This is a genomic window from Emticicia fontis, from assembly GCF_054779675.1.
This window is the reverse complement of sequence record NZ_BAAGXU010000027.1, coordinates 1-57,004: the sequence shown is the minus strand read 5'-3', so window position 1 is coordinate 57,004 and position 57,004 is coordinate 1. Positions and strand designations below refer to the sequence as shown.

General features: G+C 37.8%; 56 protein-coding genes and 1 tRNA gene. 34 read left to right on the top strand and 23 right to left on the bottom strand.

Going from position 1 to position 57,004, the window contains the following annotated elements; translation table 11 throughout:
- Positions 1-65 precede the first annotated feature (65 nt).
- Entirely contained in the window at positions 66-227 is a 162-nt protein-coding gene (locus ACYVFA_RS14455; protein ID WP_460472547.1) for a transposase, read from the top strand.
- Positions 228-573: 346 nt separating this feature from the next.
- Here the strand turns inward: ACYVFA_RS14455 and ACYVFA_RS14450 are convergent.
- Positions 574-647, bottom strand: a tRNA-Asp gene (locus ACYVFA_RS14450).
- A gap of 100 nt (positions 648-747) precedes the next feature.
- Between ACYVFA_RS14450 and ACYVFA_RS14445 the strand changes: the two genes are divergently transcribed.
- From ACYVFA_RS14445 to ACYVFA_RS14420, 6 genes are all read left to right on the top strand, one after another.
- The gene (locus ACYVFA_RS14445) at positions 748-1,269 is read left to right on the top strand and encodes a DinB family protein (protein ID WP_460472544.1); all 522 of its coding nucleotides are present in this window, start codon (positions 748-750) and stop codon (positions 1,267-1,269) included.
- Positions 1,270-1,279: 10 nt separating this feature from the next.
- A complete protein-coding gene (locus ACYVFA_RS14440) occupies positions 1,280-2,566 on the top strand; it encodes a zinc-binding metallopeptidase family protein (RefSeq protein WP_460472543.1) in 1,287 nt (428 codons plus the stop codon).
- Positions 2,563-3,663, top strand: a complete 1,101-nt coding sequence (locus ACYVFA_RS14435) for a Nif3-like dinuclear metal center hexameric protein (protein WP_460472542.1) — start codon at positions 2,563-2,565, stop codon at positions 3,661-3,663. Before ACYVFA_RS14440 ends, ACYVFA_RS14435 begins: the two co-directional genes overlap by 4 nt.
- A 100-nt stretch (positions 3,664-3,763) precedes the next feature.
- Positions 3,764-4,504 (top strand): zinc ribbon domain-containing protein, encoded by a 741-nt coding sequence (locus ACYVFA_RS14430; RefSeq protein WP_460472541.1) that lies wholly within the window; start codon positions 3,764-3,766, stop codon positions 4,502-4,504.
- Between the two features lie 78 nt (positions 4,505-4,582).
- Positions 4,583-6,094, top strand: coding sequence for a tetratricopeptide repeat protein (locus ACYVFA_RS14425; protein ID WP_460472540.1), 1,512 nt, complete (start codon positions 4,583-4,585; stop codon positions 6,092-6,094).
- A 139-nt stretch (positions 6,095-6,233) separates the two neighbouring features.
- Entirely contained in the window at positions 6,234-6,731 is a 498-nt protein-coding gene (locus ACYVFA_RS14420; protein ID WP_460472539.1) for a hypothetical protein, read from the top strand.
- Between the two features lie 10 nt (positions 6,732-6,741).
- On the opposite strand, the gene ACYVFA_RS14415 is transcribed toward ACYVFA_RS14420, so the two are convergent.
- Positions 6,742-8,517 (bottom strand): DNA polymerase III subunit gamma/tau, encoded by a 1,776-nt coding sequence (locus ACYVFA_RS14415; RefSeq protein ID WP_460472538.1) that lies wholly within the window; start codon positions 8,515-8,517, stop codon positions 6,742-6,744.
- A 116-nt stretch (positions 8,518-8,633) separates the two neighbouring features.
- Here ACYVFA_RS14415 and ACYVFA_RS14410 point away from each other — a divergent pair, with 116 nt between their 5' ends.
- Complete coding sequence (locus tag ACYVFA_RS14410; RefSeq protein WP_460472537.1) at positions 8,634-9,008, top strand: VOC family protein; 375 nt, start codon at positions 8,634-8,636, stop codon at positions 9,006-9,008.
- An 11-nt stretch (positions 9,009-9,019) separates the two neighbouring features.
- Here the strand turns inward: ACYVFA_RS14410 and ACYVFA_RS14405 are convergent, their stop codons facing one another.
- Complete coding sequence (locus tag ACYVFA_RS14405; RefSeq protein ID WP_460472536.1) at positions 9,020-9,859, bottom strand: hypothetical protein; 840 nt, start codon at positions 9,857-9,859, stop codon at positions 9,020-9,022.
- Positions 9,860-10,138: 279 nt separating this feature from the next.
- Positions 10,139-11,617, bottom strand: a complete 1,479-nt coding sequence (locus ACYVFA_RS14400; RefSeq protein ID WP_460472535.1) for a DUF1501 domain-containing protein — start codon at positions 11,615-11,617, stop codon at positions 10,139-10,141.
- A gap of 131 nt (positions 11,618-11,748) precedes the next feature.
- On the opposite strand from ACYVFA_RS14400, the gene tgt reads away from it, so the two are divergent.
- Positions 11,749-12,879 (top strand): tRNA guanosine(34) transglycosylase Tgt, encoded by a 1,131-nt coding sequence (gene tgt / locus ACYVFA_RS14395; RefSeq protein WP_460472546.1) that lies wholly within the window; start codon positions 11,749-11,751, stop codon positions 12,877-12,879.
- Positions 12,880-12,924: 45 nt separating this feature from the next.
- Here tgt and ACYVFA_RS14390 read toward each other — a convergent pair whose 3' ends face one another.
- Positions 12,925-14,202 (bottom strand): erythromycin esterase family protein, encoded by a 1,278-nt coding sequence (locus ACYVFA_RS14390; RefSeq protein WP_460472534.1) that lies wholly within the window; start codon positions 14,200-14,202, stop codon positions 12,925-12,927.
- A 482-nt stretch (positions 14,203-14,684) separates the two neighbouring features.
- Here ACYVFA_RS14390 and ACYVFA_RS14385 point away from each other — a divergent pair, with 482 nt between their 5' ends.
- Both ACYVFA_RS14385 and ACYVFA_RS14380 read left to right on the top strand, forming a co-directional pair.
- Positions 14,685-14,981: a hypothetical protein gene (locus tag ACYVFA_RS14385; RefSeq protein WP_460472533.1), complete on the top strand. Its 297-nt coding sequence runs from the start codon at positions 14,685-14,687 to the stop codon at positions 14,979-14,981.
- Positions 14,978-16,867: a mucoidy inhibitor MuiA family protein gene (locus tag ACYVFA_RS14380; RefSeq protein WP_460472532.1), complete on the top strand. Its 1,890-nt coding sequence runs from the start codon at positions 14,978-14,980 to the stop codon at positions 16,865-16,867. The genes ACYVFA_RS14385 and ACYVFA_RS14380 overlap by 4 nt, the downstream gene beginning before the upstream one ends.
- Positions 16,868-16,943: 76 nt before the next feature.
- On the opposite strand, the gene ACYVFA_RS14375 is transcribed toward ACYVFA_RS14380, so the two are convergent.
- Entirely contained in the window at positions 16,944-17,525 is a 582-nt protein-coding gene (locus ACYVFA_RS14375; RefSeq protein ID WP_460472531.1) for a DNA-3-methyladenine glycosylase, read from the bottom strand.
- A gap of 31 nt (positions 17,526-17,556) precedes the next feature.
- On the opposite strand from ACYVFA_RS14375, the gene ACYVFA_RS14370 reads away from it, so the two are divergent.
- Entirely contained in the window at positions 17,557-18,450 is an 894-nt protein-coding gene (locus ACYVFA_RS14370) for a phosphodiester glycosidase family protein (RefSeq protein ID WP_460472530.1), read from the top strand.
- A gap of 48 nt (positions 18,451-18,498) precedes the next feature.
- Positions 18,499-19,716 carry an NADH-quinone oxidoreductase subunit D gene (locus ACYVFA_RS14365; RefSeq protein WP_460472545.1) on the top strand — a complete coding sequence of 406 codons (1,218 nt, stop codon included), beginning with the start codon at positions 18,499-18,501 and terminating at the stop codon, positions 19,714-19,716.
- On the opposite strand, the gene ACYVFA_RS14360 is transcribed toward ACYVFA_RS14365, so the two are convergent.
- From ACYVFA_RS14360 to ACYVFA_RS14350, 3 genes are all read right to left on the bottom strand, one after another.
- On the bottom strand, positions 19,682-20,878 hold the full coding sequence (locus ACYVFA_RS14360; protein ID WP_460472529.1) for a Rossmann-fold NAD(P)-binding domain-containing protein: 1,197 nt from the start codon (positions 20,876-20,878) through the stop codon (positions 19,682-19,684). The genes ACYVFA_RS14365 and ACYVFA_RS14360 overlap by 35 nt on opposite strands.
- A gap of 54 nt (positions 20,879-20,932) precedes the next feature.
- The gene (gene lipA, locus ACYVFA_RS14355) at positions 20,933-21,808 is read right to left on the bottom strand and encodes a lipoyl synthase (RefSeq protein ID WP_460472528.1); all 876 of its coding nucleotides are present in this window, start codon (positions 21,806-21,808) and stop codon (positions 20,933-20,935) included.
- Between the two features lie 88 nt (positions 21,809-21,896).
- Positions 21,897-22,715 carry a hypothetical protein gene (locus ACYVFA_RS14350; protein ID WP_460472527.1) on the bottom strand — a complete coding sequence of 273 codons (819 nt, stop codon included), beginning with the start codon at positions 22,713-22,715 and terminating at the stop codon, positions 21,897-21,899.
- A 191-nt stretch (positions 22,716-22,906) separates the two neighbouring features.
- Between ACYVFA_RS14350 and ACYVFA_RS14345 the strand changes: the two genes are divergently transcribed.
- Positions 22,907-23,335 carry an OsmC family protein gene (locus ACYVFA_RS14345; RefSeq protein WP_460472526.1) on the top strand — a complete coding sequence of 143 codons (429 nt, stop codon included), beginning with the start codon at positions 22,907-22,909 and terminating at the stop codon, positions 23,333-23,335.
- 40 nt (positions 23,336-23,375) lie between these two features.
- Here the strand turns inward: ACYVFA_RS14345 and ytxJ are convergent, their stop codons facing one another.
- Together ytxJ and ACYVFA_RS14335 are read right to left on the bottom strand one after the other, a co-directional pair.
- Entirely contained in the window at positions 23,376-23,714 is a 339-nt protein-coding gene (ytxJ, locus tag ACYVFA_RS14340; protein WP_460472525.1) for a thioredoxin family protein, read from the bottom strand.
- 73 nt (positions 23,715-23,787) lie between these two features.
- Positions 23,788-24,597, bottom strand: coding sequence for a hypothetical protein (locus ACYVFA_RS14335; RefSeq protein WP_460472524.1), 810 nt, complete (start codon positions 24,595-24,597; stop codon positions 23,788-23,790).
- 402 nt (positions 24,598-24,999) lie between these two features.
- On the opposite strand from ACYVFA_RS14335, the gene ACYVFA_RS14330 reads away from it, so the two are divergent.
- From ACYVFA_RS14330 to ACYVFA_RS14320, 3 genes are all read left to right on the top strand, one after another.
- Positions 25,000-26,274 carry an aminotransferase class I/II-fold pyridoxal phosphate-dependent enzyme gene (locus tag ACYVFA_RS14330; protein WP_460472523.1) on the top strand — a complete coding sequence of 425 codons (1,275 nt, stop codon included), beginning with the start codon at positions 25,000-25,002 and terminating at the stop codon, positions 26,272-26,274.
- Positions 26,275-26,642: 368 nt separating this feature from the next.
- The gene (locus ACYVFA_RS14325; protein WP_460472522.1) at positions 26,643-28,127 is read left to right on the top strand and encodes a helix-turn-helix domain-containing protein; all 1,485 of its coding nucleotides are present in this window, start codon (positions 26,643-26,645) and stop codon (positions 28,125-28,127) included.
- A gap of 228 nt (positions 28,128-28,355) precedes the next feature.
- Positions 28,356-29,009, top strand: coding sequence for a hypothetical protein (locus ACYVFA_RS14320; RefSeq protein WP_460472521.1), 654 nt, complete (start codon positions 28,356-28,358; stop codon positions 29,007-29,009).
- A gap of 165 nt (positions 29,010-29,174) precedes the next feature.
- On the opposite strand, the gene ACYVFA_RS14315 is transcribed toward ACYVFA_RS14320, so the two are convergent.
- Entirely contained in the window at positions 29,175-29,543 is a 369-nt protein-coding gene (locus ACYVFA_RS14315) for a VOC family protein (protein WP_460472520.1), read from the bottom strand.
- 452 nt (positions 29,544-29,995) lie between these two features.
- Between ACYVFA_RS14315 and ACYVFA_RS14310 the strand changes: the two genes are divergently transcribed.
- The 4 genes from ACYVFA_RS14310 to ACYVFA_RS14295 all read left to right on the top strand — a co-directional run bounded on the left by ACYVFA_RS14310 (position 29,996) and on the right by ACYVFA_RS14295 (position 33,124).
- Positions 29,996-30,673 carry a MotA/TolQ/ExbB proton channel family protein gene (locus ACYVFA_RS14310; RefSeq protein ID WP_460472519.1) on the top strand — a complete coding sequence of 226 codons (678 nt, stop codon included), beginning with the start codon at positions 29,996-29,998 and terminating at the stop codon, positions 30,671-30,673.
- 27 nt (positions 30,674-30,700) lie between these two features.
- On the top strand, positions 30,701-31,102 hold the full coding sequence (locus ACYVFA_RS14305) for an ExbD/TolR family protein (protein WP_460472518.1): 402 nt from the start codon (positions 30,701-30,703) through the stop codon (positions 31,100-31,102).
- Between the two features lie 335 nt (positions 31,103-31,437).
- Entirely contained in the window at positions 31,438-32,904 is a 1,467-nt protein-coding gene (locus ACYVFA_RS14300) for a CCA tRNA nucleotidyltransferase (protein WP_460472517.1), read from the top strand.
- 7 nt (positions 32,905-32,911) lie between these two features.
- Complete coding sequence (locus tag ACYVFA_RS14295; RefSeq protein WP_460472516.1) at positions 32,912-33,124, top strand: hypothetical protein; 213 nt, start codon at positions 32,912-32,914, stop codon at positions 33,122-33,124.
- Positions 33,125-33,181: 57 nt separating this feature from the next.
- Here ACYVFA_RS14295 and ACYVFA_RS14290 read toward each other — a convergent pair whose 3' ends face one another.
- Positions 33,182-34,462, bottom strand: coding sequence for a DUF2851 family protein (locus ACYVFA_RS14290; protein WP_460472515.1), 1,281 nt, complete (start codon positions 34,460-34,462; stop codon positions 33,182-33,184).
- Positions 34,463-34,489: 27 nt separating this feature from the next.
- On the bottom strand, positions 34,490-35,326 hold the full coding sequence (pyrF, locus tag ACYVFA_RS14285; protein WP_460472514.1) for a beta/alpha barrel domain-containing protein: 837 nt from the start codon (positions 35,324-35,326) through the stop codon (positions 34,490-34,492).
- Positions 35,327-35,517: 191 nt separating this feature from the next.
- On the opposite strand from pyrF, the gene rfbC reads away from it, so the two are divergent.
- Together rfbC and ACYVFA_RS14275 are read left to right on the top strand one after the other, a co-directional pair.
- Entirely contained in the window at positions 35,518-36,048 is a 531-nt protein-coding gene (gene rfbC / locus ACYVFA_RS14280; RefSeq protein ID WP_460472513.1) for a dTDP-4-dehydrorhamnose 3,5-epimerase family protein, read from the top strand.
- Positions 36,049-36,262: 214 nt separating this feature from the next.
- Positions 36,263-37,057, top strand: a complete 795-nt coding sequence (locus tag ACYVFA_RS14275; RefSeq protein ID WP_460472512.1) for a tyrosine-protein phosphatase — start codon at positions 36,263-36,265, stop codon at positions 37,055-37,057.
- A gap of 68 nt (positions 37,058-37,125) precedes the next feature.
- Here ACYVFA_RS14275 and ACYVFA_RS14270 read toward each other — a convergent pair whose 3' ends face one another.
- On the bottom strand, positions 37,126-37,899 hold the full coding sequence (locus ACYVFA_RS14270) for a UDP-2,3-diacylglucosamine diphosphatase (RefSeq protein WP_460472511.1): 774 nt from the start codon (positions 37,897-37,899) through the stop codon (positions 37,126-37,128).
- Between the two features lie 149 nt (positions 37,900-38,048).
- On the opposite strand from ACYVFA_RS14270, the gene ACYVFA_RS14265 reads away from it, so the two are divergent.
- From ACYVFA_RS14265 to ACYVFA_RS14255, 3 genes are read left to right on the top strand one after another with little or no spacing between them, the layout of a single operon-like run.
- Complete coding sequence (locus tag ACYVFA_RS14265; RefSeq protein ID WP_460472510.1) at positions 38,049-38,426, top strand: response regulator; 378 nt, start codon at positions 38,049-38,051, stop codon at positions 38,424-38,426.
- Positions 38,427-38,486: 60 nt separating this feature from the next.
- On the top strand, positions 38,487-39,269 hold the full coding sequence (locus tag ACYVFA_RS14260; RefSeq protein ID WP_460472509.1) for an MBL fold metallo-hydrolase: 783 nt from the start codon (positions 38,487-38,489) through the stop codon (positions 39,267-39,269).
- 20 nt (positions 39,270-39,289) lie between these two features.
- The gene (locus tag ACYVFA_RS14255; protein ID WP_460472508.1) at positions 39,290-41,044 is read left to right on the top strand and encodes a PDDEXK family nuclease; all 1,755 of its coding nucleotides are present in this window, start codon (positions 39,290-39,292) and stop codon (positions 41,042-41,044) included.
- 95 nt (positions 41,045-41,139) lie between these two features.
- Here the strand turns inward: ACYVFA_RS14255 and ACYVFA_RS14250 are convergent, their stop codons facing one another.
- From ACYVFA_RS14250 to ACYVFA_RS14240, 3 genes are all read right to left on the bottom strand, one after another.
- Positions 41,140-42,294 carry a hypothetical protein gene (locus ACYVFA_RS14250; protein ID WP_460472507.1) on the bottom strand — a complete coding sequence of 385 codons (1,155 nt, stop codon included), beginning with the start codon at positions 42,292-42,294 and terminating at the stop codon, positions 41,140-41,142.
- On the bottom strand, positions 42,291-43,262 hold the full coding sequence (locus tag ACYVFA_RS14245; RefSeq protein ID WP_460472506.1) for a DUF2157 domain-containing protein: 972 nt from the start codon (positions 43,260-43,262) through the stop codon (positions 42,291-42,293). The genes ACYVFA_RS14250 and ACYVFA_RS14245 overlap by 4 nt, the downstream gene beginning before the upstream one ends.
- A 172-nt stretch (positions 43,263-43,434) precedes the next feature.
- Entirely contained in the window at positions 43,435-45,414 is a 1,980-nt protein-coding gene (locus tag ACYVFA_RS14240; protein WP_460472505.1) for an alpha-1,4-glucan--maltose-1-phosphate maltosyltransferase, read from the bottom strand.
- A 161-nt stretch (positions 45,415-45,575) separates the two neighbouring features.
- On the opposite strand from ACYVFA_RS14240, the gene ACYVFA_RS14235 reads away from it, so the two are divergent.
- On the top strand, positions 45,576-45,995 hold the full coding sequence (locus tag ACYVFA_RS14235) for an SPOR domain-containing protein (protein WP_460472504.1): 420 nt from the start codon (positions 45,576-45,578) through the stop codon (positions 45,993-45,995).
- Positions 45,996-46,198: 203 nt separating this feature from the next.
- The gene (locus tag ACYVFA_RS14230; RefSeq protein WP_460472503.1) at positions 46,199-46,903 is read left to right on the top strand and encodes an SPOR domain-containing protein; all 705 of its coding nucleotides are present in this window, start codon (positions 46,199-46,201) and stop codon (positions 46,901-46,903) included.
- A gap of 127 nt (positions 46,904-47,030) precedes the next feature.
- On the opposite strand, the gene pheS is transcribed toward ACYVFA_RS14230, so the two are convergent.
- A complete protein-coding gene (pheS, locus tag ACYVFA_RS14225) occupies positions 47,031-48,068 on the bottom strand; it encodes a phenylalanine--tRNA ligase subunit alpha (RefSeq protein ID WP_460472502.1) in 1,038 nt (345 codons plus the stop codon).
- Between the two features lie 278 nt (positions 48,069-48,346).
- Between pheS and ACYVFA_RS14220 the strand changes: the two genes are divergently transcribed.
- From ACYVFA_RS14220 to ACYVFA_RS14210, 3 genes are all read left to right on the top strand, one after another.
- Complete coding sequence (locus ACYVFA_RS14220; RefSeq protein WP_460472501.1) at positions 48,347-48,751, top strand: LytR/AlgR family response regulator transcription factor; 405 nt, start codon at positions 48,347-48,349, stop codon at positions 48,749-48,751.
- A 378-nt stretch (positions 48,752-49,129) separates the two neighbouring features.
- Positions 49,130-49,285, top strand: coding sequence for a hypothetical protein (locus tag ACYVFA_RS14215; protein ID WP_460472500.1), 156 nt, complete (start codon positions 49,130-49,132; stop codon positions 49,283-49,285).
- 172 nt (positions 49,286-49,457) lie between these two features.
- On the top strand, positions 49,458-49,592 hold the full coding sequence (locus tag ACYVFA_RS14210) for a hypothetical protein (RefSeq protein ID WP_460472499.1): 135 nt from the start codon (positions 49,458-49,460) through the stop codon (positions 49,590-49,592).
- An 81-nt stretch (positions 49,593-49,673) separates the two neighbouring features.
- Here the strand turns inward: ACYVFA_RS14210 and ACYVFA_RS14205 are convergent, their stop codons facing one another.
- A complete protein-coding gene (locus ACYVFA_RS14205) occupies positions 49,674-51,566 on the bottom strand; it encodes an amidophosphoribosyltransferase (RefSeq protein WP_460472498.1) in 1,893 nt (630 codons plus the stop codon).
- Positions 51,567-52,002: 436 nt separating this feature from the next.
- Between ACYVFA_RS14205 and ACYVFA_RS14200 the strand changes: the two genes are divergently transcribed.
- Positions 52,003-52,584, top strand: a complete 582-nt coding sequence (locus tag ACYVFA_RS14200; protein ID WP_460472497.1) for a DUF3575 domain-containing protein — start codon at positions 52,003-52,005, stop codon at positions 52,582-52,584.
- 68 nt (positions 52,585-52,652) lie between these two features.
- Here the strand turns inward: ACYVFA_RS14200 and ACYVFA_RS14195 are convergent, their stop codons facing one another.
- The 3 genes from ACYVFA_RS14195 to ACYVFA_RS14185 all read right to left on the bottom strand — a co-directional run bounded on the left by ACYVFA_RS14195 (position 52,653) and on the right by ACYVFA_RS14185 (position 55,323).
- A complete protein-coding gene (locus tag ACYVFA_RS14195) occupies positions 52,653-53,393 on the bottom strand; it encodes a LytR/AlgR family response regulator transcription factor (protein WP_460472496.1) in 741 nt (246 codons plus the stop codon).
- A gap of 54 nt (positions 53,394-53,447) precedes the next feature.
- Entirely contained in the window at positions 53,448-54,545 is a 1,098-nt protein-coding gene (locus ACYVFA_RS14190; RefSeq protein WP_460472495.1) for a sensor histidine kinase, read from the bottom strand.
- Positions 54,546-54,687: 142 nt separating this feature from the next.
- The gene (locus tag ACYVFA_RS14185; RefSeq protein ID WP_460472494.1) at positions 54,688-55,323 is read right to left on the bottom strand and encodes a histidine phosphatase family protein; all 636 of its coding nucleotides are present in this window, start codon (positions 55,321-55,323) and stop codon (positions 54,688-54,690) included.
- Positions 55,324-55,490: 167 nt separating this feature from the next.
- Between ACYVFA_RS14185 and ACYVFA_RS14180 the strand changes: the two genes are divergently transcribed.
- Both ACYVFA_RS14180 and ACYVFA_RS14175 read left to right on the top strand, forming a co-directional pair.
- The gene (locus ACYVFA_RS14180; RefSeq protein ID WP_460472493.1) at positions 55,491-55,916 is read left to right on the top strand and encodes a hotdog family protein; all 426 of its coding nucleotides are present in this window, start codon (positions 55,491-55,493) and stop codon (positions 55,914-55,916) included.
- An 84-nt stretch (positions 55,917-56,000) separates the two neighbouring features.
- The gene (locus ACYVFA_RS14175; protein ID WP_460472492.1) at positions 56,001-56,858 is read left to right on the top strand and encodes a porin family protein; all 858 of its coding nucleotides are present in this window, start codon (positions 56,001-56,003) and stop codon (positions 56,856-56,858) included.
- The last annotated feature ends 146 nt before the right edge of the window (positions 56,859-57,004 follow it).

The following is a 57,004-nucleotide window of genomic DNA, read 5'->3' as shown; positions in this document are numbered from 1 at the left end:
ACAGACTTACTCAAATCTATGCTTAACGATACCTACCCCACAGCTTTTATACTTGATCCAGAACAATTCAGAATCATTATGAAAAAATCCTAAACTTTTTCGATAGAAGAAGTACTAATGCTTCAGCAGAGTCTTTTAATGCAAAAGTAAAAGCGTTAAGAAATCAGTTCAGAGGTGTAAGAAATATTACTTTCTTCCTCTTCAGGCTAGCTAAGATTTATGCTTAGTCCCCAACTTTTTCGCTTGAGCCTGGTTCTCCTCAATTAATAATAATAGACTCTCCCTGAAAGCATCCATTGAGCATTTAAGCAGCGATCAAAACAAGACGTTTAAGATTTTACAAAATAATTTGGAGAAGCTATCTGATCTGGAATTTGTTTTTAACAAGACCAATGCGCTGGAAAAACAAGAGCTGATAAACCTGGTGTTCGATCAAAATCTCTACTATGAAGAGGGCATGTATCGAACCCCAACTATGATTGATTTGTTAGCGCATAACTGCTTGATAATGAGAGAGAAAGGCTTGCTGGATTATCAAAAAAAACGGGGGAATTTTTCAATTCCCCCGCTCAGCGGTCCGGACGGGGCTCGAACCCGCGACCCCCTGCGTGACAGGCAGGTATTCTAACCAACTGAACTACCGAACCGGGTCTCCTAAACATTGCTGAAATTTTATTTCCCTCATCGTTTGGGACTGCAAAGGTAGGGACATTATCTTTGTTTGTCAATACCTAAATCAAAAAAAATATGAAAATTTTTAAACCTACCGACAACGAATACAATACTCAATCACCTCAAAAGAGTTATATTCAGACAGTTACGGTTGAAAATGCGCTTCAGGCAATGGCTGAAAATATTTCCATTGTGGATAACTTTTTCAAGTCTTTGCCCAAAGAAAAACATTTTTACCGCTACGCTGAGGAAAAATGGACGCCTATTGAAGTGCTAGGGCATATAATTGACTGCGAAAGAATTCTGGCTTATCGCGCCATGTGCATTGCCCGTAATGAAAAACAATCTTTACCCGGCTTTGATGAGGCCAATTATGTGGCTGCAACTGATTTCAATAAAAAAAGTCTCAGAATCATACTATCACAATACAAAGCGCAAAGAAAATCTACTATCTTGCTTTTCAAATCATTCAGTCAACAAGAATTGTCACGTTTAGGATTAGCCAATAACTGGCCGACCACAGCCCGTGCCATCGCATGGATTATTCCTGGACATGAGTTACACCACCTGAACATTTTAAAAGAACGCTATCTATAAACTCATCAACATGAAGAAAATTTACTTAGTCCTATTCTTGATTTCAGGTTTTAATACCTACGCGCAAAAAATCAGCACAACCGAACAGAAAATCATTGACCACGTAAAAGCCAATGCTTGGCAAACCGAAAAATTGTTGGAGCAGGTAGTAAACATCAACAGCGGGACGCTCAATCATGAAGGGGTAAAGCAAGTTGGACAGGTTTTCAAAAAAGAGCTTGAAGCCATGGGTTTCACGACTGAATGGGTATCCTTACCTGATTCATTGAATCGGGCCGGGCATCTGGTAGCTTACCGCAAAGGTAAGAAAGGTAAAAAGCTATTTCTCATTGGCCATTTGGATACGGTCTTTGAAAAATCGATGCCCTTTACTCCTTTTACCCGTTTGAATGATTCTACTGCCACGGGGCAAGGCGTAAATGACATGAAAGGAGGAGATGTAATGATTATTGCCGCTTTAAAGGCCCTTTATGGTGGGAACCTTTTAGACGATACCTCTATCACTGTCTACTTTACCGGCGATGAAGAAAGTTCGGGCAAGCCAACCAGCATTAGCCGAAAGGATTTTATTGACCGCGCCAGACAATCGGATATTGCTTTGGCTTATGAAACCGCTCAGAGCTTTGGGATTGCTGCTACGGCTCGCAGAGGTGCCAGTGGCTGGGAATTAACTACCACCGGAAAAACAGGGCATTCTTCTGGCTTATTCAGTCAGAATATGGGTTATGGGGCAATTTATGAAGCTGCGCGGATTCTGGATGAGTTCAGAGAAGCATTGAGTAGTGAGAAATATCTTACGTTCAATCCGGGGGTGATTTCGGGTGGCACAACGGTTAGTTACGACCGTGCCGCAGATAAGGGTGAAGCCGTTGGAAAAACGAATATTATTGCTCAGAAAGTACTCGTTACAGGTGATTTACGTTTTATTAGTGAAGTACAGAAAGAAAATGCCAGAGCCAAGATGCGTGAGATTGTGAGCAAACATCTGAATGGCACCAACGCCGATATAAAATTTATTGATGGAATCCCGGCGATGGAACCAACTCAGGCGAATGCTGATTTATTAAAAGTACTGAATCAGGTAAGTCTGGACTTGAATATGGGCGAGGTAAAAGCTGGTGACCCAGGTTCGCGCGGTGCAGGAGATATTTCTTATATTGCGCAATATGTGCCTTGCCTGGATGGCTTAGGTGCTTCTGGCAAAGGTGCACATGCACCGGGTGAAACCATTAATCTGAAAGAATTTCCGGCATTAACACAGCGCACAGCTTTATTAATTTATCGATTGACACAATGAGAATACGAGATTTAACAGCCTATCTTGAAAAACTAGCTCCCCTATCCTATCAAGAATCGTACGATAATGCGGGTTTGATTGTTGGCAATCCTAACGAAATCATCACCGGCGTTTTAGTAAGTCTTGATTCAACAGAAGACGTTGTGGACGAAGCCATTCAGCGTGGTTGTAACGTGATTGTAGCGCATCATCCTATCGTTTTTAAGGGGCTAAAGAAAATTACGGGCAAAAACTATGTTGAGCGCACCATTATCAAGGCCATCAAAAACGATATAGCGATTTATGCCACACATACCAATCTGGACAATGTAGTCAATGGGGTGAGTTTTAAAATTGCGCAGTTATTAGGCTTGCAACAAGTGAGAATTTTAGCGCCGAAAAGCGACTTGCTGATGAAGCTTGTCGTGTTTGTTCCGGTTGAAAGCACCGGACAGCTCTTAGATGCCCTCTACGCTGCCGGAGCGGGTGAAATCGGCAATTATAGTCAATGCAGTTTCAGAGTAGAAGGAAAAGGTACTTTTAAGCCTAATGCACAGGCCAATCCGGTTATCGGGCAGACAGGTGGGCCAATGGAAGAAGTAGAAGAAAACCGGGTGGAAGTTATTTTTCCGGCTTATCTGAAAAATCCGATTTTAGCTGCCATGCGCAAAGGGCATGTATATGAAGAAGTGGCGTATTATCTGACAGCTTTAGGTAACGAAAATCAGGAAGTGGGCTCTGGAGCAGTTGGGATTCTGCCACAAGAGATGGCTGAAACAGATTTTCTGGCTTATTTAAAACAAAAGATGCAGGTTTCAGTTATTCGACATACAAGCCTGTTGGAAAAACCCATCAGAAAAGTAGCCGTATGTGGTGGAGCGGGGAGTTTCCTGTTGGGTGATGCCATGCGTTCCGGGGCTGACATCTTTATCACGGCAGATTATAAGTATCACGAGTTTTTTGATGCCGAAAACCGCCTGATCATAGCCGATATAGGCCATTATGAAAGCGAGCAATTTACAAAAGAATTATTGAAAGATTATATTTGCAAAAAATTCACTAACTTTGCAGTCCATTTGTCGGAAACACCTACAAATCCGGTGAAATATTATTATTAATCAATGGCATATTGAGGGAAAATGGCTTGCAGTTCATGAACCTTTAATAGCTAAATAAAGCTTTAAAATCAAGACGCTCCGCCGTAGCGGTTCATATATTATGGAATTAACAGTTGCACAAAAATTAGAAGCTCTTCTTAATCTTCAATCGATTGATTCTGAATTAGACGAAATTAAAAAGCTACGTGGTGATTTGCCAGACGAAGTACGTGACTTGGAAGATGAGGTAGTTGGCTTTGAAACGCGTATTGCAAAGTTTAAAAGAGAAGTAGATACTTTAGATGCTGAGATCAACGGCTATCGTTTGAATAAAAAAGATGCTGAAAAATTGATTCAGAAGTATAAAGACCAACAAATGAACGTTCGTAACAATCGTGAGTACGACGCGATTTCAAAAGAATTAGAATTACAGGAGTTGGAGATTCAATTGGCCGACAAACGTATCAAAGAAGCTGATTTCAAAATCAGAAACAAAAATACTGAGATTGCTGATGTTGAATCAGCAATGAATGGCCGTAAAAAAGACCTGGAAGCTAAACGTAAAGAATTAGATGTGTTGGTTGCTGAAAGCCAGGAAGAAGAAAAAGCATTAGTTGGTAACCGCGATAAAGCTGCTACTAATGTAGAAGAGCGTTTGATTAATGCTTATAACCGTATCCGTGGTAATGCTGGCAATGGTTTAGCCGTAGTAATGGTAAGACGTGGTGCTTGTGGTGGTTGTTTCAATATCGTTCCTCCGCAACGTCAGGCTGATATTAAAGACAAAAAGAAAATCATCGTTTGTGAACATTGCGGCCGTATTCTTGCCGATGTTGATGCGATTGAAATCAGCAGAAAATAATTTTTTTTTTCCAATAAGAAGCCAAATTTTCAGTCAAAAGAAGATTTGGCTTTTTTATTTCATTAAAATTAAATCTTAGTGCCAACCAGTCGCCATATTGCCTGTTCCTCCTTCTTCTTTGCTTTCAGAGTTGTTGCATTGCTTATCCTCTCTTGTCCGGTTTTTGCGTTTGATACCGACTTTACGCCTAATTTACAAAAGGCTTATGCCGAAATATTCAAATTGAGAGTACAAACAGGCCGGGAATTATTAGCAAAGGAAAACTCAAAGAATCCATTCAGGGTTTATGCGGAAAACTATGCGGATATGGTCGAATTACTCAATTCGGAAGATGAAGTGGCTTATGAACGAATAGTAGAGAAAGAAAGTGAGCGATTGGACCTGATTGAAAAGACAGATAAAAAATCGCCTTATAATCGATTTCTGAGGGCAGAATTAAAAATACATTGGGCATTGCTTAAGATTAGGTTCGGACATGAAGTAAAGGCGGCCTGGAATATTATTCAGGCTTATCGGTTATTGGAAGAAAATCAGAAGCTCTTTCCCAAGTTCGTTCCTAATCTCAAATCTATTGGCTGCTTACATATTCTGGTTGGTTCTATCCCCGAAAATCAGAAATGGGTTACAAACTTTTTAGGATTGAAAGGAAATATTCAACAGGGTTTGAAAGAGCTTGAACTGGCTTCTCATGATAAAATCTGGGGATTGGAGACAAGTTTCTGTCGGTTCTTTATTCAGGCTTATATCTTGCCTTATACTGATACAGTGAATGAAGAGCTTCTGCAAGCAGTTGAAGCGCATGAAGACAATCTGAATCTGAATTTTCTGGCAACAGCTATTTCATTAAAAGGCGGGCGTACGGAACAGGCAGCTTCCCTAATACGCGAAAGCCCTTATAATGCCTCGTATCTATACTTCCCGGTATTTGAATTATATAAAGGCGAAATCAATCTTTTTAAGGGCAATTATCAACAGGCAAGTAATGCCTACTCAGCATATACCCGAAATTTTAAAGGCAAAGCATTTTTAAAGGATACCTACTATAAACTGTTTCTTTGCAGTTGGTTGGCTGGGGATGAAAAGAAAGGATTGGCATACATTCAAAAGATTCCGACAGTTGGAAGTACCATTGCTGAGTCGGATAAGGCCGCACAAAAGTTTTATGAGAATTATGTCAGGACTAATACACTTCCCAATAAAACGCTTATACGAATCAGGCTTGCGTTTGATGCAGGTTATTACGAAAAAGCATTAGAAGAGGCTGAAAATCTATCTGAAAATACATTTGCTTTGCCTAAAGATAAAGCTGATTTTAATTATAGAATAGCAAGAGTCTATCATAAGACCGAGCAGGTTGATAAGGCCATTACTTATTACGAAAGAGCCATTTTATTGACAGATAAATATAAGGATGCACAATGGCATTTTGGTGCTAGTGCTGCACTGCAATTAGGCTATATTTATCAGGAGAAAAACCAGAAATTAAAAGCTAAAAGTGAATTTGAGAAGGCTATTTCTTATAAACGCCACGAATATAAAACTTCGATAGACAATAAAGCCAGAGCGGCTTTGACTGCTATGGGTTTCTAGAAAGCCTTTCAGGTAAAATAAGTTTTCTGCCATTCTTTTTTCTTGAGTTTTCATCTTTTATATCCCATAATATAAAGAAAGTTTATTATATTTATGCACTGGCACATATATTCAAACAATCACCTAATTATAGTGAACAATGGGTACTGAGAACGAGAAAATCAGCACAGATGTAATTCATAAAGAACTGGATCTAATTCAGGATGTTATAAAAAGAATGGCTAGTAATTCTTTTCAGGTAAAAGGATGGCTAATCGGTATTTTAAGTGCCATTATTGTCTTTGAAAAGGATACTCTGTTTTTTTCTGGAGATGGTGATAGATTAATTGCCATAGCACTTAATGCTATATTGTTTTTGCCAATATTATGTTTTTGGCGGTTAGATGCTTTTTTTCTGCAAACAGAAAGAAATTATAGAGGAATATATAGTTGGGTTGTCAGATATAGAAAAAATACTGATGCTTATCTATACGACTTAAATACATTTGAGAGAGAGTATGATGGCAGAACAGAAAATTTAATTAATCCTGAAGATACCATTATCAACATCATGTTTTCCAAAACGCTGCGCTATTTTTATCTGATACCTCTCGGTTTTGTACTTGCCTTGATAGCTTTTAATCTTTTAAAGTGTTGAGCTTTATACATTAAAACACCAGATCCATTCCTAATTTCTCTTTTAAATCCCAAAGGGCGGGGTTTTTGTTGGCGAGATATTCAAATTTTTCCTGAGCCGTATAAGGGCGGCGTTCTGTTTGGTTTTCAACAATTTCGGATGCAATCTGAATAGTATTGTTTTGTAGTTGCTGGCGGAGATATACGGCCAAATCCTGCTTCATCTGCGTTAACAAATCCATTTGTACCTGATTATCTAATCTCAGTTTTACAACATAGCCATCTATCAGATTAAATTCACGTTTCAGCATTACCTCTAATGTAGCATTATTGCGCGAATCGGCAAAAGTGTGCAATTCTGTTTTGAGTTGCTCTAAAGTGAAAGATTTATTTGCAATGATATTAGTGGGAGCAGGCTCATTTACCTGATTAGTCGGCCCACCCGTTGATGGCAATGCGATATCAACATTGGTTGATTTAAACTTCGACGGCGTAAAATTAGGCCTTGGCGTAGAAACGACAATTGGGTCACTTTTAACCTGTGTACTCACTACTGGTGTAGAGGGAGGAACGTTAGTAACTGTTGGTGTAACGCTCACTGGCTGGCTTACAGTATTATGCACCAGAGGTTGCGATGGCACAGATACCGGAACTACATTACTCTTTTTTTTTTCGTCAGGAGTGCTTCCTGATAATTCGCTCAGATTTAATACCTGCTGAATCTGTGAAAGTTTCATCAAGCCAATTTCTACATGTAAACGCTGGTTTTTAGCCGATTTATAATTAATATCCAGATGGCTTCCTACGCTTAAAGAAGACAAGATATAACCTAAAGGTAGTTTGCCAGATTGATCTAAATAGCGTTTCTGAGTCGACTCTGCTACCTGCAAAAGTTTCACAGTTTGCTGGTCTTTGCTCACCATCAGATTTCTGAAATGCTCATTTAAGCCTACAACAAATTGATGTCCGTCAAAACCTTTTTCCAATACATCGTTATACAATAATAAAGCACCTGCAATATCTCCACTGTATAAGAAATCTGTCATTCGGAAATAATAATCATAATCCAGAATATGGAGATTATCTAAAACCGATTTATAGGTCAATTCGTTGCCTGCTGCAAAAGTTACATTCAGGTCAAACATCGATAGGGCATCACGTAAACCCCCATCTGCTTTTTGTGCAATGAGTTCTAAGGCCTGATAATCTGCCTTGATACTTTCTTTATTCGCGACATTAGCCAGATGGTCGGCCATGTCTTTTATCTGGATACGATTGAAATCAAAAATCTGGCAACGGCTTAGGATGGTTGGCAGGATTTTGTGTTTCTCGGTAGTCGCCAGAATAAAAATAGCATAACTTGGGGGTTCCTCCAATGTTTTCAGGAAGGCATTAAAAGCCGCCTGTGAAAGCATGTGAACCTCATCAATGATATATACTTTGTACTTACCGTATTGAGGAGGAAACCTTACCTGATCGGTCAGGTTTCTGATGTCTTCTACCGAGTTATTAGATGCGGCATCTAATTCGTGGATATTAAAAGAGGCATTGTTGTTGAAACTCTTGCACGATTCGCATTCATTACAGGGCGAAATATCTTCACCCAGATTCTGGCAGTTTATGGTTTTAGCTAATATTCTGGCACAAGTGGTTTTCCCTACCCCACGTGGCCCGCAAAACAAGAATGCCTGAGCCAAGTGATTGGTTCGGATGGCATTTTGCAAGGTAGTGGTGATATGAGACTGCCCTACGACGGCATCGAAGGTAATAGGACGATACTTACGCGCTGAAACTACAAACTTTTCCATGCTGCAAGTTACAAAAAAACCAAGGGGCGACCAAAAATGATGGCCCTATTCGGAACATTTATTTAGCTTTACAGTGTTATTTTTTTGTTGGTAATTGTAGAATTTTCTTCTGTTTTATGAATAATAAGCTATCTATCAAGGCGTTCAATCATGTGGCATTGCAGGTAAGTGATATTGAAAGGAGCGCGGAGTTTTATGCAACAGCACTTGATTTGCCAGAAATATCTATTCCTGCATTCGACTATGCTGTCAGGTGGTTTAGTCTGGGGGCTAACCGTGAATTACATCTGATTGGCCGGGAAGAAAACGGGGCATCCACTGGCATCAGAGGGAATCATTTTTGTATGGAAGTATCTGATATTTTACAGGCTGAGAAGCATCTGCAAGATTTAGGGATAGCCTATATGCCTATTAAACTCCGCCCTGATGGAGTCAAACAACTATTTCTGACTGACCCAGATGGACATTATATTGAATTGTGTGAGATGTGATTGGGAAAAGTTTAATTTTTACCTTTTTTCTCCTGGTCTTTATATATTTTGTCCCAGACTTTTTTTGATAAAATGGTCAGTCTTTCTGTTTTACAATCCCAGATACTCACATATTTGTCTGAAAGGACATAATGTTGTTTCCATTTAGCAAATTTTCCGTATAGCATCAGTGTACAAATATCACTGGCAGTTATATACTCATCCATTTCTTTTAAATGAGTATGCATACCTATTGCTTCCGGATCTCCATTAAAGGGAATAGAGATTAAGGTTTTATGTAAACGCTTTTTATTAGCTATCTTGTTTTGATTATCAAATGTTAGTAAATAATCATTACCAATCAATACTACCCCATTATTTTCCGGCGCTGTCAGGACATATACTTTCTTTTCACCATTCTCAACTAATGGGATGATATTAAAATTGGTGTGCTTGTAAAGTCTGAATAATGTATCGGTTGAAAGGGCTTGGGCAGTTGCCTGTCTGATAAGATACAAGTCTTTTTCTTTACCTGAAAAATCCCGTTCTACTGAATCGACGATTGCTGTATTCAGATTATAGGTACTATCAAAGGCAATTGTTAAAATAACTCTGGGGTTTTCTGCTTTTGAAAAAAACAGACATTTCGCCACTGCATTGTCGACATAAGAGAAATAGCCTCCGGTGTTTTCTTTTTTACTCAAATACTTTTCCCGAAAGATGTCGGTTCCATACCAAGACGCCATTTCGGATTGGTAGAGTTTTTTACCTTCTGCCATAATAGCTAAACTTACCTTTTGTAGGTTTGGTTGGCAGTATGCGGTAATTGTAGAAATTATGAAAATAATAAATAGTTGTAGTGTGGTTTTCATTGGGGTATTTTAGAGTTTTTTGTCACGCAAATACGTAAAAAAACGTTTTGGCTAAAGCCTATTTAGATGTTACAATTTAGTAACTCCAGCTAAAGCTGGAGGCAATTGATTCATTATACTAGGCATATCTAACTAGGTGCTCCCATCTCATTCTATTGATTAAAAGTCAAATAGATTTATAAAAGGAAAATTTATTTCTTGAATCTGTACGGATTCTATTAAATCGTTAGTTCTTATTAAATTATTCGCTAATTCGCCATTAGCTAATTCACTATTTTTCTAGCTCAATATCGGTTTTATCACTTTCCCGGCCACATCTGTCAAACGGAATGGACGGCCCTGGAATACATACGTGAGTTTTTCGTGATCGAAGCCCAATAAATGTAGGATTGTCGCTTGTAAATCGTGCACGTGTGTGCGGTCTTTTACTCCATAATAACCTAGTGGGTCGGTTTCGCCAAAACTCATGCCTTTTTTCAAGCCTCCGCCTGCCATAAAGACCGTGAATGCATCTAAATGGTGGTCTCGACCTTTGAAAGGTAGCGTTTGTCCGTCGCGGTTTTCCTGCATTGGTGTTCTGCCAAATTCTCCGCCCCATACTATCAAAGTTTCGTCGAGTAAGCCTCGCATTTTCAGGTCTTTTATTAAACCCGTTACGGCGCGGTCTGTTATCTGGCATAATTCTTTGAATCCACCGTCCAGAGATAAGCGTTGGTCAGTACCGTGAGAATCCCAACCCCAGTGGTAGAGTTGAACAAATCTTACTCCATCCTCTACTAATCGTCTGGCCAGGAGGCAGTTATTGGCAAATGAGGCATCTCCTACCTGCGCACCATACATATTGCGTACCCATTCAGGTTCTTTGCTGATGTCCATTACTTCGGGTACTGACATCTGCATTCTGAATGCCATTTCGTATTGTGAAATACGCGTCAATATTTCCGGGTCTTGTACTTCTTCGTATTGTTGTCTGTTAATTTCGTTGATGGCTTCAATGGTTTGTTTCCGAATATCACGGCTCATGCCATGTGGGTCTGATACGTATAGAACAGGGTCTGCACCTGTTCTACATTGTACTCCCTGATAGATTGATGGTAAGAAACCATTTCCCCATACACTTTTGCCTGCATCCGGGCTTTTGCCACCTGATGCGAGCACAATAAAGCCCGGAAGATTCTGATTTTCGGTACCTAAACCATACATGGCCCAAGAGCCCAGACTTGGACGCCCCAAACGAGGGCTGCCCGTCTGCATCAATAACTGTGCAGGCGCGTGGTTAAACTGGTCGGTATACATGGCTTTCAGAAAGGTCAGCTCATCTGCCACTTCTGGTAAGTATGGCATAAAATCAGATATATAAGCTCCTGATTGTCCGTGTTGACTGAATTGCGCCAAAGGCCCCAGCATTTTAGGTACCCCTCTGATGAAAGCAAACTTTTTACCCTCTAAAAATTCCTGCGGACAATCCTGCCCATCATATTTCTGTAATTCCGGTTTATAATCAAACAGCTCTAACTGCGATGGAGCGCCAGCCATGTGGATATATATCACCCGCTTTACCTTTGGTGCAAAATGCGGCGATTTCGGCAAAGTGGGGTCTATCATAGCCTGATTCTCTCCTGATTTCTTTGGAAAACAGCCACCCATCAGAGAACTTAGTGCAGCTACTCCTAAACCAGTGGTACAGGTATTTAAGAAATGCCGACGTGTCTGATACATGTTTTCGGCATGAAGAAACTCCTTAAGTAATTTTTGCATGAGGGCTTGAATAGAATCCAGACAAAGATAATAAGCAATCTTCAATTGTATTTCATAAACGTATGAAATTATACCTTATTACAGAGGCACTTCACAGCGTAATTAATCTGAATCTTTCGTATTTTTGCAGAATGAAATATGAATTACAAAAAACTGATAGCGGTTCGAAGGCAAGAGCCGGAAAACTTACGACCGACCACGGCGAAATACTCACGCCTATTTTTATGCCTGTGGGTACAGCCGGAACGGTAAAGGCTGTTCATCAGAGAGAATTAGAAAATGATATTCATGCCCAGATTATTCTGGGTAATACTTACCATTTATACTTGCGCCCGGGTCTGGATATTCTGGGACGTGCCGGTGGTTTGCATAAATTTAATGGCTGGAATCGCCCAATCCTGACCGATTCGGGTGGATATCAGGTATTTTCGTTGAAAGATATCCGAAAGATTTCGGAAGAGGGCGTGAAATTTCAATCGCATATTGATGGGTCAAGACATTTGTTTACGCCTGAGAGTGTGATGGATATTCAGCGCGTGATTGGTGCTGATATTATTATGGCATTTGATGAATGTGCCCCCTACCCTTGTGATTATAGCTATGCCAGGAAATCAATGGAAATGACACATCGCTGGTTGAAACGTTGTTGTGACCGCTTCGATTCTACCGAGGGGCTTTATGGCTATTCTCAAACCCTTTTTCCGATTGTGCAAGGGAGTGTTTATAAAGATTTACGTATTCAATCGGCGGAGTTTATTGCTGAGCAAAACCGTGAGGGTAATGCCATTGGCGGTTTAGCTGTGGGTGAACCTGCGGAGAAGATGTATGAGACTATTGATTATGTAAATGATATTCTGCCTCAGGACAAGCCTCGCTACCTGATGGGTGTGGGCACACCTGAGAATATTCTGGAAAGCATTGCCTTAGGCATAGATATGTTTGATTGTGTGATGCCAACCCGCAATGCCCGCAATGGAATGTTGTTTACGACTCAGGGGATTATCAATATCAGAAATGAGAAATGGAAAGATGATTATAGCCCGATTGATGAAAACCTGGGTGGCCATGTGAGTACATTTTATAGCAAGGCCTATCTGCGCCACCTGGTAAAATGTGATGAAATTCTGGCTGCACAGATTGCGAGTGTGCATAATCTTACTTTTTATTTATGGCTGGTGGGACAAGCCCGTGAGCATATTCTGGCAGGAGATTTTACTGAATGGAAAAAAGTGATGGTGAAGAAAGTAATGGAGCGCTTGTAAAGATAAATTGAAGCCCCAACAATTAAATCGTATAATTGCCTTGTGTTATTTGTTGGTTTCTAAACGGTATGGTGTAGCGTTTTTAATATAAATTATCGCATCAAAGGCCTCTCCTATTAATGCTTTGCCATTTATCAGGAGAGGCGACCTATAATTGACAGTTCCATAAGTTATTGTCAAATGAGGCTGGTTCAACAATGGTTTTGTCAGACTATCACAAAACAATACGCCATACTCTGCTTTTGTATTTGAGCCCATTATTGTTCCTATCTTATTCTTGTGTCCAGTAATTTTTGAAGGAACTGAAGCTCCCGTATAAAACCTACCGTTCTGCACTTCTGTGCCAATACTCAGATATTCTTCCTGATATTTATTACTTAAATACTCTCCAAAACTTGGAAACTTCCCGAATACCTCAGTATAAATTGTCTTTTTATTAACATGGAAATTGTGCGCTTTTATAATTACGAGTTTATTTTTTTGACAAGAATCAACCAGCCAATTGATGTTTTCAAAAATGAATTTGTCACGCATTTTATATTTTAAATCGGTATCAGCAGAAAAGGCGATTAATTGTGGTAATGACTTCAATAGATGAATCATTATGTCTATTTTCAGATTAGTAGAATCAGCCGTGTTTCTATTCTTTTCAAGTACATCAATCAATTGATTGGTATTTTTAGCAATTGTATTAATGCCTGTTTTATTTGATTGGTTTACTTTCCTTAAATTAGTATTCAATTCTTCTATTACGATATTCGCGCTGCTAATTTTATGTTCCTTACAATGTTCTGACACAAAATTTATGATTTCTTTGGGTTCATCAATATCAGTACCTATCACCCATACTCTATTGCTAAAAGGAATACTTTTATTCAAATCTCTTATCCGGCAATAAAACTCTATCATGTCCATTTGTCGGTAAGCTACCTCTCTTAGTTTTGCTTTGCCATTAATTTTTAAAGCCTCTACACTTCCTCTTTGATTCACAACAAAATCATTGATTTTATAGGAATCTAACAGTGAGATTTCGCCTAAAACAATGCAGTTAAATTTATATGCTTCAACCAGATGAGCCGCAATCAGTTTCTGAAATTCCTGAACTTCTTTCGTCCCATGTGTTACTTCACCAATAGCAACAATCTTTTTGTTTTTGGCTTGTTCATAAATAAACGATAGTTCATTGCCTTTATCTCCGTTAACCAGAATACTATCAGATAAGGTTATGAAAGAGTTTTCGAACACTTTATGAATACTATTCTGTTGAGCATTGCTATGAATAGCTAAAAACAGAATAAAATAACACCATATATTATTTCTCATATTGATGCTTTGAGTATCTAAAGGAACTTGTTTAATAATATTTCAAGGAAACAGCGACTGAAACGGTCCGCCGCGCGGTCGCCGGCTAAGATAACAAAGGAAATGTCATCTTTCAAGTGCAGACTAAAGTCTGCACGAGCATAAAAATTATTCTGTTTAGGCCGTTGTTGATATTTTTTGATAGGCTTACAAGCTATTTCATTAGTGAAAGAAATATTTATCAACTTTGAGAAAAAAGAACAAAATAAACGATTTAACTACAAGAGTATAATCCAACAGTTTGATTTTAGAAGAAATCTCCTCAAACACTTTGAAAACATAATCCAAAATCGGAAATTTAAGGAAAGTCCAGTTAGGGGTGCCCAACTAGGGAGGTTCCTTTGGGGAAACTTTGTCCTGGGCAATAATTCACGACTAGCCGTCCGCGACTAGCTGTTCGCAACTTGCCGTCCGCAACTTGCCGTCCGCATAACAAAATTATCATGACTGAAGAGAAGAGGAAGTCCATTCAAAAAAAGAGCTATAAGCAGAATACTCTAAAAATATTTGTCACTCAAATAGCATCAGAAAAGGTAGTCGCTACGGTGACTACCTTTTTGTCTGAAGGACTCTACGGTCTAAAGATGATTCAGCGTAATGACCACTCAAACGGAACCGGAAAAGTTGCCTTTGTGGTGGGAGCCTTTTTAAAGGTGGTCTGTGCGAGAGAAATAATTTTCGGGAAATTTTATGGAATAATCTCTCTCACTGCATCAAACAGAAAAAAGCAAAGACTATGAAAAAAATCTTCTTACTCTGTTTGATTACACAATCGCTGTGGGCGCAATTAACGCCGGTTCAATCAAAAGTTGAAAACGTAACTGTTTTCCTGAATGGTGCACATGTTACTCGTTCAGCAAATATTTCATTACCAATTGGTAAAACTGAATTGGTTTTTAAGGGTATTTCCCCTCAAATCAATAAGCAAAGTATTCAGATTAAAAGTGAGAACAAGTTTTCTATTTTATCTGTGAATCATCAGTTAGGAAGTCTATTAGATAAAACTTTGCAGGAAGAAATCAATAAAATTGAAGCTCAGCAACGTCAGATAGACGACAAACTGAATTTAGAAAAGAATTATCTGTTGCTTTTCAAGCGCGAAGAAGAGATGTTATTGAAAAATCAGGTAGTTGGCGGAAAACAGACAGGTATGAAAGTAGCAGATTTAAAAGAAAGTGTAGAATACCAACGTCAACGCATGCAGGAGGTATTACTAAAGAAACTGGAGTATGAAAAAAATATTCAGAAATTAGAGCAAGATGTTAAAAAACTGAATCAGCAATTAACCGCATTAAATGCTAAAAGTGATACGCAGATGTCGGAACTTGTTGTTACAGTGCTCGCCAAAGAGCCTATTAATGATGCACATATATCGATTTCTTATTTTGTGCGCGATGCAGGCTGGACGCCTACTTACGATTTCAAAATCGAAAAACTCAGCCAACCCATGAGACTGGTTTATAAGGCAAATGTGTATCAGTATTCCGGTGAGGACTGGAAAGAAGTAAAACTGGCGTTATCAACCGGAAATCCTTTTAAAAGTGGCATTGCACCAGTGCTCAGGACATGGGTGCTTGGGCAGAAGAATGATTACAGTGAGTATTATAATACTATTAATCAGGAAGATAATTTTGATGTGGTCAACGAAAATACCTCACAAGTACGTGGTTTGGTAACTGCAAGAGGTGATAGAACAGGAATACCCGGAGTCTCAGTTATGATAAAAGGCACTACCTTAAGAACTGCTACTGATCCTAATGGGAATTATAGACTTACTATTCCGCCTACTCTATTCGGCAAGAGAGTAACATTAATTTTCTCGATGATTGGATTCAAATCTTTAGAAAAAAATGTTTCCTCTAATTTGGTTGATGTAATTTTAGAAGAAGATGCCAGAAGCCTTAGCGAGGTAGTTGTAGTAGGTAATGGTTTACAAGGGCGAGTAGCAGGTTTAGAAGTAAGTGGCGATAAGGAAACTGCTAAGAGAACAATCCCTTTAGATATTTCGGAGAAAGAAGCTCCTACCAGCCAGTCATTTGATATTCTGATACCTTATACTGTTCCTTCCGATGGGAAAGTATATACCGTGGAAATCAAAGAAGAAAGTATTCCTGCTGTTTTTGAACACTTTTGTATTCCAAAAATTGATACCGATGTATTTTTACAAGCACGCATTGCCAATTGGGAACAATACAAGCTTATGCCGGGTGAAGCCAGTTTATTTATTGACAATACTTTTCTTGGGAAATCTAAATTAAATCTATCCAATAAAGATATGCTGAACTTATCGTTCGGGCGTGATAAAAACGTGATTGTCAGCCGGATACTATTGAAAAGTTTTCAGAAGAGACAGTTTATCGGCAATAATGTAAGTGACCAGTTTACTTATGAGATTAAAGCAAGAAATATTAAAAGTGAGCCGATTAATCTGATAATTGAAGACCAGTTTCCGGTCGCAAATAGCAAAGATGTGAGTGTGGATGATAAAGAAGCACAAGGCGCAGAAATCAATAATACCAGTGGCGAAATCAAGTGGCGTATTAATCTTGCTCCGGCCCAAGAACAGGAGTTAAGGATGAAGTATACTGTTAAATCTCCAAAATCGGGTTGGATTACAGCGGAATGACCTATTATAAAATGCATAAAGCCGAGACAGGGCAATGCCCTGTCTCTACCATATAGATAAATAATTGAGTTCTGGTTCAACCCAATTTACTCACAAATTTATTGCCTTTCATATAGAATCGGTATAATAGGTCGGCTCCTTGCGTGATGCCAATGCGGGTAGTGGTTACTGTTTCAAAGTTTTCATCTTTGGGTGGAATGCAATAAAATTCATCCTCATAAACGGGCAAAAAGTTAAATTCCGGGGTGATACCCATCGCTTTTACCAGTTTGGCCGGGCCACTGCAAAGGTTTTTGAGTTGGGCTGTGCCTCTTCGTTTTTGCATCAGTTCTATGCCTTCTACTGGTTCTAAAGCGCGGATTAGTACGGCTTCGCCTATATCTTTATCGCCACTAACAATATTAAAACAATGATACATACCGTAAATGAGATAGACATAAGAAACACCTGCCCCTTCAAACATGGCAGCATTTCGTGCATTTTTCCTTTTATAAGCATGGCAGGCGGGGTCGTTACTAAGATAAGCTTCTGTTTCTACAATGATGCCTGAGGTACGTCCCTCAGGACTTTCGTGTACCATTGTGCAGCCCAGCAGTTTTTTTGATAAGGTAATGGTATCATATTTTTCGTAAAATTCTTTGGGAAGAAAATTCGTCATCTGTACTTTTGAGAAAATATTAAAAACCTACATGTATAACAAAATCTTATGTCTTTTGTTGCTCACACAAATTTGTTTTGCCCAGCAGATAAAATCAAAAGACTCCCTTACTGTCGCTACCACCACATGGAAAACGCAGGATATTGGCTACCGTATTCTCTGGAAAAGCCACCACTTCAATCAGAAGGAACTATTTGAGGGTAATCAGATGATTAATATTCTGGAAACACCACTGAAAAATAAAAAGATAAGATTTGGCTTAGTAGCAGCCGATGAAAAGAAAGCTGATACTACTGCCAAAAGGCTACGAATACCAACCAGTAAGTTAGCAATCAAAAGTCAAGCGATAGCTGCGGTCAATGCGGGATTTTTTGATACTAAAAATGGTGGTGCTGTAGATTTTCTGAAAATTGATGGAAAAGTGATGGATAGCACGCGAGTAGCAAATGTACCGCGATTACCTACTCATTCGATTTCGGCAGTTACGATTCATAAAAACAGAGTAAAGATTATTAAAGGCGAGCCTACACGTGGCTGGGAAAAAGAACTAAAAGAAGAGAACGTGCTATTAACTGGCCCTTTACTGCTATTAGATAATCAAAAACAGGTGCTGGAGAAAACTGCATTTAATGATAATCGCCATCCGCGTACCTGTGCTTGTGTTACGAATGATAAGAAACTATTATTGATAACTGTGGATGGCCGGAGCAATGAATCTTATGGCATGAGCCTGCATGAATTAACGAGTCTTGCCAAGGCTCTGAACTGCAAAGATGCTATTAATTTTGATGGTGGTGGCTCAACTACGATGTATATACAGAACCAACCTGAAAACGGCGTTGTTAATTATCCATCCGACAATAAAATATTTGACCATGCCGGAGAGCGTTCAGTATGCAATATTTTCGTACTTTTGAAAAAGTAACTGCCTGAACTGTGCGAGTTTTTTCTTATTGAATAACATTCTTATTGTATTTTGAAATCTGTCCAATATAAATACCGCCCCGAGAATCTAACTATTTCAGAACCCAATAAGTATAAGGCTGAGAATCTGCAATCAGAAGAAATGATTCTGAATTTAGGACCTCAACACCCTTCAACTCATGGCGTTTTGAGGTTGGAAATAGTTACCGATGGAGAGATTGTAGTAGATGTAATACCTCACTTAGGCTATCTGCATCGATGCTTTGAAAAACATGCCCAAAGCCTGCCATTCAATCAGATTATCCCTTATGTAGATCGTATGGATTATCTGGCAGCAATGAACTCAGAGCACGCTTATGTGATGGGAGTTGAAAAAATGCTGGGCATTGACAAAGACATTCCGAAGAGAGTGGAATATATCCGTGTATTGGTGGCGGAGCTTAACCGCATTGCCTCGCATTTTATAGCCATTGGTACTTATGCACTTGATATTGGCGCCTATACCCCATTTCTCTGGCTTTTCAGAGACCGTGAGCATATTATGCGTATGCTTGAATGGACAACCGGAGCAAGGATGCTATACAATTATATCTGGGTTGGCGGGCTTTTTTATGACTTACCTGTGGGCTTTGAAGACCGTTGCAAATCTTTTATTGATTATCTGAAACCTAAATTAGTTGAATTACAGCAACTGGTTATTGAAAACCATATTTTCATTAATCGTACGGCCAATGTGGCAGTTTTACCTTTGCCAGTTGCCATTAACTATGGCTGTACTGGGCCAGTTCTAAGAGGTTCAGGCTTGCGTTGGGATTTACGTAAGGTGGATGGCTACTCAGTATATCCGGAAATTGATTTTGATGTACCTATCGGCAAAGGAGAAGCGGGTAAAGTAGGCGATTGTTGGGATAGAAATAATGTGCGGGTGCTGGAATGTTATGAGTCTATCAGAATCATTGAGCAATGCCTTGAAAAGCTGACAAAAGAACATAAACGTACCAAAGAGTTTGATCCGCAGGCGATGGTGCCGAAGAAAATTCGTCCACAGAAAATGGATTTTTATGCCCGTGCTGAAAGTACAAAAGGCGAACTAGGCTTCTTTTTCCGCACAGATGGGCGTTCGGATGTACCAGTGCGAGTAAAAGCCCGTGCCTGTTCGTTTAACAATCTATCCGTATTGCCGGAGATTTCCCGTGGTGGAATGGTTGCTGATTTAATAGCCGCTATCGGCTCTATTGATATTGTGATGGGCGAGGTTGACCGCTAAATATGGCTTTAATTTTTCTTGCTATTACCGAGCCTACTGCTGCCAGAAATTTGGTTTTAGGAACGGTATTCATCAGTTTGATTTCTTCCCATAGATTGGTATCTCCATCTAAAAAGCCAAAAACTCTTGCAGGTGGATTCTTCCGATATAGGCTGGCAAAAATATCTGCGGCTGGATAGCGCTTTTGCTCCAAAACATTTAGTAGTACACTGGCATAGAATTGAAAACGTTTGTTAAACCAGTTTTCCTTTATTGGAGGTAAACCTGTTTTTTCTAAGGTCTCTACCAGTTTTTTCAATTTCCGTTGGGTATTCTGAAAAGTATAACCTGTTGCGGCATTCGTATATCCGCCTGCTGTGCCGATTCTTATTACGTGCTTACTTGGAAATTCCTGAGTAGCCACATCACTCATGGGTATTATGCCAAACTCTTCTTCCAGTTTTTTATAGTCTGATAATCCTAATTGTTCTTTTATAGACTTCTTTAATTCAATCTCATATTCTTCTTTCGGCAATAGTATTTCACTGAAAAGCGTATATTCAACTAAAGCAGTGCGTTCATCAAACGGCAGAATATATATAAACCGACACTCTCCTTTTTGTTCAATATTGAAATTCATCATAACCGGAAGAACTGGATTAAAACAAGGTTTTTCGGTCTGGATTACATATCCCTTAAAATGTTGTAGCAGATTATGGTTATGCTTGAGTGTAAGGTTAAGCTGATATGTGCTATCGAAAATAAGTGACGCTTGTAATAGTTGTCCATTTTGCGTTTCTACAATCGCGCAATCAGCCTCTTCTTTTATACTTTTTACTGAATCCTTTAGCCATTCTATGTCTTCGTATTTTTTCAGTTCTTCAGTCACAAAATTATAAAAGTCAATTCCTCGTAGCAGTTTGTATTGATAGCCTCCCATATCAAGCATTTGGGAATTGCCATTGGCATCGGTTATCTGCACAGTATTCCATGTTCGATGCAGGATACTTTCAAAGGTATTGGGCGTTTTTTCCCAGAAAGCCCAGGTGCGATCATTGGTATTTTTTTCTTTGGGTTCGATAATTCCTATAGACTTATCTTTCAGCTTACTTTTTTTTAAGTAATAAGCTAGTGAAAGTCCGGCCATGCCGCCACCACAAATAATATAATCGTATTGCTTCATTAAAGAAAAACCCCACAATTGCTTGTGAGGTTTATATTATTACTTAATTAATCTCTAAACGTGTACGTGTCTTTCGGCATGGTAGCTTGAACGAACCAGCGGCCCTGACTCTACATATTTCAATCCTCTTCTCAAACCTTCTTCTTTATACATCGCAAAAGTATCTGGGTGTATAAACTCGATTACTTCGTGGTGCATTTTGGTTGGCTGTAGGTATTGGCCTAAAGTCAGAATATCCAGACCATTTTCTACTAAATCATCCATTGCTTTAAAAACCTCGTCTTTAGTTTCGCCTAAACCCAGCATAATACCAGATTTGGTACGTTTACCAAATTCTTTGGTTCTACGGGTTTGCTCTAAGCTACGTGCATATTTGGCTTGCGGGCGAACGTTGCGATACAAACGCTCAACGGTTTCCATATTATGCGAAACAACCTCCTGACCTCCTGAAATCATCCGATAAAGTGCTTCCCAGTTACTTTTTGTATCAGGTATCAACGTTTCAATTGTCGTTGTTGGAGACTTTGTCTTTACAGCTCTTACGGTCTGATACCAGATTTCAGCACCTTTATCTTTCAATTCATCGCGGTTTACCGAAGTAATTACGGCGTGCTTAACCTGCATTAACTGAATGGCTTCTGCTACGCGGCATGGCTCGTCGGAATCATATTCAGTCGGGCGACCAGTGGCCACTGCGCAGAATGTACAGCTACGTGTACAAACATTTCCTAAAATCATAAAAGTAGCCGTTCCCTCTCCCCAGCATTCACCCATATTCGGGCAATTTCCTGACTGGCAGATGGTATGCAGCTTATGCTCGTCAACTAAACTACGTACTTTTTTGAAATTTTCGCCAATAGGTAGCTTTACCCTCAACCAATCCGGGCGGCGAGTTCGTTGTTCGGTACTTACAACGGGTGTATCTATCATGTTTTTAAAAACTAAAGTGTGAGGCAATAGCCCTAAGATTTACAAAAGTATGAGTTTTTCAACCTTTGTAAAAACAATTTCTTGCAGATTACGATTTGGTCTTCTTTTGTTTTTTATTACCAAAGTAGATTGTAAAATAGCCTGCACTATAGAAACGTGAATTGGTAGTCAATTGGTTCGACATAATCTCAGGAGTTTTGCTGAAAAGTTCTGTGGTTATACCAATTTCAAAACCAGTCAGATTGTTCCCAAAAGTGTTGACGTCTATATTGGCGGCTAATTTTAAATGTATACCCGGTATGATTTTCATACCTACGAAGAAGTCTTGCCAGATACCTGCAGAGCCTTGTATACGACTTTGCTCTTTATGGATGTTGGGGTCAAACTGTACAATATCTACTGCTCCGCGCCCTGTTCTATCGTATTTGATGTAATAAGGCTTCTGGATACCCAATGAAGGCCCAGCGGCAGCAATTACGCTGATACCAATCCCATCATCACCGTTTTTCTTGAAAAACAGTATCTCTCTACCATATTCAGGGCGCAGTGAGAAGAAATAATTTCTTTTTCCCCAAACATACCGATTGGCCAAACTTGTAGGGATTGAGCTCTCTTTTGGGTTTTTGACATTTACTGCTTCAAACGCGATATATTGATGAACAGGATTCCATTTATAAGTTCCGATAGACTTCGAATGACGCACAACCAGACCACCCAACAAACCCGAATTTGTATTGGTAGTTAATCCATAAGCAAACATTTTATAATCTTCCTTTTTCTTCTCTGTCTTTTTAGAATCCGGCTGATTAGTCGTCGGAGCAGGGGCTGCAGTTCTGGAAGATTTTCTTTGTGCAAAACTGCTCGTTACCGCAAGCAAAAGCACCATGCAAAGTATACCTATTTTCACGGGCAAAAAATTTATAGTCCTCCTATTACCGATATGAATAGCTAAAGATAGATTTATTTTTATAAATAGCAACATTAAAAGTAATTAAATTGTTAGGGAAATGCTGTTTTTTTTGTGAATACTTATTTTAAACGTATTTTTGACGGGTATTATTCAACAAAATAAGATAATTTCTTTTAATTTTAATAAAGATGCCGACTTCAAAAATCACTTACCTTGGCGAGCTACGTACGCAAGCTACTCATTTACAATCAGGTATAGAAATTATTACAGATGCCCCTACAGATAATCATGGAAAAGGTGAGGCTTTTTCTCCTACCGACCTTGCGGCAACCTCATTGGGTAGTTGTGCCATGACTGTAATGGGAATTGCAGCTCGCCGTGATGAAATTGACTTTGCAGGTTCTGAGGTAGAAGTAACCAAGGTAATGTCGGCGGAATTGCCACGCAGAATTGTCAAGATAGAAGTAAACTTTACGATGCATACTCCTGAAGAATTAAGCGAAGAAGTAAAGCAAAAGTATATACGTATTGCACATACCTGCCCTGTTGCACTAAGTTTGCACCCTGATGTTGAACAGGTTTTCAATTTTAAATGGCACGTAGCCGAACCGGCTTAACATAAGAAGAGGGAAGTGTGAAAACTTCCCTCTTCATTTATCAGGCTATCTGACTTACAATTTCATCAAATCTGATTTCAAAATGTGAGGCATCGTAGGTGCATTCTCCATTCTGAATCAATAATACTTGTGGAGACTGATGCTCTATCTCAAAATCTTTGGCAATTTTATTAGATATACCTCTGTATCTTAATAAATCTAAATAAAACGGCTCAATATTCTTGGCCTTATCTGTGTCCCAAGCTCTTTCTATTCGGTTCAAAGATGTAGCACTGATTGAGCAGGTTGTGCTATGTTTAAACACTAAAACCGGATGTTCAAAAGATTTTTGTCTGATTTCTTCTAGTTGTAATTCGTCGTTAATTGTATTCCAATTCATTATTATCCCAAATTTATTCTATTCTTTTAACCAAAAGAAAAAAGTAAAAGTTTCGGCAAATATTCTGAAACAATTAAGATAAATAATTACGATAGATAATACTTAGCTGGTAGCGGATATTAAGTATCTTAAGTGAGACCATTTTTACGATATGGGTATTCCTCAGGAATTTCAGAAATTTGGAAACTATTCCTACGTAGTTTGGAATAGTAGATTTATCATTCTGATTGATAGCGATACTCCAGGTAATGCAGTAATAAGCTAAAGCATTTGTGATGTCCATTAATGAATGAACAAACGGATTTTGATTAATAAAATGAAATTCGCTATAGAAAACATCTTTTATCAGAATTAGAGTTACACCAGTAAAGCCAATCCAATAGCTTTTCTTGGTAACCGGACGGAAATAACCCAATACTACCAATACGAATAATTCGAAAGCGTATAGTACTGTGATCAGAAAAACCGTATCAGGGATAACTTTTAGTAAAACAAAGCCAAAAAAGAAGAATACAAACCCGGCAGGGATAGCGAGTTTTAAAAGATTTTTACGCTCTAAATTATATACATGCGTGCCCTCTTTTTGAAAAATGATAATATATACCAGATGCACTACACACGCCAGCGTAATCTGTGTAAGCTCTCCATTATTTTTATAATTCAGGTAAATGGAGATATCAGAAAATCCACCAAGAATACAGGCAAAGTACATAAGTTTATCTACTCCAGCAGTTTCCCATTTACGTGCATACCCGTAATAGACTCCAAGCATAGGCATCAACATAGTAGCACCTACAAGCAGAGCTATGCTATAATCGTTCAGAAAAGCATAGATATTGAATATTACTAATATTCCTAATAATATAGTAATAACTCTTTGCATGAGTTAGAATAACAATTATATAAGGTTTGGACGAAAAAAAACACCACTACTAAATTAGTCCTGATTCTCCTGACAATGATAAGATTTAAAACTTGAATATCAAATTTTTTGAGAGGTTTTAGTCTGACTGTCTTTAATAGAGTGCTTCATGGCATACATTCTATCAAAAGACGTGCTAAATATATAATATTAACTTTATTTTTATCAAAAATAATCAAAAAACTTTTCAAGCGGCTGTTCAAAAGTCTTTTTTTTCATCCACTTATCCATAATATCACTCCATTTATCGGTTGCGAAAGGTTTTCCTAAATATTGGTACATTTTTTGACAATCTTTATATCCGAAAATAAGTCCCCATTTTTCAGAAAAATTAGCCATTACGATAACCTAAAAATCAATTTTATGAAAGATTTGCCAAAACAAATGTTGTATGTGAATGATGTTTTCAGTACAGCCCGTGACCTTGGACTCATTCAGGTAAAAGCACAACAAGATGAGGAGTCAAGTCGTAAGATTTCAATAGACGGTAAGTCTTACATCAGCTTCATGTCAAATAATTATCTTGCTTTTGAAAATGACGAAAGAGTAAAAGAAGCAGCAATTGAAGGCATCAGGAAATACGGTATGCAGACTTCTATTTCAAGAATGTATATGTCGTTTGACCATTACCTTGAATTAGAGGATAAGTTGGAAAAGATTTTTGGCTTACCCACATTTCTTGCATCAAGCACCACACTCGGGCATTTTGCCTATCTTCCTGTTATTATTGGCCGAAATGACGCAATTATCATGGACCAATTTGTACATGAGAGCGTTCAGCTGGCGGTAAGCACTTTAAAAGCCGATGGCTACCATGTTGAAATGGTGAAACACAGCCAGATGGATATGTTGGAGAGGAGAATTAAGATGTTGAGCGAAAAGTATGACAATGTCTGGTATATGGCAGATAGTGTATACTCTATGCACGGAGACGTTGCTCCGATGAAAGACATTGAAACATTATTGAATACTTACGATAAGTTTAAAGCTTATATAGATGATGCTCATGGCATGAGCTGGATTGGCGAGCATGGTAAAGGTTATGCCTTACACCATATTCCCCACCATGAAAAAATGTATCTTATCACTTCTTTAAACAAAGGTTTTGGTGCATTTAGTTCTGCTTTGGTTTTCCCGAATAAACTGACTAAACAAACAGTTTATAACTGTGGTGGTGCTTTGAGATTCTCGGCTCCTACTTTGCACGCAGGTATTACGGCAGCTTCTTGTATTGCTGATATCCATCTGTCAGAGGAAATCTATGAAAGACAAATGCGTTTGAATGAGTTGATTACTGTGTTTAAACAAAAAGCAAAAGAATTAGATCTACCAATTATTAATTATGCCCATACACCACAATTCTTCTTAGGTTTGGGTAGCGTTGAGTTATTGATTCGTTTTTCACAATTCCTGATGGGTAAAGATTTCTTATTAAGTCCATCAACTGTACCTGCTGTTCCGGTAAAACACTCTGGCTTCCGTATTTCTTTAAGCCTTTATCAAACTGTAAATGATGTAAAAAACTTATGCGATTTATTAGCAGAATATATAGAAGTGCTTGAGAAAGAGGGCTCATTTAACAAAGAACAAGTGCTGAAAGGATTTAAAATGAGTGACAAAAAACGTAGTTTGGTATAATAAAGCTTCAATTAATCTAAAATAAACACACACCTCTGTTGCTGATGCGATGGAGGTTTTTTGTTTATTGAGCGATTTAGTAGTTAATTCTGAATTAGCAAATAGTAAATTAGCGAACAGCTAATTGCTGAACTTTTATCTTAACTATTCGCTAATTTACCATTCGCCATTCAAGATTAAAACAGTCTTAAAGCGCTCAATCACTCATTCGCTCAATTATCCTTCTTAGTAAATTAATAAATTTGTCTTTCTTTTATCCAATTCTTTAGGCAGGTCATCAATTTTTATCTATCTTTAACTCACAAACGACTCCTTCAACAAACGACTAAGTATTTTTACTTAACCTACTAAGTACCAAAGATTATTAAATGAGCCTTAATACCGACAATATCCGACTAGTATTTGGATTAAAATTAAAACAACTGCGAATTGACAAAGGTATGTCACTGACCGATCTGGCACAAAAATCAGGTCTGTCGATGTCGTATATTAATGAAATTGAAAAAGGTAAAAAGTATCCGAAATCTGATAAAATTGTGGCGCTGGCCGATGCGATGGGTGTTGATTATGATAGCCTGGTGTCGCTGAAACTCAATAAGAAGCTTGAACCGATTTCTGAACTGTTGGCTTCAAACTTCCTGACTGAACTTCCTTTTGAAATTTTTGGTATCTCCCCTGCCGACCTCCTCGAATTACTTTCAGGTGCGCCTACCAAACTCAGTGCTTTTATCAGTACTATTATTGAGATAGGCCGTAATTATAATATGACGGTTGAGCAGTTTTATTTTGCCGTGTTGCGCTCGTATCAGGAAATGCACGACAATTATTTTCCTGAAATTGAGGATACTGTTGATCGCTTTCTAGCAGAACATAAAATTGGTCCCGACCAACAGGTGGATGAGTTTTTCCTGTCCAATCTCCTTACTGATAAATATGGATTTACAATTAAGTATTTCGACGAAGAAGATTATCCGCATATTGCCAATATCCGTTCGGTTTTCTTGCCTAAGACCAATACTTTGTTAATTAATAAACGCATTACTTCTGACCAACGAGCGTTTACACTAGGGCGTGAATTAGGATTCTTATTTATGAAAATGAAAGACCGCCCTTATACGTCGTCGTGGGTAGAAGTAAAATCGTTTGAAGAGATATTGAATAATTTCAATGCTTCGTACTTTGCTGGAGCAATTCTGATTCGGAGAGAAAAGTTGATTGAGAAATTAGAACAATTATTTAACCAGACTATCTGGAGTGATAAAGCATTAGTTGATTTGGCTGAGCATTTTCAGGCAACACCGGAAACGCTTTACCACCGAATCAGTAATGTATTACCTAAGTATTTTGGGATTGATGGTATTTTCTTCCTTCGTTTTGAAGCACCCAATGGTAAGAAAGATTATCATCTAACGAAGGAAATGCATTTGGCCAGACGCCATACACCTCACGAAACCCAGCAAGAGCATTATTGCCGCCGTTGGATTTCGTTGAACATCTTGGATGATGTGTCGGATTTACAACAAAAAGGTGAAGTGAGAGAGCCATTAGTTGGTGTACAAATATCTAACTATGTTGATTCAAAAAGTCAGTATTTTGTGATGTCGATGGCACGCCCGTTAAATATCATTTCGCATCTGAATATCAGCGTGACGATGGGCTTTGAGATGAATGATGATTTGCGAACCAAACTCAAGTTCTTAGACGACCCCAAAATCACTACCCGTGATGTGAACCAAACCTGCGAACGTTGTAGCCTATTCGACTGTAAAGAACGCGTAGCGGCGCCAGTTATTTTGCAGAAAAAACGTCAGATTAAGCAGATGAAAGAAGCATTGAGGGCGATGGAGAATTAGGGATTTTAAGATAAAGATTAATAAACAGCCCCAATGAATTTTGTTTATTGGGGCTGTTTTGTATTCAAATCTACCTTCATATCCATATTTAAAATAATCTTATACCTATTATCAGATGTTCAGCGCAAGCTAGTAAAACGCTTGAAGAAATTTATCAGGAATCAATAAATGAAGAAGCCTCTGACTATCAGATTGAAATTGCGAAATCTATGCTAGCTTTTTTTTTCAATGATAAATAATACTTTTCTTAAAACCACTCTTTATGGCTTAACATCTTTCAATACACTTAATATTCTGAAAACCGACGATTGGAAAAGTGAATGGTTTATATCTGTTCATGGTGTTGGAAATGATAAGTTTGAGTTTGAATACTTCATACCCGAAACGCAAAGGCATTGGAAGAATTCAACAATAAAAGCATACGCCGATAGCATTGAAGAAGCGAAAGAGCTTTTGCTTATTGCCATGCACCAAAGTGAAAGTTGGGATGATATTAAAGAAGTAAGAAAATTATACAATAAGTTAAAAGGCAGAAAAACTAAAAGCCCTAAATTTAAATTGTGGTTAGAATTTGAAGCAGGTGACCCAGGCAACTGGGATATTGAAAATAAATTTTGCAATATACATGTAGATTTAGAAGATGGCAGGCATTATGGCTTAAATGTCTGGACATACAAATTTTTAGAAAGAGCCATAAACTATTCTAAAGAATCAGGTGAAAATTTAGCAGATTTATATGAGATTCCACCCGACTTGTTTGTAAAGGAACTTACAAGAAAATGTATAGAAAAAGTAATTAAGAATTTACTCAAAATCGACGATCTTGAAAGAGTCTTAAACCCTAGTGTTTATTTCCCTAACCACATAAGATCCGAAATCTAATTTGACTACGATAAGAATGTATATTTTAGGCACTAGCACGAATATATTTTAATACTCTGTGAATATTCCCAAAAATCGTAAATAAATATATCAATTAATTCACAAAATCTATTTGGCTAAATATTCATTTATCCATCACATCAAGCGTTCCTAGAACACAAAATCTTACCTCCCCCACTCCTGCACAACAATCCCTAACTGCTTATCCATCAAAGCAAACTCCTTTGCACCCCACGGACGAAGAGTAATTTTACTCAGATTTGGATGTAATAAATGTGGGTGTGAGGCTGAGACTTTGGCATACACTTCTTCAATATTATCAGTTACCAGCCTGAATTCGGGGTTATGTTCTTTTGCCAATGCCGGATTCTGAAATAAGTTTATTCTTATATCATTTTTGGCCAAGACACAAAATGGGTTTGCTGAATTCAATTCATTATGCGCAATGGTAAATTCCAGACAATCAACAAATAATGCCATCGCATCATTTATATTCGTATAAAAAATGTTGGGTACGAGTATTGAGAAATTCATATATGTAAAAGTGTAGGTTTTTAAAAAGATTAACTGCACTAATGTAAAAAGAAAATTAAAATCATTTTTTGTTCTCGTTCGAAATTGATTTGAATCAAGAAACAAGGGCTTATAAGTAGCTTAAATTGTAAAAATTAAGATTTGATATTACAGACAACTGACTTTAGCTAAGAATAAATCTCACATTTCTTATAAGTAATAATTGACTGTAAGTGCCTTATTTTCAATCTTAAATATGAGAAATTGGAATGTATATATTGTCAGATAATAAAAATCTAATTTTCTTCAAAGTGTTGATTTAAATTTAGTTTTTTACACTTAAATCTTGCGTTAAATCAATTCAATTCTTAACAATCGCATTAATCTTCTGCTATACGTTAAAAAAAAAGCTAACTTGCATACTAAATTCAGCTTTCTTAAAGTTTATAACGAAAACCTATATTCTTTGCCTCATGCTACAACCAATTTTGCTTCAAGTTCCAGACTCAACTTCAACTGCAGCAAATGCCGAATCAATTAATTATTTAAGTCTCTTATTGAAAGGTGGTATTGTTGTTTATCCTTTATTATTCTTATTGTTTCTGACGATATTTTTCATTGTAGAGCGCTACCTTTTCATTAAAGGCGCTTCGAATATCGACTTTGGATTCCTGAGAACATTAAAAGACAATATCCTGAGAGGCGACTTACGTACTGCTATCACCCTTTGTAAAAGCACGAATCTGCCAATCTCACGTATATTAGAAAAAGGTATTACGCGTATTGGCCGACCTGTAAAAGACATTGAAAGTGCGATGGAAATCCAGTCGAACCTGGAGGTTTCTAAAATGGAGAAAAATATGGGTTACCTTGGGTTAATTGCCGGGGTTGCACCTATTCTGGGTTTCATCGGTACTATTTCAGGTATTATCCGTATTTTCTATGATATTGCCACAACCGGAAACTTTACCATCGAAATCATCGCCAATGGTTTGTATGAAAAAATGATTTCGTCTTTCACAGGCCTTATTGTGGGGGTTATTGCCTATGCCGGTTATCATGGTATTAATATGCTGATTGATAAATTTGGTATTCATTTGCAAGCAACCGTGATGGATTTCCTGGATACGCTGAACGAGCCTGCCAGATAATTTTTCACTCATCTGATTTTTACAGAAATGAAATTAAAAAGACAAAGAAGATTCGAAGCGGAAATATCAACAGCCTCACTGAATGACATTATGTTTTTCTTGCTGTTGTTCTTCCTGATTATATCTACTTTGGGGAATCCGAACGTAATTAAGTTGCTTTTGCCAAAATCATCTAAATCAACGCATGATGTAAGTAAGCAACCAATTTCGTTGACTATCACCAAAGACAAAGTTTATTATATAAATAGTACACCCGTGCCGTTTCCGCAACTGGAAGAAAGGCTGATAGCTGCTACTTCTAAAATGGAAGAGCCTACGGTAGTACTCAGAGCAGAAAGTTCGCTTACAGTGCAGGATTTGGTAGATGCGATGTCGCTAGGAGCTAAATTAAAAATACGGATGGTATTAGCCACCGAGCTTAACAAATAATAAGCATTAAATCGATAATATATTGAATAGCCGATAAATTTATCGGCTATTTTTTTGTCTATACGCCTTAAAATCTTGAATCCTTATTAAATTGCAACTTTTCTAAGTTATTATTATGTTAATGACAAACTTGCTGTTTTAATCTTTCTTGAGCTTTCATTGAGTGATTGAGCAAATGAGTGATTTAGTGATTAAAAAACTATTTTGTATTGAGTGTTTAATAATTTGTTAGAAATCTATAAAATCAGGTTTTTGGAAATTATTAAATCAGAGTGCTGTTCAATTTTAATAGAAAACCCTCGCGGCACGGTTCAAGATAAAACCACAACGAATATATGAATTTTAAAGAACACATATCTAACGAACCAATTTTTGAGGTAATCGCCCGTTCGGCTACTGAACTGGGCGTAGAGGCGTATGTCATTGGTGGATATGTACGCGACCTCATACTGAACAGACCTAACAAAGACATAGATGTGGTTTGTCTGGGTAGTGGAATTGGTCTGGCAGAAAAAGTAGCGAGCAAATTAGGTGATCATGTGCACGTGAGTTTCTTTAAGAACTTTGGTACGGCACAAATCAAGTCAGATGATTTGGAGGTAGAGTTTGTCGGGGCCAGAAAGGAATCTTACCGCCATGAGTCGCGCAAGCCATTGGTAGAAGATGGGACTTTAGAAGACGATCAGAACAGACGTGATTTCACGATTAATGCGCTTGGTATCTCATTAAATATCAAAGATTTCGGACATTTAGTTGACCCTTTTGATGGAGTAGCTGATATTCAGAAGAAAATTATTCGTACGCCATTGAGTCCGGAAATTACGTTTTCTGATGACCCTCTGCGTATGATGCGTGCCATTCGATTTGCCTCTCAACTAGGTTTTGATATTGAGGCTACTACTTTCGATGCTATTTCAGCAATGAAAGACCGCATAGGTATTGTGTCACAAGAGCGGATTACGGAAGAACTGAATAAGATTGTCTTGTCCAAAACACCTTCCTATGGTTTCAAACTATTGTTCTATACAGGATTGTTGCAAATCATTTTCCCTGAATTCTGTGAGTTGCAGGGGGTTGAGACACAGGATGGGAAAGGGCATAAGGATAATTTTTATCATACTTTGCAGGTTTTAGATAATGTAGCAATCAAATCAAACGATTTGTGGTTGCGTTGGGCGGCTATTCTGCATGATATTGCCAAGCCAGCTACCAAACGTTTTCACCCGAAAGTCGGCTGGACTTTTCATGGACACGAAGAATTAGGGTCGAAAATGACACCAACTATTTTCAGGAAATTGAAACTGCCATTGGATGCCAAAATGAAAATGGTAAAAAATCTGGTAAGATTGCATTTACGTCCGATTGCTTTGGCAAAAGAAGGAGTAACCGATTCAGCACTTCGGAGATTATTATTTGAAGCCGGAGATGATATAGAATACTTGATGATTTTGTGTAGGGCTGATATTACTTCTAAGGATATGAGCAAAGTAAAGCGCTATCTGGGCAACTTTGATAAGGTAGAAGAAATGCTGATAGAATTAGAAGCTAAAGACAAGCTTCGGAATTTCCAGCCTGTTATTACAGGAGAAATCATTATGGAGGTGTTTGATTTGAAGCCATCCCGTGAAGTAGGCGATATAAAGGTTGCTATTCGGGAAGCTATTTTGGATGGTACGATTCCAAATGATTTTGATACTGCTTATGATTTTATGATTGCCGAAGGAGAAAAATTGAATTTTAAACCAGTAAAAACAAAAGAAGAAATAAAGGAATTTGCACATTCACTTGAACCTAAATCTTGATTTTTTTATGAATAATGACGAAAACGCTAAGTTTAAAAGAACTTTGGGTGGAATATTAACAGGGATAGGCTTGCTATTACTATTGTTTGCCTGTGCCGCTTTTATGTCCAGCAATAATAGATTGATGGGATTTGATGTAGAAGGTGCCAGAAAAATTGCTCCGGCTATTTTAGGTTTTATCTTGATGGTATCAGGAATTAGCCTGATTAATAGAGCCTAAGTTTATTAATGCTTAAAGAAGAAAATGCCTTGTAGCTTACAAGGCATTTTATTTGTATTATAGAAATTGTTTCTTCAAAATCTCTACGCCAATATTGCATTGCAGGCATTTCTTCTGGGTACAGAAATTGTTGTAGAGTTCAATACTTGCCTGTGCATCAAAAGCTGTTCTAATCTCCAATCCAAGATTCTTCCACATATCAATGATATGATTACTCTCTGGTGGAAACGATTCTAAAAACGCAATGGCTCTATCCATATATGACTGATTATCCATTTTTTGTGAATAACATGCCAATAGTGGGATAACTGTATTGATTATCAGATTATCTATTGAATCTTTACCTAATCCATTACTTTTCTTCGCCAATCTTTTACCAAAATGGTAATGCTCCTGCCAGTATTCAGATTGTTTGATTTGCAAGGATTTTCGCAAATCTTCAATCGATTCTGTCTGTGTAAATAGGGAGAAAAAGCTTTTTTGTAAAGTAATCAACTTTGCTAACTGAGCAATTCTAATAGTTGGAAAATTGGTTGGTCTGGTACGAAGAAGTTTCCACTCATGCACATTCAGCATTTGAGGCTTTAAAGAAAACTTAGCGGCAAAGAAATCATATTCTTGTATTAGTTTCTTTGAATACTCATCTGCCTCTATCAATAATCCTGATTGCCCGAAGAGTATGGCTTCGATTTGGGTGAGATTATCCCGATGCTTTTGTAATACTTTTAGCGGTAGATTCTTGGCTAATCTCAGAAAAGTTTCTGAATTGATTTTAAAACCAAAGTTTTTAGCCAATAACTGATAGGCTGTTTCTTCCCAATTTCCCTGATTTTCTTCTAATAATTCGGCTACAATCTTTGATTTTTGAATCAGGCGTTTGGTTAAAGCTTTATCCAGAGTAGCAATTCTGGATAAAACTGAAACTTCTTTAAATTGTGGAGCGCAAGGAATAACACTTTTATTATCAAGTAATGTCTGATAGTTATGTAATAAAGTAATATCTGTAATAGATTTCAGCGCTAGCGTTGGTATTTCGCTTCCATCATTTCTAAGAATTGGGTTATCATGCTCCCACACTACATGCAATATGACATTATTGTAGGCACCATCAAATTGATGATTATGATTATTCCAATCTGACGATTTAATATGAATCTCTATATTCCCGGCCCATTCAATCTCACCAATCTGGACTCTTGCCTGCGAAAAATCAGGGCCTGCATCAGTATTCAGAATACCGGTTTTCAGAACCTTAATAGGCTCCTGATTTGTTGTTCGCAGCAAAGATTTATTAAATTGTTGAAATTGCCACAGATAGTGAATAAAAGCCTCTGTCATAGTGAGATAAGCCTATTAATCAAAATATTATAAAATTTCTGAAAGATATCCCTTCATTTCTTGTTGCACTTTTTGTGCTTCTTCTTTAGCTCTTTTTGCAAAATCCTCTCCGTTAGAAGCATAAATAATGGCTCTTGACGAGTTGACCAGAAGTCCACATTGTTTGTTCATTCCGTAGCGGGATACTTCTTCAAGGCTTCCTCCCTGTGCACCTACACCTGGAACAAGTAAAAAATGGTCTGGTACAATTTTACGAATTTCGGCCAGTTTATCGGCTTGAGTAGCGCCTACTACATACATCATTGATTCGCTATTTCCCCATTCCTGCGATTTCGTTAATACCTGCTCATACAAAGATTTCTGTTCTCCATCAACTTCTACTTTCAGGTGCTGGAAATCATTACTTCCTATATTTGAAGTCAGCGCCAATAATATCACCCATTTTTCGTCGAAAGCTAAGAAGGGTTGAACTGAATCACGACCCATATAAGGTGCTACAGTTACAGAATCAAAATCAAAACCTGAAGAATCTTTGTCAAAAAATGTACGGGCATATAATTCTGATGTATTCCCGATATCACCTCTCTTTGCATCAGCTATCGTAAAACATTCCTTCGGAATATATTCCATTGTTTTTTGCAGACTCTGCCATCCCTTCACACCCATGGCCTCATAAAAAGCGATATTAGGTTTATAGGCCACAGCATATTGTGCTGTAGCATCTATTATCTGGCGATTGAATTCAAAAATCGGATCTTCAGCTTCTAGAAGGTGTAAAGGAATCTTTTTAATGTCAGTATCCAGCCCTACGCACAAGTAAGATTTCTTTTTCTGGATTTGTTCAAATAGCTCTTGTTTGGTCATAAATTATAAAAATTTTCGCAAATTTCCTTAATTCTATTGATTTAATAAGAAAGTACCTTGAAATTATTTAATAAATATTACTTTTGCATAATTTCTTGTTTCATCAGAAGCATGAAGAGTGGCTAACGTTGCTACTACCGCAAATTGACATAGTTCTATACGGTAATCTAAAAAATCGAATATAAGGAATAATGGAGTTCAGAAAGACATCTATAGAGGGTTTAATAGAAGTTTTGCCTCGTATTTTCGGCGATGAAAGAGGATATTTTTTAGAATCTTATCACAAACAGGCATTTGCTGATAATGGTATTCCTTTTGAGTTCGTACAGGATAATCAATCTTTATCTTCGGCAGGCGTTTTAAGAGGCCTGCATTTCCAGAGAGAACCGCACGCGCAAGGAAAACTGGTGCGTGTAATTATGGGCAAAGCATTGGATGTAGCGGTGGATTTACGCCCGGGCTCTCCTACCTATGGCAAACATGAGAAGTTTCTCTTAGATGCCAAAACCCAGAACATGGTCTATATTCCCGCAGGATTTGCTCATGGCTTTCTGGCTTTGGAGCAATGTCTGTTTACGTATAAATGTACAAACTTCTATAATAAAGCCTCAGAAGGCGGTATTATCTGGAACGACCCTGATCTTGGCATTGAATGGGGAATTGAGAACCCTAATATCTCTCAAAAAGACCTGGAATTACCTCAATTGAAGGATATTTCTTAAGAAAAATCGTGTGTGGGTTTTCTCATAAATAGTACCAATTCTTTCATCTTTTAAATATTTTTTTTTCTACCTTTCTATATCAGGTGTTTGCTACCGCTTAGTATGATTCTTCTGCTAATAGGGTGCTTTGGCACGGTGTTGGTTTACATTTGTAATCAATGGAGACGTCCATTAGATTGAATCCTGAATTAAGCCACAAAACAACGAAAACTCAATGTTCGAAACATTGTTCAAAAAACCTCTATTAGGAAAAAATAGTGCTTTTACCCAACACCCTCTGACCGTTGATGTTCATGCTCATATTCTACCCCACTTAGATGATGGAGCATCTAATGTAGATCAGAGTATCGCGATTATTCGAGGCCTTAAAGCCTTAGGTTATCAGAAGATTATTGCTACGCCGCATGTAATGAGTGGTTTTTACAACAACTCATATGAAGATATTCTACAGTCATTATCTCTAATCAGAAGTATACTGAAAAGGAATAATATTGATATAGAATTAGAAGCCTCTGCCGAGTATTATTTAGAAGACAATCTTTTCAGGTCTATCGAGCGCGGTGAAGTATTGCCGTTTGGTAGCCGGAAGAAATACCTTCTCTTCGAAGCCTCTTTTATTGCTAAACCTACTTATCTGATTGAATCAGCCCGCAGAATTCAAGAGGCTGGATACATTCCTGTATTGGCACATCCTGAGCGCTATATTTCATTAAATAATATTGATACGCTTACGCGATTATTATTCAACGGAATTCTTTTTCAGGTCAATATCGGCTCATTAACAGGTTATTATTCCAAGCAAGCACAGGAAATAGCAGAAACGCTGGTTAAAAAAAATATGGTGGCATTCTTTGGCAGCAATTGCCATAATGAAAGCCAGCTGAAAAGTATCAAATCTGCTTTTGAATTGCCTTATTTCCGCTATGCTGCTAAGGAAAATGTGTTGAACAATTCGTTGATGGAATCTGAAACACAATATTGGCCTACAAAGCTGTATGCCAGAATCTGATATTTTATTTCTCTGTTCTTGACCTTAAAGTAATAAGTAGTATAGTGGCGACGGAATATCATTCCATGCTACGCTACATCAGGTTTTGCAGATTTCAGCACCACGTCTATGCCATCGAAAACGGCATAACTATCATACCATATCCAATCGCCCAGATTAATGTATCGGGCGGTTGGAGAAATAGCAATATCTACTTTGGTATGACGATGCCCGAAGATATAATAGTCGTGGTGTTCTTTTGCTTCTATTTCTTTTGAATAAACCACCAACATCTCTTTCTCATCTCCCTGATATTGTTCGGCCTCTCTTTTTTTCCGCCAGCTAAACTTACTCCATAGATTACCTAAAGCCAGGCCAAAATTCGGGTGCACTACTCTATTAAATAAAAAGCGAGGGAGTTTTCCTTCAAAAATTATTTGCAGGAATTTATAGCCATAGTCACCTTTGCCTAAACCATCGCCATGACCTATGTAAAATTTCTTGTTATTGAAAACATAAGATTTTGGTCTGCGGATAGTCTCAATACCTAATTCTTTTTCGAAATAGTCGGTCATCCACATATCTCTGTTTCCCAAAAAGACAATAATTTCGATACCAGAATCGGCTAGTTCGCCCAGACGGCCCATGAAGCGCACAAAGCCCTTAGGTACCACATGTTTATATTCAAACCAGAAGTCGAACAAATCACCTACCAGAAAAATAATTTCGGCATCATGTTTAATACTATCAAGCCACGCTATAATTCTTTTTTCACGGTTACGGCTTTCTTCATGTGATGGTGCTCCCAAGTGGATGTCAGAAGCAAAATATATCTTTTTTCCGGGCGATAAGTTTCGATTCAAGCGAATAATTTTGGAGGTCGAAAATCTGTTATTTAAATATTTCTGCAAAAATACATATTTTATCAGGCTTTAATAAAATTTGATTTTGTTAAAAATCTTCTTTCCTTATCTTTACACCAAAATAGCAGAGACCAAACTTAAAAAAAAATATGCCTTCAATGAAACGAGTATTGATAGCCGAAGATAGTTCAGTAATTCAGAACTTAGCCAAGAAAATTTTGGAGTTCCAGAATTTTGAAATCACCGCTGTAAAAAATGGAGAACAAGTAATGCAACTACTTGACAAAGAAGACTTTGACATTCTGCTTCTCGACATCAACATGCCAATCATGGATGGTATGGAGTGTATCAAGGCTATTCGTGAATTGAGCGATAAGAAAAAAGCAAATGTTCCGGCAGTAGCTATCACCGGAAACGCTAAGAACTATTCTGAAGATGATTTCAAAAATGCAGGATTCAACGACGCTTTAATGAAGCCTTTGAATTTTGACAGATTGGTGACAGTAGTAAAAGGATTAACAGAGTAGTTATCAAAAGTTTTAATTATCCGGTAGCAGTCTCCTGAGGTTGCTACCGCAATCTTCAGCATGCAAGTAACTTTTCTTGGAACAGGTACCTCGGCGGGTGTTCCCGTGCTTACGTGTAGATGCGAAGTCTGTAATTCATTAGATTTCAGAGATAAGCGTCTACGAGTATCTGTTTGGATAGAAGTCAACGGCAAGAGTTTTATTATTGATACAGGGCCGGACTTCCGTCAACAAGCCTTACGCGAAAGAATCTCCCAACTGGATGCTGTTATATATACCCACGAACATAAAGACCATACTGCAGGCCTTGATGATGTTCGTCCGTTTAACTACCTTAATGGTATTCGCCATGTGAATCTCTACGGGCATCCAAGGGTATTAAATCAGCTTAAACGAGATTATGCCTATGCTTTTGAGGACATCAAATATCCGGGTGTACCTCTACTCAATCTGCAGGAAATTTCAACTGAACAAAAATCATTTATCATAGAAGGTCTAGAATTTACGCCTATTGAAGTGCTTCATCATCGCCTGCTAGTACTAGGCTTCCGCATTGGTGGTTTCACTTATATTACAGACGTAAACTATATTTCTGACGAAGAACTGGAAAAGGTTTATGGCACTGAAATTCTGGTTTTAGGTGCTTTGCAACATGAACCGCATATATCGCACTTTAATTTAAGCCAAGCCATCGAAGTTGCCCAAAAAGTAAATGCTTCTACCACTTATTTTACGCACATCAGCCATAAATTGGGTTTGCATGCCGAGGTAGAAAAACAACTGCCTTCTCATATGCGTTTAGCTTACGATGGGTTAAAAATTAGTTTACCGAACCCAGCATAAGAGAATATTGTTTTTAGTGTATGGCAGAACAAAACGAGCTTCCCCCAAAATATTATCTCGAATACTTTAATTATCTGTTGGATTTTGTTCAGGAGAAATATCGTCATATTCTGAATGAAAATGAGTGGCGCTTCTTGCGGAAATACTATTGTCTGAGCGAAGATGCACAATGTTTATTTATCCGTTTCAGTAACCGTAAAGGTTTATTCTTCAAAACCAACAAACTGACTTATGCCGAATTGACTGATATTCCTGCACTATTAAATGAGCTTCTTGAAAGAGAATTTATAGAGCCTGTAAAAGCTGAGAAGCATGAGACTTTCAGTAAGGAATTATTGGGTATTTTTGGAAAAGATGAATTGGCTAATCGATTCACTAAAATCATAGCTGCTGACCAGGAGAATTTACCTAAAGCCGAAAGAATATCATACAAGAAGCTCAAAAAAGATGAACTGATAGAAACATTGCTGAAAGCTTTTAGCTTTGAAGAAATTGTTGAAGCCATTCAGGATTTAGAGCCTGTTGTGAAAGTATGCTTTGAGTTTGAAGTAACTTTTATGAAGTTTCTGTTCTTTGGCAATCGTTACCTCGACATGACTGAGTTTGTGGTAAGGGATTTAGGCTTAATACAATATGAAAGCCATGACGATGATAAACTGGTTGCCCGATTTACTACCCGAAAAGACGCCGAAGATAAATGGCTGATTACCGACCAGAACGACCTCTTCTCTCAATTAAAAGATACTTCCCCCCCACTCGAAGTCTATGACTGGTTTATGAATTTTACAGATTCAGTCAATGATTTAAGTGATGTAGCAAAACCTTCTTATGAGAGACTAATCCTGAAAGTTGGTACTTTCCTAGAAAAACAGAAACTTTATGATGAAGCCTTAAATACTTTTCGCTTGACTGAGCAAGTGCCATCCAGAGAAAGACAGGTCCGCACCCTACAAAAGTTGGGATATATTGATGAGGCACTTTCACTTTGCCAGTTGATGATAGAGTTTCCGAGAAATGCTGACGAGAAATTTTATGCTTCCGATTTTATTAATCAGGTTAATAGCAAAAAACGGGTACATAAGAAGAGTACAACTTCGTGGTTGCATCAATCAGAATCGATTACAATTTCTGAGGAGTTTCGACATCAGGTTGAGATGGGTGTGGCTGATTATTATATTAATCAGGGAAAGATGGCTGTTTTTTCTGAAAACCATACGTGGCGGGCTATCTTTGGCTTAATCTTCTGGGATATTGTTTTTGATCCTAGTCTGGTAGCTTTTCACCATCCGTTTCAACGTCGTCCATCTGATTTATATCTGCCTGATTTTTATGAAAAACGTCAGGATATGATTATTAGCCATTTGGCAAGTTTTGATAATATCCAGACGCTACTGGTTTACATGGGCGAGAAATACGAATCAAAATCCGGAATTGCTAACCCTTTTGTGCCTTGGTTGGAAGAAATCTGGATTATGGTAAGAAAAGCGGTTGAGGTAATCAATTTTGAATCATTGAAGAAAATTCTACATGAAATGTCAAAGAATCTGGTAGAAAATCTGCGTGGATTTCCTGACCTTTTTATGTGGGATGAGCATAATAACGACTATTGCTTTGTAGAAGTAAAATCTCCCACCGATAACCTTTCTAATCAACAGTTATTCTGGCTACAGTTTTTTAAAGAGGTTGGGGTCAATTCGAAGGTGCTGCGGGTGTATTGGGAGAAAGCTCCTGAAGAATTGACTGACTTAGTATTGAACTCTGATTTGCCTGATTAGATGATTTATATGATTATGGTGATAATACTATAATTCATCTCCTTAAAATTTCTTTGCGAAATCATTCAATCAGGTAAACCAAAGTTCAAGATAATTTAATACTTATCTCCACTTCCCCCACCGCCAAAATCTCCGTCTCCGAATTTCATTTTTCCGCCTCCTTGGTGTGGTAATGCCTGGCTTACTATGAAGGCTTCAAAATCTCGGTATTTGCTGGCTTGGGTTTGTTGATAAGATAAGCCCCATTTCGGTGTACGGAAAAACCATATTCCCCAGACAGAGAAACCCACTAAAGCGGCTCCACCCAAAGTTAAAGCCCATTCGATGGGTAATATTGAGAAATAATAACGATAGGTAAATATCGAAAAGCCAAAGGCAGCTAAGCCAACCATCACCATCTTTCTGTCATGGTTTTTCAATCCAAAAAACAGATAAGCCAATGGGATAATTATACTAAATAGATAAAATAAGGGTGCAAATGAGATTTGTGTAGAGTTAGTAAGGCCATTCAATAGCGCGTTGCCTTCGCGCACTACCATATAGTTTCCACCCAGATAAAAGGTTATCAGGCTACCTGTTTCAATACATATCTGCGCATCGGTATAATAGGCCGAATTGTCTTTATTTTTCCACCATCTGACAAATACATAACTGATAACCGATACTGCCATAATAAAAAATGGCACAACCACTTTACCAATAGGCCACTCAATTGTTAAGGTAAACCAGAAACATATCCAGACTATGAAAATGGCAATCGCTACAAAAGGATCCCCATAGCGTAATAAGAAAGGGATAAAGATTAGTAGTGATAAAAAATAATAAGAATATAGCGATAATTTGAAATCGGTAAAAGCAAAGACGGCTGTCAGAAACGAGCCTATGGCCACATAAAGAAAGGCGTTATCAGTACCCGAACGATAGAGTTTTCTGGTTCTGATAAAATATTCTAATAAGAAAACGAGACTTGCGCCATATATCACAGAAACGACACCTAAGCCAACACTCGTTTCTATCAGTGATGAAAGGAATGTAACCGCTGCAAAACCAAAAGTGGCAGAAATTGCCAGATTGGTAAAAATGAATAAGCCGAATTCAATAAAGATATTAGGCTGATAAAATTCTACCGGAAAAAGCTTCTGAGCTTCAACATATTGTTCTTTGCTTAGCATTTTTTCATCGTACCACTCTCTGATAATATCCTGATTATCAATATTATCGACCCATGTTTCGTTATATGCCTTTTTCATTTTTTTGCGCCAATCAATTGTTTGATATTCATCAAGAACACTACCACTCCAACGGCAGATGCCATAAAATAGAAGGTATATAAGGTAAAATCAAGTCCATCTGCATACTCCCAATGGAAAATCCAATAGGTTACGGCTATATACCCATAAATCACGCCCATCAGCATAAACAGATAAGATTGCGTGCGGCGGGCATACCAGATACTTGCATAGCTTAGAGCGGCCATCACCAACATATAAATCAGTTTCATATCAAATTGGAATAACCCAGCTAAGGTTGCCACAAAAGCGATATTGAATCCAAAAATAAAGTAAGAGAACGAAAAATGGCTTTTCCATTTTTTATACTCGCTTAGCCCTCCCATCAATATCAAAACTACGCCTAGCAAGATAGAAATATGCGTAATATCGGCAGTAGAAAAGTTTTTTTGCTGCCAGAGTTTAATAGGGGCTATATTTACTCCTACCCACGAGGCAAAGGCTGTAATAGCCATTGAAAGTACGCCTCGATGGTCGAAACGATAGGCTAAGAAGAAAAACAATACCGAAGGCAGAAAGGCTGCCAAGCCATAACGTGTGCCGAAGATATTGTATTGATATTGGAGATAACCCTCTAAGGTCAGAAACATGACACAAGCGCCTAAAAGTGCAAAATCATCTAGTTTGTCGGTTTCAATTACTTCTTCCCAGGTAAAAGGCTTGCGATGTTTGAAGGCATAAAATAAACAACCCATGAAGGTTAGCACGATTAAACCAATCAGGACATCATGACCTATTGAATCGATATTTTGGTAGATAACGGTTCCTAATCCTGCTCCTAATAGTGTAATACCTACGTATAAGAACGTCCTTAATTCCCAGTGAATTGAAAAGGGTTTGGTTTCTTCGTAAGCGGCAATCTTAGCAGCTTGTTCTTCGGGAATAACCGCTTTTTCTACTAAGGTTTTCAATAGCTTTTGGTATTCCATAAAATTAGGATTTTGGTGTCTTTTTTAGTCGGTGAAATTTATTGTCTTGAACTTTGATTTAACTGATTGAATGATTTTACTAAAATGAAATATAACAATACCGACGATAAGTATCATAAAATCGATTCAATCATAAAAATCAGTTAAATCAAAGTTCAAGACAGATATTCAATTATATATCTTCAATTCTAAACAAATGAAACGGCAAAATGTATGGGTCTAGCTCGATATAATTGTATTCGCCTTTCCAACTGAAAGTGGCGCCTGTGATCAAATCATGCACGCGATAAGTTTCCCAATCGTTCTTATGAATTTTATATAATGGCACTTTTACCGTTCCGCTTTGTTTGTTATAACCATCCAGATTGACTATACATAAAATTCTGTTCCCATCAGGGGCAGTTTTCAGGTAAGCCAATAGCTGTTCATTCTGAATTTCACAAAAATCAATATTATTAGTCGAATGAAAAGCCGTATTCTCTTTTCTGATTCTGTTCACTTGGGTTATAATATAAGTCAGTTTGTTTTTGTGTTCCCAGTCCCACCATTTTATCTCGTATTTTTCTGAGAATCCATACTCTTCTTTATTCGGGAAAGGGTGATTGTAGAGGTATTCATACGTAGGTCCGAAAATACCATAGTTACTTACCAAAGTAGCAGCCATGAAATAGCGGATTAGGAACAATGGTTCATGGCGACCTTGTAACATATAAGGGTTAATATCATGCGTATTAGGCCAGAAATTTGGTCTGTAATAATACTTCATTTCGCTTTTGGTGAGTTCTTCCATATATTGAATAATCTCTCCCTTATAGGTACGCCATACGTAATAAGTATAAGACTGTGTATAGCCTAACTTAGCCAGTTGTTGCATTACCTTTGGCTTGGTAAAGGCCTCTGACAAGAAAATCATGTCAGGATAATCTATTTTGGTTTCAGCGATTATCCACTCCCAGAAACCGAACGATTTGGTGTGCGGATTATCAACTCTGATGATACGTACGCCCCACTCTGCCCAGACATAAATTATTCTTTTCAGTTCCTGCCAAAGATTTTTCCAATCGGCCGTTTCAAAATTAACAGGATAAATGTCCTGATATTTTTTAGGTGGATTCTCGGCATATTTAATAGTACCATCAGGTAAGATTTTAAACCAATCAGGGTGTTTTTTTACCCAAGGATGGTCTGGAGAACATTGGATGGCTAAATCCATGGCTATTTCCATTCCATGCGTTTTACAAGCCTCAATCAGGTGCTTGAAATCTTCTACCGTGCCCAGTTCTGAGTGAATTGTATCATGCCCACCTTCTTCTGAACCAATGCCATAAGGTACACCCGGTTCGCCTTCTTCACTGATTACTGAGTTATTTTTGCCCTTTCTATGGGTTTTACCGATGGGGTGGATTGGTGGCAAGTATAGCACATCAAAACCCATTTCGGCGATGCGTGGTAATAGATTTTCTACGTCTGCGAAAGTACCGTGCTTACCATACTCTCTCGCAGCCGAGCGAGGAAACATCGAATACCATGTTGAAAAACCTGCTGTTTTTCTATCTACATATATCTTTAACTCTTTGTATCTGAAAGCATCCTGGCGCTCAGGATATCTGGTTGCCCAGTCGAGCATTTGTTGACTCATCGCAATCTGTATAGCCTCTCCATATCTTTCTTCTCCTTTGCTATAAGACCCTTTCATGGCTTTAGCGGCTTCCTGAATCGCCTTCTTATCATCGGCTTTGGCTTTTTTAGCCATATCGTTCAGAAACAATTCACCTTGCATCAATTCTACTTTCAGGTGTTGTCCGTCGCGTACTTTGGCATCAACTTCGTGCATCCAACTGGCAATATGGTCAGCCCATGCTTCTATCGTATACGTATAAAATCCTTGTTTCTCTACTGAAAAGTGGCCAATCCAGCGATTATTATCAAACAACTGCATAATCGTCTCGCTCCACTCTTTGTCTGATTCATGTTTATACAGCAAACGAGCCGAGAGTTTATCGTGTCCGTCAACGAGTATATCTGCTTCAACAGTGATACTCTCGCCAACTACGGCTTTAATAGCGTAGCGTCCACCATCTATTTCAGGCGTTACACGTTCAACTACCGCACGGCATTGTCCATTTTCAGGAAAAGAAAAATGATTTTTCATACAATTAAATAAACAGCCTATAGGCTAGTCTGATGCTGTTTTGCGTTAAAAACGCTTTAGAGGTTAAAGATTTTGACTCAAATTTGATGTTTTTTTGCCTGAAAAAAAAGTTTAGCACGAAATTTGAAAATTAAGTTAGTATTACTATCAATTACAATCAAATGAAAAAGAGTATCATATCCACAATTACAATGCTTTGCTTGCTCAACTTTGCCTTTGCGAACGATGAATTGAATCCTGAGCGCAATGGTGGGAAAACTAAAGGACGTGCTAAAGAAAATGGAGATTCTAAAGAAATGCGTGCGAATTTTATTTACGTAAAAGAGAAAAGCGATTTAGAAGGCTATGGCTTACAATTGGCATCATTTGCTAATTTAGAGAATGCCAAAGCATTTGCGAGAAACGTGATCAAACAAGGAGACGCCGAAAAGAAGCAGGTCTTTATCTGCAGCAAGAATATAGATGGCAAAACTTTCTATAAAGTATATTTTGGTATTACTAAAACTGATGATTCGATTCGTGGGAAACAGAAATATTTCCTTGAAAACGGGCAGTATGCCTTTGTAAGAGAATTTAAATAATTAATGAAATACAAATAGCACCTCATTATCAAGCACTTAGCCGCAGGAAGAAAAAATATCTTTCTGCGGCTTTGTTTTAAGGCTTTTTATTTGCTATTTAAAGGAGCGATTGGCACATTATTTGCCTTTCTTTTTTATAAAACACTTATGGTGGCGTGCTAAAATAATCACCTGAGATGTCCTACCCATAAACGACCATTGAAATGAAATTACGTGCACCTTTAACCTTAAAAGGAATTCTATTCCTATGCTTTGTGGCGAGCCAAGCACTTGCCCAAACCTCTACTAACTTTGCTGACGCTCTTAACAAATCCTCTAAAAAGGAGTCAGGAATCAAGAAAGTAAAAATAACTAACCTTGAAACAGATAAGTCTGTGGTGGTTTCTATTGCCGATGCAACCAAAGGCAAAGGAAGCAACAAAGTGGCCTATTTGTCTGACAAAGTTGATTTCAAGACATCCAACACCAAAGTAAAAATTCAGGAAGTAGAAGATGATGAAGTAGAAGTACTTTGGGCTACTGCCGACGTAACAGCTCCTGTGAAAAGTTATGCGCCATTGAAGAAAACCACCAAGGAAAAAGAGATTAAGATTGAAACGACCAAAATTGAGAATTTCGATGTAAATCATGTGTATGACCTGAATGGCAAAATGCAAGAACCAAATGGTTATGGCTTACAACTGGGGGCATTCGGGCAATTAAAAGCGGCAAAAGATTTCGCCAATCAATTAACACAAAAAGGAGAAATAGAAAGTAGTAAGATTTTTATACAAGTAAGTAAGGCCGCCGACAAGGCGATGGTTTATCGGGTTATCTATGGTGTTTATAGTTCAGAAGTAAACGCCAAAAGCACACAAAAGCAAATTGAAAATTTAGGTTACCCCGCTTTTGTGAAGGGATTCAATTAAATTTGTCAGGAAATTTACAACAGGGCTCTCATTCTTTTTGAATGATGGGTGAAACAAAAAAGAAACACCACTCAATGAGTGGTGTTTTTTATATTTACATGGATTATTAATTAGGCGAATCTATGGCTTACGCTCCTTCAAACTGACGCAAGAAGCGCACATCGTTCTCAAAAAACAGACGTAAATCATTAATACCGTAGCGTAGCATGGTAATACGCTCTACACCCATTCCAAAGGCAAAGCCTGTGTATTCTTCGGGGTCGATGCCACTATTGATTAATACATTCGGGTCAACCATACCTGAGCCGGCAATTTCTACCCATCCGCTATGTTTACAGATATTACAGCCTGAACCTCCACAAATGAAGCAAGTTACGTCAATTTCAGCACTTGGTTCGGTGAATGGGAAATAACTTGGACGAAGACGAATCTTTGTATCTTTTCCGAACATTTCCTTCGCAAAATGATACAAAGTGTCTTTCAGGTCTTTAAAACTCACATTCTTGTCTACATACAAACCCTCTATCTGATGAAACTGACAATGCGCTCTGGCTGATATTGCCTCGTTACGATAAACTCTGCCTATCATAATTGAGCGGATAGGCGGCTTTTTTCGCTCCATTAAGCGTACCTGCACGTTAGAGGTATGCGTGCGAAGTAATACATCATCTTTTTGAACAGCTTTTTTCTCCACAAAGAAAGTATCCTGCATCTCGCGGGCAGGATGGTTTTCCGGGAAATTCAAAGCTGTGAAATTATACCAGTCCGTTTCAACCTCAGGGCCATCTTCATGACTAAAACCCATGCGGGCAAATACTTCCAGCACTTTCTGACGGGTTAAGGTCAGTGGATGCACAGTGCCAGCAAAATTCGGAGCAACCGGAAGGGTCAAATCCATTTTACCACCACTGGCTGAATCGTCAGAAGCATTTTCAACAGCTTCCGAAAAATCTTTAAATTTCTGTTCTGTAAAATTTTTCAACTTATTCAGCTCTTGCCCTACTGCGCGTTTCTGCTCATTAGCAACAGTCTTGAATTGCTCAAACAAGTCATTTAAAATACCTTTACGACTAATGTATTTCAGACGAAAATTTTCTAAGTCCTCCTTACTGCCTACCGTTGCAGTGGTTACTTCATCTATTACTTCCTTGATCTTATCTAACACTTTAGCTGCCGTTTAATAAAAATTTTTACAAATATATGCATATTGTTAGAATAAGGTATATTTTTACATAAGAACTATGTGTTCTATTCTCAGAATTCCCCAAATCATGCCTGCGTAGTTTTACGCAAATCCTTAGGGGTAATTACTGAATTTGGCCTATTATTAAACTCATAAACTATTCATTTTCAGGAGCTTACAACAAATCACATCTTTTCATCAGGTTGCATAATCTGCGTATAGCGATTATGTTTGGGTCATGAAACTCAACTAAAGAACTTATGAATAGCATTGATTTTATACAGCAAAAAGTAAAAACCGCCGTCGGTCAGGCAAAACAACTAACGACCAATCAGCAAATCAAGGTGCATTTTTCAAACAGGTGGATAAAAATCCCCCTGAAAAATATTGTACGTTTACAAGGTGAGTGCAATTATACTTATGTTTATACTGAAAATAGGGAATACATTGCAGCAAGAACATTGAAAAATTTTGAAAAACTTTTAGGAGAAGATTCTTTTCTGAGAGTCCATAAGTCGCACATTGTCAATATGAGGTTTGTGCAAGGAGTTGATATCCAGAACAATGCCGGAGAACTAAGAATTGAGGGAGGTGGGCATCTGGAGGTTTCGAGAAGAAGGTTGAAAAACGTGATAAATAAACTTGTTTTTTTTCATAGCTCTTAGAGACTTTTCTTGTTGGGTAACGTCTCAATAGAAGCTAAGGAAAAACTAACAGTATTATAATTCATAATACTTTTTAGTGGTTAGGTGATGAATAAAGCAACTGCTCTTTGAGTGGTTGCTTTTTACTTTTTCTGGTATCAAATGGAAAAATTTCTACATTCTATATTCAAAATATCTTCAATATAGAATATTTTACTAGAATGAAGGCTCTAACTCAATTGGTACGAAATTTTTAAAATAATGAAAAAGTGTAGTTTTGACATATTACCATTTGATAAAAAAAAGTTAAAATTAGTGTTAAATTTATAGCGAATATTCGCTTTGTGGCGTATCTTTGAAATCACAAGTTTTATCAACAGCAATATAAAAAGTACCATAATGAAAACCGCAACTATGCAACCAAAGGGAATTCTGCCGATTCAGGAGGCAGTAGATTTGAAAGATGTATTACGATTGATTGGCATGAAGGAATTGACGAACAATGTTTTTAGTTTGCCAAACAAAAAGAAGAAAGCAGTTGAAGTTTCTGCATGATTCTTGCGGGTTATCAAAAATTTGATTTTTACACATAAAAAAAGGGTACAAACCAGCTTTACTGTTGATTTGTACCCTTTTGCTAATTTTAATGCCTCATAATCTAATTTTTGGCAAAATGGCAATTTTTTTGACGTATATTTCTCTAAATCTTCAAAAACAGAGAAATATTATGAAAGCAAACCTTACTACTACTTCGCCTGTATTACCAGCTGACCCAGCACTAAATATCAGAAATGTATTAAAGCTTATCGGCATGAAAGAGGTAGCTACAAATGTGTTTAGCTTACCTACAAAAAACAAGTGAATTTTATTGTCGATTTTCGATTGCAGATTGTCGAATTTAAAAAACAATTATTTGACAATCTGCAATCGACATTCGACAATCTTAATAGGCTCTTACCAGTTTGCCTTCCATAAAGTTCACAAACGCCTGATTTACTACACGGTTGCCACCTTTGGTTGGGTAATTACCTGTAAAATACCAGTCGCCCACATGATTCGGACAAGCTTTATGCAAGTTTTCAACGGTTTGGTACACCATATTCACTTCTGCATTCATCCCTTCTGGTGTTACAATTTCCGCAATCTTATCTGATACTTCCTGGTCGGTAAACTTACTATATAATTGTTTGACGTAGTTTTCATCAAAAGCATTATTCGTCTGCAAAGCACCTACACTTTGTGCGTACACTTCCTGCTTCATGTAATCAATACCATTGGTCTTTAGTAAATCAAGCATCGCCCTGAAAGCAACAAACTCTTTCATCTTCGACATGTCGATACCATAACAATCTGGGTAACGGATCTGAGGAGCAGAAGATACTATGATGATTTTCTTAGGGCCCAGTCGATCAAGCATTTTCAGAATACTTTTTTCAAGCGTAGTTCCTCGCACAATCGAGTCGTCAATCACCACTACTGTATCAATACCTTTCCTGATTACCTCGTAGGTCATTTCGTATACGTGTGATACCATCTCGTCACGTTCATCATCATTGGTAATGAAAGTGCGGAGTTTCACATCCTTTGATACTAATTTTTCAATTCTCGGGCGGAATGACAACACTCTTTTGATTTCATCCTGCGACATATTGCCTTCAGTAATACGCTTCAAGCGCCAGTCGGCAAGGTATTCTTCCAGCCCCTCTACCATGCCGAAGAAAGCCATTTCAGCTGTATTCGGGATATACGAGAATACTGTATTCTCTAAATCATAATCGATTTTCTCTAATATCTGAGGAATCAATAAACGGCCTAATTGTTTACGTTCTTCGTAGATTTGTGGGTCTGAGCCACGCGAGAAGTATATGCGTTCAAAACTACATGAGCGTTTTTCTAATGGTTTCATAATCTGAAACTCATTGTATTCGCCATGTTTATCAATAATCAGGGCATTGCCTGGTTGAATCTCTTTGATCTCTTCATAGTTAGCATTGAAAGCCGCTTTGATAGCCGGTTTTTCTGATGCTACAACTACTACTTCATCATTTGCCCAATAATAAGCCGGACGAATACCCGCAGGGTCTCTTACGACGAATGAAGCACCGAAACCTGTAATACCTGCCATCGCATAACCTCCATCGAAATCACGACAGGCACGGTACAATACTCTCGGTAAATCCATATTATCTTCTATGATATCAGATAGGGCAGGATTTTCATAGATACCTTTGAAACGGTCGAATACTCTTTGGTTTTCTTCATCCAGAAAATGACCGATTTTTTCCATCACAGTTACTGTATCACCTTTGTCTTTCGGATGCTGACCAAGCTTTACCAATTTCTTGAATAATTCTTCGGCATTGGTCATGTTGAAGTTACCCGCCATCAGCATATTTCTACTGCGCCAGTTACTCTGGCGAAGCATTGGATGACAGTTTTCAATCTCATTCTTCCCATGTGTACCATAACGTAGGTGTCCTAACCAAACTTCACCTGAATACGCCACATTTTCCTGCAACCATTTCGCATCTTTAAACTTATCAGGGTTGTTTCTCATCACCTCACGATATTTTTCATTAATCTTATTGAAAATATCGGTAATCGGACGATTTTCAACCGAGCGATAGCGACTGATGTATCGGCTACCCGGTGGCACATCTAGTTTCACATTACCTACACCAGCCCCGTCCTGACCACGGTTCGACTGCTTTTCCATCAAAACATACAGCCGCTTAATGCCATAAAGGGGCGTGCCGTATTTATCAATATAATATTGGAGGGGTTTACGAAGACGAACAAGGGCAATGCCACATTCGTGTTTTATTTCGTCGCTCATTATGGAGTATTGGAGATTGTGTTATACAAATAACTTAAGAATAAGTATCACGAACAAAGAATTTCTTACAAATTTTAGAAAATACTTTTGTTACGTTCTGATTATCAAATTCTTAAAAAATTTGCTTTACTTTAATAAACAATTAACGTAAAAAACTGTTTTAAACGATATATCCGTTTAAAATTTCATAACACAATTTTACGGCAATAAATTCATGTTTCAAAAACTGAGTTTATCTCAAACGTATAAAGCTTTTGTGTAAAATTCGTTAGGAATAGCATTAGAAATATTAAATAACCTGTGTAGCTACATCTATTTAAAAGATTATTCGGTTATTCTTCTTAAAATCCAATATTTCTCACCACATTAATTATTTTTTTATATCTTTATTACCAGAATATTTGGTTGATATATTTCTGATTAATAGTGCTGTAATATGAGAAAATTACAAATTACTATTATTAATTATCTTGTTCCTATTGTTACTCTTTTGTTTCAAAACGATATCTCCATTGCACAAGAAAAAGGATTTATTCTTAAAACCAATGTACCCAATTACTTTTTACTAGGTGGGGCAAATATTGCATTTGAAAAGGCAAGAAGCACTACTAAATCTTATTTAATTGATATTGGATTTGGAGATTATTATTATCGGGATTTTGACGAAGAAAAAAACAAATTTTATCAGATAACTTTTCAGTTAAGAAAATACTATCGTACAGATAAAAGTCTAGCCGGTTTTTTCCTTAGCCCATATTTTAGGTACCGAGTCAAGGACGTTTATCAGAAATACAATAGCTTTTTATTTGTGAAGATACGAGAGAATAAAGACTTTGTGGCTCATAGCCTGAATGTTGGCGGGTCTTTAGGTTATCAGAATTTTATATTCAAAAAAATATCTCTTGAACTAAATTTAGGTATAGGTGGCGGAGTTAATTTATTTTCCGCAGGTAGAACTTACCCTTCATTAATCCGCGCAGATGGCATTGCCGCCCTCTCAGCAGGATATAAATTTTAATAATTTCGCTATTACAAAACAGCCACCATTTTATGAAAATAGTGGCTGTTTGCATATTGAATTATACCTTACAAACTCATTAAATCCTTAAACTTAATAGCCTGACGGCGGGATATTTCTATTTTTTCAGGAGTCGATGTTTTCTCGGCGTGTTTCAAGGTCACTAATAAACCACCAGAGAACCATGGCTCGATTTTATCAATCCAGGCCAGATTGATGATATGTTTACGATTGGCTCTGAAATAGATTTTAGGATCCAAACGTTCTTCCAGACTATTCAACGATTTCAGAATCATCGGCTTCTGGTCATCAAAATGCAAACGAACATAATTACCCATTGATTCGAACAGACGCACTCGCCCTAATTTCACAAACCAGCACTTCTCACCGTCTTTTACAAATACCTGATCGTTTTCACCTAAAAGCTTAACTCCCTCTTTACGCTCTACTTCGTGCATTTGCTCTTCTTCTACACGCTGAATAGCCTCTGCCAGACGTGGCACATCTATAGGTTTCAAAAGGTAGTCAAGGGCATTGAATTCAAAGGCTTTTAGGGCGTATTCGTCGTAAGCTGTGGTGAAGATTACTTCAGGCACTTTGCCTTCAATCGCTTCTAATAGTTCGAAACCGTTTTTACCCGGCATCTGAATATCCAGAAAAAGCAAATCGGGTTGCAGTTCGTCTATCATATTCAGCGCTTCTTCAGCATTAGCGGCCTCTCCTACTATGTTTATTTTAGGAAAGTTTTCTAACAAACGACGCAATTCGTTACGTGCTAAACGTTCATCATCTATAATAAGTGCTTTCATCGTAAATTTTGACCGGGTCGCCGGTGCGATGAGTATTTTAATTGGTGAATAAAATTAGCTGGCAGCTACGGCGGGCGTAGTAATTCTGGTATCTGTGTTAATACTTTTAACCTCGGCACTGCTTAAGGGAATCGTTATTTCAGCGCAGACTGTCAGGCTATCTTCCTGATAAATTTTAAAGCAGGCCTCGCTTCCGTATAACAAATCTAAGCGTTGGGCAGTATTTTTCAAACCAAATCCCCCTGATTCTGATTTAGACTCAGTTCCTTGCAATTGGCCGGTATTGCGTATTTTAATATACAGTTTATCATCTGCAACACTCGTATTGATTTCCACAAAACCCCAGTTGAGGGCTTTTTGCACCCCATGTTTAATGGCGTTTTCCACCAGCGTTTGCAGCATCATTGGAGGAACCTGTATATTCTGTGTTTCGGGCGCTATATCCCATTTTGTTTGCAAGCGCTCTTCATAACGTACTTTCTCTAGAGCTAGGTAGTCTTCAATGGTACGAAGTTCTTCTTTCAGTGCAACAGTTTTACGTCTGTCGGCCAGAAGAGAGCTTCTTAAAATATTCGATAACTGGGTAATGCCCTGTTGGGCTCTTGTGGGGTCTTCAAGTACCAGAGCTCTGATACTATTGAGGGCATTAAACATGAAGTGCGGATTCATTTGTGCCCTTAATACCTTGGCTTCTGTTTCTTTGATAGATGATTTCAGTTTGATTTCTTCTATCTCGCGCAGTCTTCTTTCTTCCGAATAGTTGTAGAACATATAGATTAATGCCCACACTAAAAACGGTTTGGCAAGATTGATGAAGTACTCTATCACTAAAACTGGCTTTTCATTCAGTAATTCGCCTACGTATTTGGCATCTAAGGGTAGATTCAACGCTACCAGAAACATTGTCATTACACAAACACTGAGGCCTACTCTAAGCGCCAGTTGTGGCAAATTGAATTTTACCCAATTGAATTTTTTGACAGCAAGGCGAAAGAGATGCGTAACAAATATAGAGAGGACAATATTGGCCAGGGCATTAAATACCATAGAGTTGTCGTACCCATATTGCAAGCTATATTGAAATATCTCGTTTATGTTGTACAACGACCACCCTATTATCTGAAAAAACCAGTATAATTTATTTTTATTCATTAGAAATATGGCTCTGTTTTAAAAGAATCGATAGTATTTTAAAACTGAATAGCTTTTCATATATCATAAAAATAAAGCAAAAAGTAGCTTGATGTGTTTTTTCTACATCAATGGAGAAATGCTTCTATAAACGGAAATATGTTTATTCAGCTAAAACCATTAGGTGTGCGATATCGTTACTTACTTCTACTGTAAAGGCTTTTGTTTCGTAAGAATAAGTAAGTTTATATAAACAAAGGTTGCTATGTTCAAAATCGTCCATTGAGCCTAATGGGAGATTCAGCAGATGTGTCAATAAGATTCTGATGGCACGACCATGCATAGCCACTAATATCAGTTCTTCTTCCGGGCGGGACAATATGATTTCGAAAGCAATTTTTTGTCTGGCCGCTACGTCTTCCGGTGTTTCTCCTCCCTTAGCAGCCGGGATATTGGTTTCACCTTTTTTCCAGCGTTGCAAAACATCCAGATAAAACTCGTCTTCCTGATAATTCGGGGCTTTACCTTCTTTTTCGCCCCAGCTTATTTCGTTCAGTCCTTCATGGCTTTCATAAGGAATACCTAAATCGATAAAATGCTGCACACTCTGAACTGTGCGACGAAGTTTTGAGGTATAAATCTTCTGGAAAGAAATATCTTGATAGGCATCAAAAAAAGCGCGTGCCTGTGAAAGTCCTAATTCGTTGAGATCCGAATCTACGCCACTTCCTTGTACAATTCCCATGCGGTTATATTCGGTTTCCCCATGGCGAATCAAATAAATTGTTTTCGTTGACAAATTGGTAATTTTTAGATTAATCAAATAAAATATTGAATTTTCTAAAACTAAACTTAGCTTTAGACTTCAATCTTAAAAGGTCTTCAAATTTACGAAAATTTCAGCTCTGTTATTGCACTTTTTCTAGATTTTTTCAGGAGACCAGTATGTAAATCAATCATATTACTATGTTCAGAAAGCACCTTGATTTTGAAAAACTAAAAACATTCGGAGCAAATTCGATGAGTGACCACCTTGGGATAGAATTTGTAGAAATCGGAGAAGACTATGTAACTGCCAAAATGCCAGTTGACCACCGGACTACCCAACCTTTTGGTATTCTGCACGGAGGTGCCTCAGTAGCATTAGCCGAAACTTTGGGTAGCATTGCTTCTTTTCTGGCATTGGAAGACCCTACAAAACAACAAGCGGTTGGTCTTGAAATTAATGCCAATCATATTCGTTCTGTTAGTAGTGGTAATTGGGTTTACGCTAAAGCTTTGCCTTTACATATAGGAAGAACTACACATATATGGGACATAAAAATCACCAATGAAGAACAAAAGCTTGTATGTGTGGTGCGTTTGACAGTGGCCATTATTGGAGGTAAATAAGTGTATCCTATGGCTTGATTTTTGCATAAATTGTTTCAGTTTGAACCCTTTATCATTATTATTCTCATTACTCATCAAGCATTTATGAAATTACGATTATTAGTACTATTGAGTTTGATTTCTACTTCACTATTAGCACAAGTACCCAAAGACACGGTGGGTGTCCCTAAAGACTCGGTAAAAGTTACTCCCTTTGTGATTAGCGACGAAAAACCGCAAAAAAAACAAAAAAAGGCACCCAAGCGAGATACGACTGATCGGTATGCAGAAGAATATAAGCGAGACAATCTGGGCTTCCAATGGGGTATCAGAGGGGGTATTAGCATGAATAGTTTTTCTATTAAAGACATATCTGTTACGAGGGTTAATCAGAGTAGTGGAACGCCTGCGCTCGTGAATGGCAGTACGGTTAATGATAATCTATTATCTAATAGCGAAATGGTGATGGGCTATCTGGGTGGATTCTTTATCCGAACAACGCGTGGCTCGTTTTATCTGCAACCGGAAGTGTTTTATAATAAAAAGGGAGGCAGATTTGATATTCTGCAAAGCGATGGCAAATTGTATAAGCGGGTAAATGCCTCTTATTCAGTTGTAGATGTGCCAATACTACTTGGAATACGTTTCAGACAGGGTCGGATTTTTGCAGGCCCGATGCTTGAGTTTCCTATCAATTTTAATGATGAACTATTGGCAGCTGTAAAAACTTATAAAATTAAAGATGAACAAGGAAGTGTTATAGATTTCAAAAAAGAGCTTTTCAAACGTCCTTCTGTGGGGTTGAGTGCCGGAATAGGTTTTGAGTTTAATCGTTTCTTTATTGAAGGTCGCTTTGAAATCACGAACCCTATCAATTATAATATCAGTTATAACAACGATGCCGCCAAGAATCTACAGGTTTCAACCCGTTCGTTGGTGTTATCGATGGGATTTATTAAATAGAGGTTTCAACAATAAAGTTACAGTCTCTATAATTGGAAACCATAAAAAAAGCAGTTGCTGATAACTCAACAACTGCTTTTGATATAATAATGTCACGTCCTGAAATAGCGATACATTAAAAAGTATCGAAGATGGGAAATCAAAAC

What these genes read in the sequence shown, in the direction of transcription:
- ACYVFA_RS14200 (WP_460472497.1), top strand. Translation starts at nt 52,003, where the DNA reads ATGAGAAAATTACAAATTACTATTATTAATTATCTTGTTCCTATTGTT.
- ACYVFA_RS14325 (WP_460472522.1), top strand. Translation starts at nt 26,643, where the DNA reads ATGAGCCTTAATACCGACAATATCCGACTAGTATTTGGATTAAAATTA.
- ACYVFA_RS14295 (WP_460472516.1), top strand. Translation starts at nt 32,912, where the DNA reads ATGAATAATGACGAAAACGCTAAGTTTAAAAGAACTTTGGGTGGAATA.
- ACYVFA_RS14380 (WP_460472532.1), top strand. Translation starts at nt 14,978, where the DNA reads ATGAAAAAAATCTTCTTACTCTGTTTGATTACACAATCGCTGTGGGCG.
- ACYVFA_RS14300 (WP_460472517.1), top strand. Translation starts at nt 31,438, where the DNA reads ATGAATTTTAAAGAACACATATCTAACGAACCAATTTTTGAGGTAATC.
- ACYVFA_RS14175 (WP_460472492.1), top strand. Translation starts at nt 56,001, where the DNA reads ATGAAATTACGATTATTAGTACTATTGAGTTTGATTTCTACTTCACTA.
- rfbC (WP_460472513.1), top strand. Translation starts at nt 35,518, where the DNA reads ATGGAGTTCAGAAAGACATCTATAGAGGGTTTAATAGAAGTTTTGCCT.
- ACYVFA_RS14405 (WP_460472536.1), bottom strand. Translation starts at nt 9,859, where the DNA reads ATGAAAACCACACTACAACTATTTATTATTTTCATAATTTCTACAATT.
- ACYVFA_RS14210 (WP_460472499.1), top strand. Translation starts at nt 49,458, where the DNA reads ATGAAAGCAAACCTTACTACTACTTCGCCTGTATTACCAGCTGACCCA.
- ACYVFA_RS14400 (WP_460472535.1), bottom strand. Translation starts at nt 11,617, where the DNA reads ATGCAAAAATTACTTAAGGAGTTTCTTCATGCCGAAAACATGTATCAG.
- ACYVFA_RS14320 (WP_460472521.1), top strand. Translation starts at nt 28,356, where the DNA reads ATGATAAATAATACTTTTCTTAAAACCACTCTTTATGGCTTAACATCT.
- pyrF (WP_460472514.1), bottom strand. Translation starts at nt 35,326, where the DNA reads ATGACCAAACAAGAGCTATTTGAACAAATCCAGAAAAAGAAATCTTAC.
- ACYVFA_RS14385 (WP_460472533.1), top strand. Translation starts at nt 14,685, where the DNA reads ATGACTGAAGAGAAGAGGAAGTCCATTCAAAAAAAGAGCTATAAGCAG.
- ACYVFA_RS14335 (WP_460472524.1), bottom strand. Translation starts at nt 24,597, where the DNA reads ATGCAAAGAGTTATTACTATATTATTAGGAATATTAGTAATATTCAAT.
- ACYVFA_RS14310 (WP_460472519.1), top strand. Translation starts at nt 29,996, where the DNA reads ATGCTACAACCAATTTTGCTTCAAGTTCCAGACTCAACTTCAACTGCA.
- ACYVFA_RS14265 (WP_460472510.1), top strand. Translation starts at nt 38,049, where the DNA reads ATGCCTTCAATGAAACGAGTATTGATAGCCGAAGATAGTTCAGTAATT.
- ACYVFA_RS14220 (WP_460472501.1), top strand. Translation starts at nt 48,347, where the DNA reads ATGAATAGCATTGATTTTATACAGCAAAAAGTAAAAACCGCCGTCGGT.
- ACYVFA_RS14235 (WP_460472504.1), top strand. Translation starts at nt 45,576, where the DNA reads ATGAAAAAGAGTATCATATCCACAATTACAATGCTTTGCTTGCTCAAC.
- tgt (WP_460472546.1), top strand. Translation starts at nt 11,749, where the DNA reads ATGAAATATGAATTACAAAAAACTGATAGCGGTTCGAAGGCAAGAGCC.
- ACYVFA_RS14315 (WP_460472520.1), bottom strand. Translation starts at nt 29,543, where the DNA reads ATGAATTTCTCAATACTCGTACCCAACATTTTTTATACGAATATAAAT.
- ACYVFA_RS14390 (WP_460472534.1), bottom strand. Translation starts at nt 14,202, where the DNA reads ATGAGAAATAATATATGGTGTTATTTTATTCTGTTTTTAGCTATTCAT.
- ACYVFA_RS14255 (WP_460472508.1), top strand. Translation starts at nt 39,290, where the DNA reads ATGGCAGAACAAAACGAGCTTCCCCCAAAATATTATCTCGAATACTTT.
- ACYVFA_RS14195 (WP_460472496.1), bottom strand. Translation starts at nt 53,393, where the DNA reads ATGAAAGCACTTATTATAGATGATGAACGTTTAGCACGTAACGAATTG.
- ACYVFA_RS14245 (WP_460472506.1), bottom strand. Translation starts at nt 43,262, where the DNA reads ATGGAATACCAAAAGCTATTGAAAACCTTAGTAGAAAAAGCGGTTATT.
- ACYVFA_RS14410 (WP_460472537.1), top strand. Translation starts at nt 8,634, where the DNA reads ATGAATAATAAGCTATCTATCAAGGCGTTCAATCATGTGGCATTGCAG.
- ACYVFA_RS14420 (WP_460472539.1), top strand. Translation starts at nt 6,234, where the DNA reads ATGGGTACTGAGAACGAGAAAATCAGCACAGATGTAATTCATAAAGAA.
- ACYVFA_RS14345 (WP_460472526.1), top strand. Translation starts at nt 22,907, where the DNA reads ATGCCGACTTCAAAAATCACTTACCTTGGCGAGCTACGTACGCAAGCT.
- ACYVFA_RS14190 (WP_460472495.1), bottom strand. Translation starts at nt 54,545, where the DNA reads ATGAATAAAAATAAATTATACTGGTTTTTTCAGATAATAGGGTGGTCG.
- ACYVFA_RS14440 (WP_460472543.1), top strand. Translation starts at nt 1,280, where the DNA reads ATGAAGAAAATTTACTTAGTCCTATTCTTGATTTCAGGTTTTAATACC.
- ACYVFA_RS14370 (WP_460472530.1), top strand. Translation starts at nt 17,557, where the DNA reads ATGTATAACAAAATCTTATGTCTTTTGTTGCTCACACAAATTTGTTTT.
- ACYVFA_RS14445 (WP_460472544.1), top strand. Translation starts at nt 748, where the DNA reads ATGAAAATTTTTAAACCTACCGACAACGAATACAATACTCAATCACCT.
- ACYVFA_RS14375 (WP_460472531.1), bottom strand. Translation starts at nt 17,525, where the DNA reads ATGACGAATTTTCTTCCCAAAGAATTTTACGAAAAATATGATACCATT.
- ACYVFA_RS14180 (WP_460472493.1), top strand. Translation starts at nt 55,491, where the DNA reads ATGTTCAGAAAGCACCTTGATTTTGAAAAACTAAAAACATTCGGAGCA.
- ACYVFA_RS14330 (WP_460472523.1), top strand. Translation starts at nt 25,000, where the DNA reads ATGAAAGATTTGCCAAAACAAATGTTGTATGTGAATGATGTTTTCAGT.
- ACYVFA_RS14435 (WP_460472542.1), top strand. Translation starts at nt 2,563, where the DNA reads ATGAGAATACGAGATTTAACAGCCTATCTTGAAAAACTAGCTCCCCTA.
- ACYVFA_RS14275 (WP_460472512.1), top strand. Translation starts at nt 36,263, where the DNA reads ATGTTCGAAACATTGTTCAAAAAACCTCTATTAGGAAAAAATAGTGCT.
- ACYVFA_RS14305 (WP_460472518.1), top strand. Translation starts at nt 30,701, where the DNA reads ATGAAATTAAAAAGACAAAGAAGATTCGAAGCGGAAATATCAACAGCC.
- ACYVFA_RS14290 (WP_460472515.1), bottom strand. Translation starts at nt 34,462, where the DNA reads ATGACAGAGGCTTTTATTCACTATCTGTGGCAATTTCAACAATTTAAT.
- ACYVFA_RS14205 (WP_460472498.1), bottom strand. Translation starts at nt 51,566, where the DNA reads ATGAGCGACGAAATAAAACACGAATGTGGCATTGCCCTTGTTCGTCTT.
- ACYVFA_RS14215 (WP_460472500.1), top strand. Translation starts at nt 49,130, where the DNA reads ATGAAAACCGCAACTATGCAACCAAAGGGAATTCTGCCGATTCAGGAG.
- ytxJ (WP_460472525.1), bottom strand. Translation starts at nt 23,714, where the DNA reads ATGAATTGGAATACAATTAACGACGAATTACAACTAGAAGAAATCAGA.
- ACYVFA_RS14260 (WP_460472509.1), top strand. Translation starts at nt 38,487, where the DNA reads ATGCAAGTAACTTTTCTTGGAACAGGTACCTCGGCGGGTGTTCCCGTG.
- lipA (WP_460472528.1), bottom strand. Translation starts at nt 21,808, where the DNA reads ATGATAGATACACCCGTTGTAAGTACCGAACAACGAACTCGCCGCCCG.
- ACYVFA_RS14360 (WP_460472529.1), bottom strand. Translation starts at nt 20,878, where the DNA reads ATGAAGCAATACGATTATATTATTTGTGGTGGCGGCATGGCCGGACTT.
- ACYVFA_RS14415 (WP_460472538.1), bottom strand. Translation starts at nt 8,517, where the DNA reads ATGGAAAAGTTTGTAGTTTCAGCGCGTAAGTATCGTCCTATTACCTTC.
- ACYVFA_RS14430 (WP_460472541.1), top strand. Translation starts at nt 3,764, where the DNA reads ATGGAATTAACAGTTGCACAAAAATTAGAAGCTCTTCTTAATCTTCAA.
- ACYVFA_RS14250 (WP_460472507.1), bottom strand. Translation starts at nt 42,294, where the DNA reads ATGAAAAAGGCATATAACGAAACATGGGTCGATAATATTGATAATCAG.
- ACYVFA_RS14240 (WP_460472505.1), bottom strand. Translation starts at nt 45,414, where the DNA reads ATGAAAAATCATTTTTCTTTTCCTGAAAATGGACAATGCCGTGCGGTA.
- ACYVFA_RS14230 (WP_460472503.1), top strand. Translation starts at nt 46,199, where the DNA reads ATGAAATTACGTGCACCTTTAACCTTAAAAGGAATTCTATTCCTATGC.